Genomic DNA, 57,211 nt, shown 5'->3' with positions numbered 1-57,211 from the left:
TCCGATCGGCCATCGTCATGCACCGCTCGGGCACGGAAGAACAGCTGTCCCCCGGGCAGGTGGCGCTGCTCAGGCTGTTCCTGGCCAGCCCGCGCAAGGTGCTGACGCGGGACGACATCATCGCCGCCGCGCCCGCCGAAAATGCCGAAGCCTTCGATCGGTCGATCGATTCGCGCATCGTGCGGCTGCGCCGCAAGCTCGATACCGAAACCATCACCACCATACGGGGTGCGGGCTACCGGTTCGATCCGCCCACGCAATTCACCGATTGAAGGCAGGACGGCCACCCTTTTGTCTTGAGCATCGATTTTCCCAAAACCGGTTTCCACTTTGGGGTCCGATGCTCTTCAGCGCACCACGAGAAGCGACGGGCCGGACAGCATGTCACTGTTCGTGCTGACCTCGCCGGCATGGGCACGTTCCTTCAGCAGCACGGTGGCGAGGCCGGCAATGCCGAGCAGGCCCTGGACATAAAGCAGGGCGGAAAGCACGGAAGCCGCGAATTTCGTTTTCATCCTGTTCGTTCCTCAAAATTGGAATTTACGGGCACTTCAGGGGAACCCCCGAAGCGCCCGCGCCGCCAGCGGAGCCCCCCGTTGCGGCGCGGGCCTTCGGTCCTCTCGGCTGCAAGTTGCCGGAGGCGCCGCGCATCCTCAACGGCCCTAAGCCGCCCCCGCCAGAGGGGCTTGAGCCGGTCGACGCGCAGGCTGGAAACTGTCCAGACCAATCCAGACCGTCGCGAAAACAGTGTTGGCTTCCGATCGTTCGTTGACCGCTGTTTTCGTTAGGTCAACTTTGCCTGTTCGCTGTATCCGGATCATGCCGCCGAGGCTGCGCTTTGTTGCAGCTCGGTTTCGGAGTCAGGTGAATTCCTATCAAACGAAAGACAATCGCGTATTCGCGCCGCGGTTTGGCCGATCCGCCTAGGCAAACACGCCACCGTCATAACGACGTCGTGCAACTGCAAGCTGCTTTGCACGGACCTTTTCTGTCAGGGGAAACAGAATCGAAACACAAACGAGCATCTAGCGAAATCGGCTTGAAACACGACGCCCCGATAAGCCGGTCATCGAATTGAGCCGGCCCCGACCGGCAGAATAGGGGAGACATCATGTACACTGCCATTTCCGCCAAGCTCATCAACATCGCCGCCGCCGTCATCACCGGTACTGCCTTGCTTTTCGGTGCCGGCAACGGCGCAGCCCACGCCGCCAACAAGATCGTCGCGCGTGTGTCGCTATCGCAGCAGACCATGGAAATCCTGGTCGACGGCCGGCCGACATTCGCCTGGAAAGTTTCGACCGGCGACAGGACGCACGTCACGCCGACCGGTTCGTTCAAGCCGACCCGCATGCATGAAATGTGGTACTCGAAGAAATACGACAACGCCCCGATGCCGCATTCGGTCTTCTTCAGCGGCGGCTACGCCGTACATGCGACAAGCGTCATCAAGCGCCTCGGCCAGCCAGCCTCGCATGGCTGCGTGCGTCTGCATCCGGACAACGCCGCCGATTTCTACCAGCTCGTCGAGGTCTTCGGCCCGGCCAACACCCGCATCGTCATCGTCAAGTGAGCGATACTGCTCTCGTCGCTCTCAAAAAAGGCCGGAAATCCGGTCTTTTTATTGTACAATGTTAGTACAATCTAATCCGGCATTACCGGCATCAGCTTCGGATCCGGCTTTTCGGCGTGATGCGGCAGGTCCTTGCTGGCGATAAAGGTGTAGAACATCGGCACCACGAACAGCGTGAACATGGTTCCGACCAGGATACCGGTGAAGATCACCAGGCCCATCGAATAGCGTGCCGCGGCACCCGCGCCGCTGGAGATGATCAGCGGCACCACGCCGAGCGCCATCGCCGCCGTCGTCATCAGGATCGGCCGCAGCCGCACCCTGGCCGAGGCGATGATCGCATCGCGCCGCCGCATGCCGTGCATTTCACGCTGCTGGTTGGCGAACTCGACCAGAAGGATGCCGTGCTTGGTGATCAGGCCAATCAGCGTGATCAAGCCGACCTGGGTGTAGATGTTGAGCGTGCCGAGCCCGACATTAAGCGGCACGATCGCGCCGAAGATCGACAGCGGCACCGCCATCATGATGATCAGCGGATCGCGGAAACTTTCGAATTGCGCCGCCAGCACCAGATAGATGACGAGCACCGCCGCCGCGAAGGCGATGATGATCGTGTAGCCCTGTTCCTTCTCCTGGCGCGATTGACCGGTGTAGTCGATGAAGAAGGTGTCGGGCAGGCTTTCCCTAGCGATGTCCTCGATGGTCCTCAGCCCGTCACCGGTGGTGACGGTGGGCAATGGCAGAGCGGAAATCGTGGCGGAGTTCAACTGGTTGAACTGCTCGATGGCGGCCGGCGACGCGTTGGTCGAGATCTTCACCACCGCCGAAAGCGGCACCATCTCGCCTGAGACGCTGCGCACGAAATACTCGCCCAGTTTTTCGGGATTGTCGCGGAATTGCTGTGGCACCTGCGGGATGATGTCGTAGCTGTTGGATTCGCGGTCGAATTGCGCCACCTCGGCACCACCGACCAGAAGCGTCAGCGTCCGGCCGATGTCGGCGATCGGCAGGTTGAGTGCCGCGGCGCGGTCGCGGTCGATCGTCACCGTCACTTGCGGCGCGTCGTAGGACATCGAATTCTCCACGGCGAGGAAGCGGCCGGAGGCCTGCGCCTTGTTCTTGATATTTTCCGCCGCCTCGTAGACTTCGGAGGCCTCGCCGGTCGAGCGCACTACCATCGTGATCGGCAGGCCACCGCCGGAGCCGGGCAGCGTCGGCGGCGCGAAGACGAAAGCCTTGACGCCCGCCACCTTGGCAAGGCGGGCAGTGATGTCTTCCTGAAGTTCCTTCGAGCTGCGCGCGCGCTCGGCCCAGTCCTTGAACGCAAAGCCGACGAAAGCGCTGTTCGTCGGGCCTTGGAACGCGACGGCGGAGAACCGCGCCCTGGTTTCGGGGATATCATTCACCAGCCCGAGAATTTGGTTCACGTAGGTCTCGGTGTAGTCCGACGTCGCATAGCGCGGCGCGTTCACGATAGACAGTAAGAAGCCCTGGTCTTCTTCCGGCGCCAGTTCGCTCGCGGTCTTGGTGAACATGAAGCCGGTCGTGGCGACCAGTGCGATGACGATCATCAGCGTCACCGGGCGATATTTCAGCGAGCCGCTGACCAGCCGCTCATAGAGGTGTTCGACGCGCCCGAACGTGTTGTCGACAATGCGCTGGAAGCGGCTGTGCGAGCCGGCCCTCAGGATGCGTGCCGACATCATCGGCGTGACGGTTAGGGCAACGACACCCGAAAGCACCACCGAGCCGGCAAGCGTCACCGCGAATTCGCGAAACAGTGCGCCTGTCAGGCCGCCGGTGAAGGCCAGCGGCGCGAACACGGCGGCCAATGTTATCGTCATGGCGACGACGGCGGACGAGATCTCGCGCATGCCGTTGAACGCCGCCTGCATCGGCGACAAGCCGTCTTCCTCCATGTGGCGGTGGATGTTTTCCACCACCACGATGGCATCGTCGACGACGAGGCCGATCGCCAGCACCATGGCCAGCAATGACAAAAGATTGATCGAATAACCCAAAGAAAACAGTAGGAAACAGACGCCGATCAACGACAGCGGAATGGTCACGATCGGCATCAGCACCGAGCGGAACGAGCCGAGGAAGAGCAGGATAACAACGATGACGATGGCGACCGCCTCGCCGATGGTCTTGAACACCTCCTCGATCGACGCACTGATCTGCTCGGTTGAATCGTAGACGATCTCCATCGTCATGCCTTGCGGCAGCGTCTCCTGGATGGTCGGCACAATCTTGTGGATTGCCGACGCCGTGGTCAGCGGATTGGCGGCCGGCGTCGGAAAGATGGCGAGAAAGATGCCGGGCTTGCCGTTGAAGGTGACCCTGGTGTCGGTGCTCGCCGCGGCGAGCTCGACGCGGGCCACGTCGCGCAGTCTCACGACATTGCCGTCTTTCGAGCGGAGCGGAAGGGCAGCGAAAGCCTCCGGCGTCTGCAGGGTCGAGCGAACCGTGATCGAGGAAGCCACATATTCGTTTTCGGTATCGCCGGGCGCCGAGAGGAAATTCGATTCGTTGATGGCGGTCAGCACTTCCGCCGCCGTCACGCCGTGCGCCGCCAGTTTGATCGGGTCGATCCAGACACGCATCGAATATTCGGCGGCGCCGAAAATCTGCACGTCGGCGACGCCTTCGACCGTCGAGATACGCGGCCGCACGACGCGCTCGATATATTCGGTGAGCTGTTCCGGCGTCATGTTCGGATTCTGCATCGAGATGTACATCATCGCGAACTGCTGGCCGGTGCCCTTGACGATCACCGGATCTTTGGTTTCGTCCGGCAGATCGCCGCGAACGCTCTGCACCTTCGACAAGACTTCGTTCAGCGCGACGTCGGGGTCGGAGCCGAGTTTCATCTGCACTGTCACGGTGCTGGATGACGGCCGGCTCGCCGATGTCACATAATCGATGTTTTCGGTCGACGCGACGGCACGCGCGATCGGCGCGGAAATGAACCCCTGGATCAGGTCGGCGCTGGCGCCGGGATAGGCCGTGGTGATGGTGATGGCCGTTTCTTCAACCTCTGGATACTGCCGGATCGAAAGGTTGAAGATGCCCTGAAAACCCAGAAGCAGGATCATGCAGGCAAGCACGGTCGAAAGGACCGGGCGGCGAATGAAGAGGTCGGAAAAGCTCATTGCTGGGCTGCCTGCTGGTTCCCTGGCTTGCTCGGATCGATCGTGTTGTCGACGGCAACGGACATGCCGTTGGAGAGCCGGTTCTGGCCGGCGGTAACGACTTCGTCGCCGGGCGCGATGCCCTCCAGAATCTCGACCAGGCCGGCGTTGCGGCGGCCTGGCTTGACGAACACCTGGGCTAGCACGAGCTGCGGCTTCTGTTCTTCCGCTGCCGGCTTGCCTTCCGCTGCCGGTTTGGCTGGGGTAGCGGCCGCCTTTTCGTCGGGTTTTGCCGCGGGTGCCTCGGCTGCGGGCTTGGCAGCATCTGCAGCCGGCTTTTCTCCCGGCTTTGCCTCGGGCGCCGCGCCGTTGGCTTCGGCGGATTTGGCCGGGCGCACCACGAAGACGAAGTCGCCGTACAGGCTGGAAGTCAGCGCCGTCTGCGGCAGCGCCAGCACGTCGTTCTCCTCGGGCAGTTCGACGCGCACCTGAACGAACTGGCCGGGCGTCAGCTTGCCTTCGGGATTGCCGACCTCCGCCCTTACCGTCACCAGCCGGCTGGTCGGGTCGATCTTCGGATCGATGCCGCGGATGCTGCCGGTGAACGGCATGTCGCCGCCGCCGACGCCCAACCGCACCGTCTGTCCGATCTTCAGCTGCGGAAGCTGCTGCTCCGGCACGGTGAAATCGACACGCATCGTATCCATGTCCTGCAAGGTCACCACAGCGGTGCCAGGTGTGAGATACTGGCCAAGGTCGATTTTCGGAATACCGACGGTACCCTTGAAGGGGGCCGTCAACTGCTTTTGGTCGAGCACCGCTTGCAGCTTGTTTACCTGCGCGGCGGAGACCGATGCTGCTGCCTGCGCCGTGTCGAGCGTAGCGTCGGTGCCGACCCCGCGCTTCTGCAGCTCAAGAGCGCGCATCAGCGTCGTCTGGTCGGATGTGGCTTGCGCTTTCGATGCCACGAGGTCGGCCCGCTCGACTTCATCGTCGAGCTGCAGCAGCACGGCGTTGGCGGCGACCTTTTGATTGGCATGGAACAGGATGTCCTTGACGATGCCCGCGGTTTCGACGGTGAGGTCGACGCCCCGTACGGCACTGACAGTGCCGATCGCCTCGATGCCGGGCGTCCAGGACATCGGTTTGACGATGACCGTCGACACGGTCGCGGCCGGCGGCTTCATGGTGGCGAAGAACTGTTTGATCGCATTGTCGCGAAACAGGTTGAAGCCGACGATGCCGCCGCACACCAGCACGAGCAGAATGAAGGCGATGATGAAGCGCTTGATCACGAACAGTCCCTCGGCCACGGCCCAGCATAACGGTCGGATGACCGGAACACATACCTGTGCCTGGTCCCAATTTCAAATGACGGCGATCTTACTGTACCGTCTGGACGGTCTTGTCAATTCCGCCTAAGCTAATGAATGGGGAACGCTTGATGAAGGCCCGCAGAGCAAATTCGCGCGAGAAGATCCTCGCCGCCGCCGCCGCCGTGGCGCGCGAGACGGGTCCTGGCAGCCTGTCGCTGGATGCGGTCGCCAGCCGTGCCGGCGTGTCGAAGGGTGGTCTTCTCTACAATTTCCCAACCAAGGCGAAATTGATGCAGGCGCTGGTGGAGGATTACCTGCGCGCCTTCGAGCAGGCGCTGGAGTCCGCCCGCACGGCCGGCGTCAACGGCGAAAGCCCGCTTGCAACTTATATCAAGCTTTCGGCCGAGCATGCCGAGGAATCGAAACCGTCGGCATCCTGGATATTTTCGGCGATTGCCGAGGATCCCGATTTCCTGACGCCGATAAAATCGTTCAGGCGGCAGCTGTTCGAGCGGCTGAAGCAGGAGACGCCGAACCTCAAGGCGCTGCTGGTCTGCTATCTCGCCATCGAAGGGCTTCGCAGCATGAACCTGTTCGGTTCGGACATTCTCTCCCCCGAAGAGCGCCGGCTGCTGATATCGACCCTGCTGGACATCGCGGAATAGTCGAACCGCCAATCTGCGGTTCTGAGGCCGATTAATGGCGGCGTTCGTTCACCCGTGTCAAAACACGGGCTGGTACGTCGAAACCACGCCATTCCGCTTTCCGAAAATCGGTTCCGATTTTCGGGCCGATGCGCTAGAGCCTTTCGGGATTGAACCGTGCCTTTAACCCGGAAAGGCTCCCACCGCTGCCCATGCCCCATCTTCCCGAGCATCTTCTCACCGGCTACCGCAGTTTCATGAGCGGCCGCTATCTCACCGAAAGCGGCCGTTATCGCTCGCTGGCGCGAGAGGGCCAGGCACCGGAAACGATGATCGTCGCCTGCTGCGATTCGCGGGCCGCGCCCGAAGCGATCTTCGATGCCGGGCCGGGCGAGCTGTTCGTGCTGCGCAATGTCGGCAATCTGGTGCCGCCCTATGCGCCAGACGATCAGTTCCACTCGACATCGGCGGCGCTCGAATTTGCGGTGCAGAGCCTCAAGGTCAAGAACATCGTGGTGATGGGCCACGGCCGCTGCGGCGGCATCCGCGCGGCACTCGACACCACGGCCGCACCCTTGTCGCCGGGCGATTTCATCGGCAAGTGGATGAGCCTGATCGCGCCCGCGGCCGAGACCGTATCGTCGAGCACCTTCATGACCGCGACCGAGCGCCAGACGGCATTGGAGCGCATCTCGATCCGCTATTCCATCGCCAATCTGCGTACCTTCCCTTGCGTCTCGATCCTCGAAGGCAAGGGGCGACTGTCGCTGCACGGTGCCTGGTTCGATATTTCGACCGGCGAGCTTTGGGTGATGAACAAGGAAACCGGCGATTTCGAGCGGCCGGAGACGGAGTAGGAGACGAGGCATGATGCGAGCTCGGTTCGCGTTCGCGGCGGCGGCACTGCTTTGCTCGGCAAATGTCGCCCGTGCCGACGATAGCGCGATCATAGACCGCTGGTATTCGGCACTGCTGATCGGCGACCGCACCGAATTGTCGGACCTGCTTGCCGACAACGTCCGCATCAAGCTCGACGACCTCGGCGTAGTGCAAAGCAAGCAGGAATTCATCGCCTCGATCGCCGAGTGGCAAGGCGCCGTCGCCGGGGCCGAAATCCGCCATCGGATCGAGAAATCGGAGGGCGGCGTCACCACTGTCATCGCCTGCTATGATTTTCCCAGCAACGACATGCTGATGCAGGAGACCTTTGCGGTCGCCAACGACCAGATCACCGCCAGTTCGCAGGCCGCGATCGCCGAAAACTGCGACAGCTACTGACGGAACCATGAACGGGACCCGCTGTTGCGCGCAACCGGCCGGCGCCTTACATCGGTGGCGATCCATCTTCTCCCGCCACTCAGCGAAAGTTTGCCCATGCCGTCCACCGTCGACCTCGCCGCCCATCCGCTGACCGCATGGCAAGGGCCGCTCGGCCTGCCCGATTTCACACGCATCGGAGACGGCGATTTTTCTCCGGTCTTCGACGCGGCCCTGAAGGCGCATGAGGCCGAGATCGGAGCGATTGCCGGCAACACCGGGACGCCGACGATCGAAAACACGCTTGCCTCGCTCGAGCTTGCCGGCGAGGTGCTCGACCGTGTCTCCTCGATCTTCTGGTGCCGCGCCGGCGCCCACACCAATGAGGCGATCCAGGCGCTGGAGCGCGACATCTCGCCGAAGATGTCGCGGCACTTCTCGGCGATTTCGATGAATGAGCGACTGTTTGCCCGCATCGACGATCTCTATCAGCGCCGCGAGGCTTTGAAGCTCGATGCCGAAACGCTGCGGGTCTTGGAAAAGACCTGGAAAAACTTCGTCCGCTCCGGCGCCAGGCTCGACGCCGAAGGCAAGAAGCGGCTGGCCTTGATCAACGAGGAATTGTCCTCGCTCGGCACCAATTTCGGCCAGAACGTGCTTGCCGACGAGCGCGACTGGGCGTTGTTCCTCGACGAGGCCGACCTTGCCGGCCTGCCGGAATTCCTGAAAAGCTCGATGGCGGAAGCCGCCGAGATGCGCGGCCAGAAGGGCCGCTACGCCGTCACTCTGTCGCGTTCGATCTACGAGCCGTTCTCGACCTTCTCAGAACGCCGCGATCTGCGCGAGACGGCGTTCCGCGCCTTCATCATGCGTGGTCAGAATGGCGGCGCCACCGACAACACGGAAGTAGTGCGCGACATGCTGCGCCTGCGCGCCGAGAAGGCGAAGCTGCTCGGCTATCCTTCCTACGCCGCATTGAAGCTCGACGATACCATGGCCAAGACGCCGGAGGCGGTGCACACGCTGCTCGATCCGGTCTGGGAAAAGGCGGTGGAAAAGGCCGCAGGCGACCAGGCCGAATTGCAGCGGCTGGCGGCCGAGGCCGGCAGCAACGAGAAATTCGCCGCCTGGGACTGGCGCTTCTATCAGGAGAAGCTGCGCGCCGAGAAATTCGCCTTCGACGAGGCCGAGCTGAAGCCGTATCTGCAGCTCGACCGCATCATCGACGCCTGTTTCGACGTGGCAACACGATTGTTCGGCATTTCTTTCGAAGAAAAGAAGGGCATTGCCACCTGGCATCCGGACGCACGTGTTTTCGTGGTGAAGAATGCCGACGGCAGCGAGCGCGGCCTGTTCCTCGCCGATTATTTCGCGCGGCCCTCGAAGCGCTCCGGCGCCTGGATGAGCGCGCTGAAATCTGGTTATAGGCTTGGCCCTGGCTCGAAGCCGGTCATCTACAACATCATGAACTTCGCCAGGCCGCCGGCCGGCGAGGCCGCCTTGCTGTCGGTCGATGAAGCCAAGACGCTGTTCCACGAATTCGGTCATGCCCTGCACGGCATGCTGACCGACGTCACTTGGCCGTCGGTCGCTGGCACCTCGGTCAGCCGCGATTTCGTCGAACTGCCTTCGCAGCTTTACGAGCACTGGCTGACGGTACCGGCGGTGCTGGAAAAACATGCGCTGCATGTCAAGACCGGCAAGCCGATGCCAAAGGCGCTGCTCGACAAAATGCTGGCGGCGCGCACCTTCGGCGCCGGTTTCGCCACGGTCGAGTTCACCGCCTCGGCGTTGGTCGACATGGCCTATCACGCCCGCCCGGATGCGCCGGACCAGCCGCTTCGTTTCGAAGCCGAAACGCTCGAAAAGCTCAATATGCCCGACACCATCGCCATGCGTCACCGCACCCCGCATTTCGGCCATATCTTTGCCGGCGATGGCTATTCTGCCGGCTATTACTCCTACATGTGGTCGGAAGTGCTTGACGCCGATGCTTTCGCCGCCTTCGAGGAAACAGGCGATCCCTTCAACCCGGCGCTGGCCGAGCGGCTGCGCAAGAATATCTACGCCGCCGGCGGCTCGAAGGACCCCGAAGAACTCTACACCGCCTTCCGCGGCAAGATGCCTTCACCGGAAGCGATGATGGCCAAGCGCGGGCTGGTGTGATGCATGCCCGCTCTTGTCACCGGTTCTCTTTCCATCCTGATTGATCTCGGCCGCCGTCATGGCGTCGGGTTACGCACCGCCTGATCCGGTTTCCGCCGGTCCCGTTCGGCCTTTTTGGCTGCGGCCGCGTCGTTGAGGTGACTGCACTTAATGCGGTCTCCATCGTTCCGGCCGAAGGAGCCGCGTTCATGGCGGTGCTACGGGCTGTGCGGGGCAGGCAACGACAGCTTGCCCGCTATGCTGATCGGCCGCTGCCGCATCTGGATCGCGCCTTGCGACGACCGCTACGGAAACTCTCAGTCGCGAAGTGGCAGCCCCGCCAATGGAAGGCGGGGCTGGTAAGTTTGATTGTCTCGGCGAAGGTTTTTGCCGAGGCGATTGGCCTAGGCAGGCACAAAGCCAAAATAGGCTTTGTAGGAAGCCCCCTCGCCGGAAATCAGGGGCGTTTCCACTTTGAACCCAATCCGGCTGAAGGTGGTATTGTTCGTACGTGCCGCGAGCAACACCATCTGCTTTGCGGAGATGGTCACTGTCGCGCTCCCGATCCTGTCATCGCCCCAATCGAAGAGATCGCTAATGGCGCCGCCGATCGATGGCATCAAGGATCCCAGGGCGGGGCCGGCTATCGCGGCAATGATAGGTCCTGCCACCGGAATGAGGCCCAAAGCCAGCGTGCCCGCCGTATGGACGCCCATGACGATCTTCTGCACCTCGTCCTTGTATTTGTTGGGGTCGCCAAAATCGTTTTCCATCAGCACCGTGCCGATATTGATGCCGTAGGGCTTGCCTCGATAGATTTCCATAAGGTCGGGTCTCGTATCTCCGGCATCGACGTCGCCATAGACCTGGCTGCGCCTGGTGTCGGCGATCTGCGGCGTTGTCACGCTGACGATGACATAGGGTTCGTCCGCACTCGATCCCTGATCCCAGTCGGTCTCGCCGAAGCAATGGAGGCCGGTATAGTGGACGACGACGTCTCGAAGGTCGATCGCGCCGGTGTCGGGCCACCAGTATATGCCGCCGTTTTCAAACAGATTGGCACGGCCACCGTCGGCAAATTCGGTCTCGTCGGTCGTTGGGTACCCCAGATATGACTGTTCCCAGCCCAAGCTTTCCCACTTCTTTCGAATGTCACCGTACACCACGTTGGCTCCTGTGTTCGGTGTCCAGTAGATCGAGCCGGCATTGGCAAAATGGTTGTAGCGCCCGACGCCGTCGGGAGTTCCGGTTTCGTCGGTGACCGGATAGCCGAGAACCGAGCGCTCCCAGCCCATTGCTGCCCATTTGCCGCGAATTGCCCCCCAAATCGCTTGAGCACCGGTGTTCGGTGTCCAGTAGATCGAAGCGGTATTGTTGTTGAAGTGATTGTATCGGCCGACGCCGTCGGGAGTTCCGGTTTCGTCGGTGCAGGGAATGCCCCACGCGAGACCGCCAAGCGCAATCCACTTCCTGTAGATTTCGCCATGGATCTCAAAGGCGTCGTGCATGGCATCGTTGTAACAAATGCATGAGCCGTTCTTGAGATACCAGGCTTTTCCAGTGTCCTTCCTGTCGATCTCGGCGAAGCCGGCGCCTCCAAGGGAGTTGTACTTTTGCTGTATGACAGCTTCGGGCGAGAGGAGCGACCAAGGCCCGATCCTGAGCTGGTCGGAAAGTCTTGTGGCTCCAGCGCGGATGGTGCCGGCACGCACTCTCGAAGTTGCTCTGGCAGTATACGGCATGACCTTTTCCTTCCTGTGAGTGTTGGTATCGGGGGCTTCAGGCCTCCGGCGATCGGTTTTGATCGACGAGCCGAGGTTCCCAGACCGCGACTTACGGACGGCTTACAGAGTTCCGAGCTGCGCCAGAGTAATTCCAGGAAAAGTGTGGAACGGTTTTCCGTCCGGAATTGCGCAAAAATAAAGAGATAGAGCGGTTCGGCGTTTCCGTGAAACGATGAACCGGTCTAGAGAAACGGGCGCACGAGCGAACGCAGCAAAGGCGAGGGCTCGTCATCGCCGGTCGAAGCGAGCGCGCGTTCATAGCGCCGGTAATCCTCGATGGCGCCGGCATGATCGTTCCTGGAGAGGCTCTCCTGGATGAGCGTGCCATGGAGTTTGGCCGATTCCGGGTAGAAATCGAGCGCACGCCGGCACGCCTGGCGTGCCCGATCCGCATTGCCTTGACTCTGCCAGTGTTTGGCGATCCGCACGGCAAGCTCCACAAACCCATCCCGCACCCGGTCGGCCGCGGCATTCGACCAGGCGGGCATCGGGGCATTCGAGAAAAGCGGGCCGACAAAGCCTTCCAGCAGCATCTCCTGCTCCTCGATTGCGCAGTCTCTTTGGCCCGACAGAACGGGTTTCAGCCGGTCTTCCCAATCCTGCAGATCGATCCAGACCTTGTCGGCAGCGAGCCGCAAACGGCCTTCTCTCAGCGTTACGAGTTCGCCTTGCCCGAGCAATTTGCGCAGACGATGCAGCGCCTGCTCCAAGGCCGCTTTGGCCTGGTCGCCGTCGAGGTCGGGCCAGAGCCAATCCTGCAGGGTTTCCACCGAACAGACCTGGTCCCTCGACAGGCAGATAATGCGCAATATGTCGAGCGCGCGGGTAGGTTTGGCACCGGGCGCGACCTCGGCACCATCGATTTCGAGGCGGAAGCCTCCCATCAAGTGGATCCTGAGCGGCCAAGGCCACTGGGCGGGTCGGCCAGCGGGCGGGACCAGATATCGCGCCCGAACGACACGGCGGCAGAGATCGACGTCGATCTTTCGCTCCAGCGCATCGGCGACAAGATCGGCCAATAGGTCCGGCAGGTTGAGCAGGATTGCGGAGGGGTTGACCTGGCGCAACGCCTCCATGAATTCAGCCAGACGACTGCCATAGGACGCGCCGCCGTTCCACTTCTGCTCCAGGGCCTGAGCGGCCAGAATGTTGAGTTCGACGCGCTGGCGAGGGCCGCCGCTCAGCCTTTCGACGATCTCCTGGAGTAGCGCAATGGCCTCCGCTGGACGCCGATCGGCCAGCAGGACCTGGTATTTGGTGACGTAATGCGGCCAGCGTTCGATCATCGGCTCATTCGCCCGCTCGATCGCATCCATGAAGGCATCGCAGTCGAGATAAGCCTTGACGAAGTCGCCGTTGCGCGTGTGCATCGCCGCGTGGCAGTCGGCGACTACAGCGACCTGGGTTGTGAACCTGCTGTCCGCGATCTCGCCCAGCCGGGAGACGAGCGCATTGAATTCCGAGAACCTGTTGTGGAGCTTCATCAGCAATTGAAGCTGATAGAGGGCGCTGAACTCGACGCCCCGCAAGGCGCGCTGCTCGCCTATCGCCGTTGCGCGTCGCAACGCATCCTCGGCCGAGGCATAGACAAAACCGCGCCGCGAATAGGGGAAGTAACGGCCGCTGGCCGAGCCAAAGGACACCAGCCACATGCCGAGCACCAGCGGCGGGATATCCGGATGTTCGAGATCGGCGGCAACGCTGTCCACGGCATTGGCAAAAATGTCGCGCTGCCCCGACGAGGTCGCGTAGTCGATGAGCGCTTCGCTTGCCAGCAGGCGCAACTCGACCGAATCCTCGATCGGCAGATGTGTCAGGCGCTGCTGGATATCATTCACGAGGCGCTTCGCGTCATGGACGTCGAATTCGCCAGGTTCGGCGAAATCGACGGCCCGCAGGATGCCGAGCCTGACCATCATGAGTTCCTCCGGATCCAACTCCGGCAATCCCCTGGCAAGAACCTGTGAGGCTCGGCGCGTCCAATCCGCCAGCCCCTCATGCGTACGCCAGCTGGCAGTCTTGACTACGACCGCCCGCGCGACCGTCAGGCATTGGCCGCGCATGTCGGTGTTCTCGAATGCTTGCCATGCCTTGGAGAAGTGCGGTTCGGCCTTCGCATCGTCCGATGCGAAGGCGACGCCCAGCCAATAATGGACCCACCCGTCCATCTGGTCGGGGGGCAGCCTGTTGCACCATTCGACGAAGCTGGCCCTGCGCCCTTGCGAGAGAACGCCGTTAGCGCACTCCAGAATGAGCTGGCGTGCCAGCGGCCAGGCGCCCGCCTGCAACGCCAGCACGATTGCCGCGTCGGTTTTGTCTGCCTCGTGCAGGACCTTTGCTGCCTGCTCGCGCAGCCTGGAACGGTCCGCTTCCGTCACGCGCCGGTCCAGTAGGCCGGCAAGGTATTCGCGCAACAAGTCATGCAGCTGGAAGGCGGCGCCGCCCGGACCGTCGCGCGTGATCAGCAGCTGGCGATGCTGCAGCCGCACCAGCAGGCGAGCAGCCTGCGGCGAGCCCAGGAACGCATCGGCAAGCTCCGTGCTGATCTCCGGCAGAACGTTGAGCCTGATAAGCAGATCCTGGTCCTCCGGCGCGATGTCGCGCAGGAAATAACGTCCGACAATCTCCCGAAGGCCGGCGCCTCCGGCAAGGCCGGTCTGCGAAAGCGGGTAGTACATTCCGGCGTTGGCCAGCAGGAGAAGGCCCACCGCCCAGCCGCGCGCCTCCGAAATGTCGCCGACCTCGGACGGCGATTGCGAGCGGGCGGTGATGAGGTTGCGAGCCTCCGCAGGCGAAAACTCCAGCAGTGTTTGGTTGAGGACCGGCAACTGTCCCGACAGCACGAGGTCGGTGACATCGCCCTCGGGCAGCATCCGCGATGTGCAGATGCAGCGGACGGTGTTGGGGCGTTCGCGCAACAGGATCGCCAGCGTCCGGCGAAAGCCTGGCGCATCGGCACGATGCAGATCGTCGAGGACCAGGATCGTGCCCGGATCAAGCCGCGAGAAATAGGTGCGGAAGAACAGCCGCGCGAAATCGTCGGAATTGTCGGCATATTCCGGACCAAACACCGGCATGCCGGCATGCCTGCCGTCGAGCGACAGCGTCAGATAGTGGAAAAGGCGCGCAACGTCCTGGTCCTCGGTGTCGACCCGATACCAGTTGTACGCCGATTCGCCCTGCTTCAGGCCGCCTTGTTCCGGCCCGCTGTGTTCCAGAAAGTCGATCACCGCGGTGGTCTTGCCGTATCCACCAGGCGCAGCCAGCCAGCATGCACCGCTGTCGAGGGCCTGCGACAGCAGCGCCACTACGCGCGGACGGCTGACAATTCCCACTGGCCGGGGTGCCGAGAGCTTTGCTATCTCGCGCGGCGCGTCCCGGAGGGATTTATCCATTGTGAGGACTCTCGCAGCGCAGTCGCCTCGCGAAAACAGGCAATCGGTTCGCCCGCAACAACAAATCGCCGGCCGGCGTTGTGCTCGCCTGACGTGCCGTGCTCGCCGGCAAGGTCGCGGTTATCCCTTGTGCGACATGATATGCGAAACCCCGACACTCACGTCGGCGGTGTGTCTTGCCATCACTGCGTTCATTCGCATTGCAATCGTCGCATAGCCGTTTCGTTCGTGGTCGGTAACTTCCGAGGGCTTGAAGAGCCAAGGAAGGGGTGCAACCTGCGCGTCCGCGAAATTGGCCGGCAGGTTCGATGGCAACGCTTTTTTCCCTAAAGGCAGCTCTAGCCCAAGGTCGCTAAATTCGTCCTCGAGACTGGCGTGCAGATGAGAAAGCACCACATAGATCGCCAGCTTTGATCTAGTCCTTTCTGTGTTGTTTTGATTGTACTCTTGAAGAATCTCATCGAACGATGGCGATACGTCGCTTTCCGCAGCGGTAGCTCGTGTTGCAACAGCACCGGCCAGGGCAGTCGCTGCCATTCCTGTAAGACCTACAAAATCACGCCTTGTCGTGCTGGTCATGGTGAATTCCCCTCGGTTTTGAAGACGGGCCAAGTCTGGCAAGGACGAGGCGCAGTAGCAATAGGCCGCATACGCTACTGGTGTAGAAGGCCTTTACGTCGCCGATGTGAATCCACCCGGCAACGATAGTGCCAAGCCGGCAGAGGCCCGCGATGCATTCGGTTGCTTCAGCTGAGGATAGCCATGGACTCCAAGCGGGTCTTCGGCATGCAACCAGGCAAGGGATTCTAAAAATCCGCTGGTGGAGCTGAGGAGGATCGAACTCCTGACCTCGTCATTGCGAACGACGCGCTCTCCCAGCTGAGCTACAGCCCCGTCCAGCGGATGGGGCTTTTATCGGCCGCTGCGGTTTCCTGTCAAGGCTGCGCTTGCTGCCGAAATGCCGTTCGGCCGTTCGTCCGGCTTCGCCATGCGGCGGAAGGCGGCTCTTGCCGCTTTCACCTACAGTGGCTACATGTCGGGCGTTCGCAAGGAGCAACCGATGATCGCAGTCTTTTATACGCTGCATGCCGCGATTAATATCTATTGGTACATTGTGATTGGTGCGGCTATCTTCTCGTGGCTTTACGCCTTCAACGTCGTCAACTCGCGCAACCAGCTTGTCGACTCTATCGGCAACATGCTTTATCGGCTGACCGAGCCGGCATTGCGGCCGATCCGCCGCGTCCTCCCGGACCTTGGCGGGATCGATATCTCGCCGATCATCCTGTTGCTTGCGCTGACATTTATCAGCGTGTTCCTAGACACGACCGTTCAGCCGATGTTCGGTATCGGATCGATGTGAGTCACGGGACGAACCGTTTCTTTCGACTTCGCGCCGACGGCATCGACCTGTTCGTCCGGCTGACGCCGAAAGCGGCGATGGACAGGCTGGAGGGCATCGAAACATCGGTGGATGGGCGAAGCTATCTAAAAGCCCGCGTCCGCGCCGTGCCGGAAAACGGAGCCGCCAATCGAGCGCTGGAAAGGCTGGTAGCTAAGGCGCTTGGCGTGCCGGCATCGGGCGTCTCGATCGCCGCCGGCGGCACAGCTCGGCTGAAGACGCTGCGCATGCTTGGCGATCCCGCGGCGCTGGCGAAGCGCATCGATACGCTGGGCACCCCTGCGCCATGATCTCGGCTCGCTTACTTACCCCGCAAAAAAAGGCCGGGCTGCAAAGCCCGGCCAGATGTGAAGGTCGAAAACCTTCAGAGGGGAACGCGCCGGACGAATGGGAGGAAACATCCGACGCGGATTGCATATGGGTTGGCGTCGACGACGTTTCAATGAGCCTGGGGGAACCACCTTCGCGATCAGGCTTTTAAACATTTCGACTATCTGATCAGCAGCTCGACGAGGTCGATCCGTCCTATCGCGATTGATGCGGCAGGACACGCACCGCAACCCGACCGGAAAGCTCAATATGACCGCCACTCGAGTCCTATTCTTCGATGTTCTGGGAACCGTCGTTGACTGGCGCAGCGGTATCGCAAGCGAGGCCGGCGCCTTCCTCGCGCGAGTTGGTGCAGAGCAGGTCGATCCCGGTGAATTCGCTGATGCGTGGGCGTCGCGCTATGACGCCTCGACCGAGGCGGTGCGGACGGGGCACCGGCCTTTCGTTTCACTTGACGTGATCAACAGGGAGAATCTGGACGCCACCCTCGTCCAGTTCGGGCTGGCCCCATCCGAGCTGCCGACCGCCGAACTTGAGGAACTCAACCTCGCCTGGCACCGGCTGGAGCCGTGGCCCGATTCGCTGAAAGGCCTTGCGAGGCTAAAGGAACGCTTCATCATCGTGCCCTTGTCAGGGGCCAATACCCGGCTGTTGCTGGATATGGCCAAGCGCGCCGGCCTGCCTTGGGACACCGTCCTTGGCTCGGATGTGTTCGGCACCTATAAGCCTGCGCCGCAGGCTTATCTCCGCGCAGTGGAGATCCTGGGGGTGCGGCCTTCGGAGGCCGTGTTAGTCGCCGCGCATAATGACGACCTGGCTGCGGCGCGAAGGTGCGGTATCGGAACCGCCTTTGTTGCTCGGCCAAAAGAGCATGGCCCGGCGCAGATGACCGATCTCTCGCCTCTTGAGAGCTGGGACTTTGTGGCCGACGACCTTGTCCATCTCGCCCAAGTTCTCCCGTAGGCACAGGACAAAAAACCTAAGCGATGTCGTCGCGGATGCAGGCCTTCAGATGGCCCTCGGCTGTCGCCCTCAGCGGCGGCACACCCCCGGCGCAAGCCTCCAGCGCAAACGGGCAACGGGTTCGGAAAACGCAGCCCGACGGCGGGTTTGCCGGGCTTGGAATATCGCCCTTGAGCACTTGTCGGTCTTGCCTGGCCAGCGGATCGAGCGACGGAATGGCTGACAGCAGCGCGCGCGTGTAGGGATGCTGCGGCCGGGCATAAAGCTCGGCCGCCGGCGCAACCTCCATGATGCGCCCGAGATAGAGCACGATGACCGTGTCGCAGATGTACTCGACGACAGCCAGATCGTGCGAAATGAACAGCATGGTCAGCCCGAGCCGGAGCTGCAGGTCGCGCAACAGATTGATGATTTGCGCCTGGATCGAGACGTCGAGCGCCGAGACCGGCTCGTCGGCGACGATGAATTCCGGCTCGAGCGTCAGCGCCCGGGCGATGCCGATGCGCTGGCGCTGGCCGCCCGAAAATTCATGGGTGTAGCGGTCATAGGCGTCGACCGGCAACTCGACCGCGGCAAGTGCCTTCTCGGCCTTCGCCCGCCGCTCGGACTTCTTGCCGATGCCTTGAATGTCCAGGCCTTCGGTGAGGATCTGCCCTATCGTCATGCGCGGCGACAGGCTGGCGAAGGGATCCTGGAAAATATACTGCATCTTGCGACGCTGGCGGCGCAACTGGGCGGCACCCAGCCTGGTGATGTCGGTGCCGTCATAGTTGATTTGGCCGGATGTCGGCTCGATCAGACGCAGCACCGAGCGGCCGATCGTCGTCTTGCCGGACCCGGATTCGCCGACCAGGCCGACCACCTGGCCACGCCTGACATCGAAGGAAATGTCCTCCAGCGCCCTGACCACCGGGCCACGCGAGAACGCTGTCGGCGCAAAATGCTTGGTCAGGTTTTTGACAGCGAGGAAAGGGGCGTCGGCCATCAGAGCTCCTCCCAACGCAGGCAGCGGCTTTGCTGGGTCGGCGTCGCCCCAAACAATGGCGGGACCGCGGCGCGGCAGGCAGCGATAGCCATCGGGCAACGCGGCGCGAAGGAACAGCCCTTGGGCAGCAAGGCGAGCGACGGAACATTTCCGGCAATGGTCGGCAGCGGCGTTCCCGCCATCTTCAGCGCCGTGGCCTGGCCGAGCCGCGGCACCGAGCGCATCAACCCTGCCGTATAGGGATGACGCGGACGGGTGAACACTTCGCTCACCGTACCTGTTTCGACGATACGCCCGGCATACATCACCGCCACCCGGTCGGCGATTTCGGCGACGACTCCGAGATTGTGGGTGACGAACAGGATGCCCATGCCGCGCTGAGCCTGCAGTTCGGCCAAAAGATCGAGGATCTGGGCCTGTATGGTGACATCCAATGCGGTTGTCGGCTCGTCGGCGATCAGCAAGCCCGGATCGCAGGACAGCGCCATGGCGATGGTGGCGCGCTGCCGCATCCCGCCCGACAGTTCGTGCGGATATTGCCGCGCCCGCCGCTTCGGATCGGGAATGCCGACTTGCGCCAGCAGCCGCACCGCGTCTGCTTCTGCCTCGCGGTGCGATTTGCCGAGATGGATGCGGATCGGTTCGGCGATCTGCTCGCCGATCGTGTAGACCGGGTTGAGGCTGGTCATCGGCTCCTGGAACACCATGCCGATCTCGTTGCCGCGTATCTTGCGCAGCGACTCGGCATCGAGGCTGGTCAATTCGGTGACCGTGCCGTTCTTGCGCCGCAGCGCGATCGACCCCTCGGCGATATGTCCGACCCTTTTCGGCAAGAGGCCGATGATCGACAGGCTGGTGACGGATTTGCCGGATCCGGATTCGCCGACGAGCGCCACCGTCTCGCCGGAGCCGATCGTCAGGTCGACATCCCTTACCGCCGCGATGTCGCGCCCCGCAATGCGGAACACCGCGCGCAGGCCGGAAATCGAGAGGATCGGCATGGCGCTCAGCGGAGCAGCCCCACATCGCGAAGGATCATGTCGATCTTTGCGGTTTCCTCTTCGTTCAGGCTGCGTTGCGGCCGCGCCATGGTGTTGGAGGCAATGATGCCGAGGCTCTTCATCGCCGCCTTGAAGGCGCCGACGCCGGCCGAGCCGGCGCTTGTCCTGCCGAGCGAGATCCAGACGATCTCGAACAGTTTCAACAACCGCTCCTGCTCCAGGCGGGCTTCGGCATGCCGTCCCGCCTGCGTCAGCTTCCACAGCCTGACATAGCCGTGCGGATCGACATTGGCGAGCCCCGGCACGACGCCGTGCGCACCCATGGCCAGCACGCTGTCGACCAGGATCTCGGAGCCGGTCATGCCGAAGAAACCCGGGTCGTCGACCATGTCCTTGAGCACGTAACGCAGATTGCCGTCGTCGCCGCTGGAATCCTTGATGCCCGCAATGACGCCTTCTCGGGCGAGGCCGACCGTGGTCTTGCGCTCCAGCTTGATATGCACGCAGACCGGGATGTCGTAGGCGATGACCGGAATGTCGATCGCATCCTTGATATAGCGGAAGTGGTCGCCGATCTCGGGCTGGCTGGTCCGGGTATAAAATGGCGCGGTGACGACGATGGCGTCGGCGCCGGCCGATCTGGCGATCCGGGCGTGGTTGATGACGCGGTCGGTAGTCGGGTCGATGACCCCAGCGAAGATCGGAACCCGGCCGTTATTGACCTTCACCGCGTGCTCGAGGATGGCCCTGCGGCCCGCCTCGTCGTGGAAGACCACCTCGCTGGTCGAGCCGAGCACGAACAGCCCGTGAACACCACCGTCGAGCAGGTTCTCGATGGTGCGGGTGAACGACGGGAAATCGACACTGAAATCGGTATTGAGCGGGGTAACGACAGGTGGCACGACGCCGGTAAACAGGGGCATTTTGATGAACCTTTGAGGTCAGTTGAGATCGGAGCGGGGGTCGAATGCATCGCGCAGGCCGTCGCCGATGAAGTTGATGGCGAGCACGGTGAGCACCAGTGCGGCGCCCGGGAACATCCATTGCCACGGGTAATTTTCAAGCACGACGGTGGAGCGGGCGAGATTGAGCATGTTGCCCCAGCTGGCTTCGGGCGGTGCGATGCCGAGGCCGAGGAAGGACAGGCCGGCCTCGAGCAGGATGGCGTTGGCGATCTGCAAGGTGGCGTAGACGACCAGGATATCGATGCAGTTGGGCAGGCCGTGCCGGAACAGCAGATGCGGCAGCCCTGCCCCCATGCCGCGGGCGGCGACGACAAAATCGCGCTCGCGCAGTTCGAGCAGCCGGGCGCGCACCATGCGCGACAGCACCGGCCAGGAGAGCAGCGAGATCACCAGTATGGTCGGGGCGATACCGGTGCCGGCAATCGAAGCCAGCACCAACAGGAAGATCACCGGCGGCAGCGTCATCGCCAGGTCGACCAGGCGCATCACCGTGCCGTCGACGAGACGCCCACCAAAGCTGGCGACGGCACCGACCAGGAAGCCGATGACGGTGGAGATGGCGACCGAGCTGACGGCAACCAGCAATGAGATCCGCCCGCCTTGCAGCAACCGGGCCATGACGTCGCGCCCGACGCCGTCGCTGCCCAGCCAATGAATGGCCGACGGCGCCTTGTTCATTGCTCGGAGGTCGATGGTGTTAGGACCGAACGGCCACCACAAAGGATACGTCGAAACCGCCAGCAGGATCGGGATGACGATCAAAAGCCCGGCACGCGCCGCGCGGTTTTCAAAAAAGCGGTCGAGCGCGCGGCGAAGCGGGCCTTTGGTTTGCGGCACGGCTGTCGGGTCAACTGTAGGATCTGGCGCCGTGATTGCCATCATGCCACCTGAATGCGCGGGTCGACGACGGCATAGACGACGTCGGTCAAGAGGTTGACCAGGATGACGCAAACGCCGATCACCAGGGTAGCGCCCATGATCACCGGGTAATCGCGGGTGCCGACGGCGTTGACCAGAAGCAGTCCCATGCCCGGCCAGTTGAACACGCTTTCCAGGAAGATGGCGCCGCCGATGGCGATGCCGACAGTCGAGCCGATCAAGGTAATGACCGGCAAGAGCGCATTGCGGGTCGCGTGCTTGATGATCACCCAGAACTCGCGCACGCCCTTGGCACGCGCCGTCCGCACGTAATCCTGGTTGAGCACTTCCAGCAGCGAGGCGCGCATGTAACGCATGATCAGCGCGGCATGGCCGACGGACAGCAGGCAGGCGGGCAGGACGAGGTGCGCAAGCACATCCGTCGCCGAGAACGGCGCACCCGCGGTCTGCATGCCGCCGGACGGCGCCCAGCGCAGCAGCACCGAGAAGAAATAGAGACCGAGCAGCGCTGTCAGAAAAGCCGGGCTGGAGATACCGATAAACGACAGCACCGACAGCGCGATGTCGGATGGTTCGTTACGGCGCACCGCGCTGAAAATGCCGGCGGAAATGCCGAGCACGATGGCGATCGCCAGGCCCGTACCCATCAGCAGCGCCGTCGGGCCGATGCGTTCCATGACCAGTGGCAGCACGGCAACGCCGCTGCGCTGGATCGAATAGCCGAAGTCACCGCTCAGCGCCGCGCGCAGCCAGGCGAGATATTGCACGGGAAGCGGCCGATCGAGCCCGAGCCGTTCGCGCAGGCCCTCGAGGTCGGAAGCCGACATGGGGACCGATGGGTTGATATAGGCGTCGATCGGATCGCCCGGCGCCAGCCGCAACAGGATGAAGATGAGGACGCTGAGCGCGACCAGCATCAGCAATCCTGTGGCGCTGCGGCGGGCGATGAAGCTCAACATGGGCTTTCCGTGGCGGCGGCAGGCGGCGCCAAAGTGGTCCCGCCTGCTCGCTTGGTTGCGGGTTTCTTACTGGATGTCCCAGCGCTCGGGGTGAGCTGCGTAGGGGCCGCCGCCCGGCGCCGGCGTCCAGACGAAGTCATGCAGCTTGTTGGAGGCTACGCCGTAGCGGTTGGCCACCCACAACGTCGCCCAGGGTAGCTCCTTGTTCATGACCTTGCAGACCCCCTGCCAGGATTGATCGAGCTTGGCCGGATCGGTTTGGCCTAGCGCGGCGTCCAATGCGGTGCTCAGATCGTCGAACTCGATGCGCATGGTGTTAAAGCCTGCCGGCGGGATCTGCGACTTGTTTAGGCCGGGATTGAGGCCGGCCGGGTTGGGGCCGTTCTGCAGGCCGGCATAGACCATCGGAAAGGCGTTCCAGTCCGGCGTGCCTTGCTTGTAGACGATGCCGTTGTAGGTCGGCGTATCTACGACCCGCGGCACCACATTGATGCCGACCTCGGCCAGCATCGACTGGACAGCGGCCATCACATTGGCCGCTTGCGGCGAGCCGTAATAGGTCAGCAAGGTGATCGGCTTGTCGCCGTTGATCTTGTCCCAGCCGGCCTCGCTCAGCAGCGCCTTGGCCTTTGCCGGATCGTAGGCATAGGGTTCGAGGCCTGCGGGAACGAGATGCGGCGCGACATAGCCGCAATTGGCTGGCTCGGCGGCACCGCCGTAGAGGCTGTCGATGATGGCGTTGCGATCGATCGCGTACATGATCGCCTGGCGGACACGGATATCCCTAAACAGGTCGACCTTCTGGTTCAGGCCGATATAGTTGACCACGTACGAGGCACCTTCGATCACCTTGAAATTGCTGTCGCTCTTGAACGATGCCGCATCGTCGGGCTCGACATAGGTGAACTGGATTTCGCCGGCACGGAGCGCGGCAACGGCCGCCGCCGGCGACTCGAAATAGCGGTTGATGAGCACGTCTACCTTCGGCTTGCCGCCGCGATAATCGTCATCGGCTGCCAGTTCGACATATTGGTCGGTCACGTAGCGCTTGAACTTGAACGGGCCGGTGCCGACCGGAGTGGTCGACCACCAGGTGCTTGTCGCCAGCGATTCCGGCGGCAGAGCGGCCAGGGCATGCTCCGGCAGGATCATCAGCTGCGAGAGGATGGATAGAAACGAGCCGTTCGGTTTCGATAGCTTCACCACTGCGGTGTGGTCATCCGGGGCATCGACCGAGGCGATGTTGGCGAGGCGGGCGGCAAACAGGCTGCCGGAGGCCTTGTTCTTGGCAAGCTCGAGCGTGAACTTGACGTCCTTCGAGGTGAACGGTTTGCCGTCATGCCAGGTCTCGTTGACCAGGTTGAACGTATAGCTCAGCTGGTCGTCGCTGATCTTGTAGTCCTTGGCGAGGTCGCCTTCGATATCAGCCAGCCCGGCATTGTAGATGACCAGCGGTTCAAAATAGGTGCTGAGCCAGGTGTAGCCGCCGGTCGCCACCAGCGGGTTGAAGTTCTTGGGAAAACCGCCGGGACCGACGTCGAAGCCGCCCGCAATGGTCTTGGCGCTTTGTGCCTGGACACTGGTCAATGGGCCAATGCTGGCGAGCAGCAGCCCGGCGACTGAGAATGCGATGGTCCTGATACGCATGGTTTCCTCCCTTGGCATAGTCAGGTTGTTCTTCAGCTTGTTCGGTTTTTTGCGATAACCTGCTGGATCCCCCGGTAATGGTCGTCGAGCCGCCGACGCGCCTGGTCGACGTCCTTGGCGGCGACAGCCTCGACGATCTCGTGATGGTCGCGCCATGTCGCCAGCGGCGTCGGATTATCGAGATTGGTGAAATTCGAGGCCTTGTTGAACGCCGTCCAGAAGATGTCGATCAGCGCGCTCAGCATGCGATTGTTCTGGCAGCGGAACAGCAGCTGATGGAATTGCTGGTCCTCTTCGGCGAAGCTCTCATGGCGCTCGGCACGTTGCCGCATGCGCTCGGTCAACTGGCGCAGCGCCTCGATGTCCTCGGCACTGATCATCTCGATCGTCTTGGCGATGAGGCCGGTTTCCAGCACGCGACGGATTTCGCGCAACTCTTCGACATCGCGCAGCGAATCCTGCAAACCGTAGGCCAGGTTATCCAGCAGCGGCTTGAACGAGAACTCCTTGACGAACACGCCGATGCCGCGTCGCGTCTCCAGGATGCCGATCGATTCCAGCGCCTTGATGGCTTCCCGCACGGAGTTGCGGCCGACGCCGAGCCGCTGCGCCAGGAACGTCTCCGGCGGCAGGGGATCGCCTGCCTTGAGCTGGTTGCTTTCGATATAGGCCCTGAGGCTTTCCTGCACGGTGACGTGAAGCAGCGGCGGTCTGCTCAACGGTTCGATCGACTTCAGTTCCGCCATCCCACTGCTTTCATCATCCGCTGAAGCTTGCCCGCCGCTTGTCGTATAGCCACTTGTAGGATATCCTGCAAGCCCATAACAAACCTGCTGCCTCCGAATGAAGATTACCCTCGCCGGCTCGAGCCACTGGCACGCCGAAATATACCTCGACGCCGCACGCTTTTGTGGCACGGAGATCGCCGGTATCTGGGACGAGGATCCTGGCCAAGCGCAAGCGTTCGCCGCGCACCACGACCTGCCGTTTATCGAAGATTTCAAGGAGATACTCTCCAGCCCGCCGGATGCGATCCTGTTGATGGGGCACCCTTCGATGGTGCCGGCGCGGGCACTTGCGATCATCGCGGCAAGGATACCGCTGATCCTGGAGAAGCCGGCGGCCAGCCATACGAGGGAACTGATGGCGCTGCGCGACCTTGCCAGGCAGCACCAGGCTTTTGTCGCTGTTCCCCTGCCCAACCGTTTCGGGCCGGCCGTTGCCGGCCTTGAAAGGTTGCGCCGGCAAGGTCGCGCCGGCCCCGTGGCGCATTGCCAGTTCCGGCTGGTCAACGGCCCGCCGCAACGCTACATCGCCGACGGTGTCGCCTGGGTGCTCGACCCGGCGGTTGGTGGCGGGGGTGCGTTGAGGAATCTCGGCATACACGGCGTCGACGCGGCACTCAGCCTCGCAACCGGCAAGCTCGGCCTGAAAAGCGTTTCGATCGCGAACCGCATCCATCCCGGCCCGGTCGAGGATCACGCACTTCTGGTGCTGGAAGACGAGGCCGGCGCGCTGTTCATCGTCGAGGCCGGTTACACCTTTGCTTCGATGCGCCCCGGCGGTGACTTCGAGTGGCGTATCGTCAGTGCCAATGCCACCCTCATCGATCATGGCGACCATGTTATCTGCGCAACGCTCGACGACGCGGCAATCGTCGACTTGCCGGTCGAACTGCCGGCAACGCGCTATCGTCTGTTCATGCGCGATACGCTTGACCGGCTGGCCAGAAAGGCGCCTCCGCCGGTGTCCATCGAAGATTATGTTGCGGCGATGTCGCTGATCGACGCCGCTTATCAAAAGGCAGGACCATGATTGGAATAGGAATTATCGGCGCCGGCGATTTCGGCGCAGCCCATGCGCGGGCAATCCCTGAGGTTGGCGGCATTCGCCTCGTCGCCGCCTCTCGAGGAAATGCCGACGCACTGCAGCAATTCACCGCTGAACATGGCGGCCGCGGCTACGCGGACTGGCGAAGGCTGCTGGACGACAAGGAGGTCGATGCGGTCCTCATTGCCAGCCCGCACCATCTCCATGCCGAAATGGCCATCGGCGCGGCAAAGGCCGGCAAGCATATCCTGCTCGAAAAACCGATGGCGCCGACGGTGGCTGCCTGCGATACGATCAACGCCGCCGTGGCCAAGGGTGGCGTCAAGCTGATGGTCGCCCACCTCATGCATTTCGCCCTGCCCTGCATGGCGGCCAGGCAAATTCTGGAGGAAGGCGAGCTCGGCCGGCCGCTCGCCGGATCGAGCTGGATCATCAAGCTGTGGATGGAGCACAATCGCCGCGACTGGCATCTGCGCAAGGCGACCGGCGGCGGCATGCTGTTGACGGCCGGCATCCACGCGGTCGATCGCCTGGTCTGGCTGATGGATGACGATGTCGTGTCGGTGAGCGGCATGCTCGGCGCCAAGTTCCATGACCAAGAAGCAGACGACAGCGCTCTGCTCGGATTGCGCTTCGCCGGCGGCGGCATCGGCCAGGTGCAGAGCGTCGGCTATCGCACCGGCGCCACCACCTATGCCATGGATCTGGTCTGCGAGCGGGGAACGCTGCGCATCGACATGGACCGCGGCACCATGCTTGGCCGCGAGACGGTCTGGACCGAGCTGCCCGGTTCCTTTGAGCCGAACTGGATGCATAACGCGCTGGTGCGCGAATGGAGCGCAATGCGCGATGCCATTGCCGATGACACGCCGGTGCCGGTCGACGGCATCTATGCGCGCAAGATCATCGCCATTATCGAGGCTGCCTTCGCGTCGAACGAAACCCGCCGCGAACACGAGATCGCCGGTGGACGCTGACCTCGACGACCATCTGGCCCGCTTGCCCGCACACGCACCGCGCGGCATCTGGGGCGCGGTGATGCTGGCCATCGACGATCGCGGAGCGATCGACTGGCAGGCGACGGAAGAGACGATCGCCCGGCTCTGCGCCTCAGGCGTCGACGGCGTCTATTCCAATGGCACGGCCTGCGAATTCCATTGCCAGACCGAGCCCGAATTCGACCGGCTTTGTGAGTTGGTCGCAACCATAGCCGGCCGCGCGCGCCTTCCTTTCCAGATCGGCATCAGCCAGTCCAATCCGCGCGTCGCGCTGGAGCGACTGACGCGGGTCGCCGGACTTCGCCCGACGGCGGCTCAATTCACCTTGCCCGACTGGTGGCCGCCCAGTGACGACGAGATCATGCGTTTTGCCGGCGGCCTCTGCGAGGCCGCGCCCGAAACGCCGCTGGTGCTCTACAACCCGCCGCACGCCAAGCGCCGCCTGACGCTCGACGGCATCGCCAGTCTGCGTGCGGCCGTGCCATCGCTGGTCGGCGCCAAGCTGCCGGGCGGCGACGCCGGCTGGTATGCCGACACGCGCCGCAGACTGGACGGATTTTCCGTCTTCGTCCCCGGCCACACGCTGGCAACAGGCTATGCCGGGGGAGCCCATGGCAGCTACTCCAATGTTGCCTGCCTCAACCCGAAGGGCGCGGTGCAGTGGTGGCAGATGATCCGCACCGACATGGCCGCAGCTGCCGAACTCGAGGCCCGCATACAGGCCTTCCTCGCCGCACATGTCCTACCGTTTCGCACCCGTTACAATGTCGGTGATGCAGCACTCGATAAGGCGATGGCGGCGGCCGGCGGCTGGGCGCCGCTCGGCCCACGACTGCTCTGGCCCTACAGCTCCGTTCCCGATCAGGAAATACCGACGCTGGCCAGGGCGGCTCACGCGGCTTTCCCGGAATGGTGGTAGACCCGTCACCAAGGCGCGGGACGACGGAGGCTCTTCACCAGCCGGCGCGTGCTCCCTGTGTCGCGCGTGACGCAAACGCCCCCGGCTGAGGGACATCGGCCTCGCGCCGTGTCAGCGAATTGCGCAAGAGCGCGATCGCCTCGCGGCCGGCGGTCGCAATCTCGCGTGGCCTGTCGACGCCGACGATCATGAACTCCTTGATCCCCAAAGCGGCGTAGGAAAGCAGCGAAAGCGCGACCTGCGCCGGCGGCCCGGCAAGTTCGAGCGCCTTCTGGCAGGAAGCGGCCGGTTTGTCTTCCGAACGGATTCGGACGGGAAGCGCGAAACGCAGCTTGCCGGCCCGGCCGTGTTCGGCAGCAGCGCGGCGTACGCGCTCCATTGACTGGCGGATTTCTGCAAGCGAGCCAGGCGCCAGCTCGAACACGTCCGCATGCCTGCCCGCGACCCTGAGCGCAGTGCCCGACTGCCCGCCCATGCGGATGGTCACATCGGCACCATGCGGCCCCTTGCGCGGCACATAGCCGCCTTTGATGCTGTAAAAGGTGCCTTCATGGTCGAACGGCCTGTCGTTCGACCACAACCGCTTCAGCAGCACCAGATATTCATCGATGCGTTGCCAGACCACCGTATGGCCGGCCGGACGTGCCTCGGCATCGTCGTCGCTCAGCGGCTCGCTGAGCATCCTGAGCGACAGCCGGCCACCGCTTCTCGCGTCGAGGGCAGCGAGTTGTCGCGCCGCCACGGTTGGTTCGATCACGCCTGCCCAATGCGTGAGCACGACCTCCAGGGACGAGGTCCGGTCCAGCGTCTGGGCGGCAAGGTCCATATTGGTCAGCAGCCCGGCCTGGTCGTCGATGACGATCCTCTGGAATCCAGCATCCTCGATCAGTGACAGCTTCGTCGCGGTCTCGACAAAGTCATAGAAAAAGCTGGCGTCGGCAGCGTGGATCTTACCGGGAACATGCGTGAACTCGATCGGCATTGCCATCTCCTCCATCACGTTGGAATCAGGGCGCGCAAATGCACACCGGCATTCGGTTCATCAACTCCGGAATTTCTGCAAACGGCAGGCCGCTATCCCGAGGAAGCCTCGATGATCAGAGCCTTGACAATCAGGGGATCAGCCCCAGTACCACTGCCCCGGTGAATACAAACGCAAGGGCAAAGACGAGATAGGCGAAAGCACCGGCATAGGCCGGCCGCCACACCTGGTCGGAACCCAGCCTTTGGCCTTTGCGGGCAGTCTGAGCGTTCTGGCTATAGGACATATCGACCTCCGTCTCGGCGCTTAATCTATAAAATCAGTAGACTTTGTCGAGTGCTATTTTCGCGCGATCCTTAGAACAATTTTCTCCAAACGGCGGACAAGTTAGTGCTTTTACTGCTTAGCGCTGCCTTTTGCGGCATGCCGGGGTGACGGCAGGAAACGTCAGGTCCATGTGTCTGTGGCTCCTTGGCCATCCAATGGATGAGGGATAGCATCGCTTCAGCGGAAAGCCGCGACGTCACGGCAAGGCAGCAGGGAGCAAACCATGGGGACAAGACTGGCCGGCAAGGTCGCCATCATTTCGGGTGGCGCGACAGGAATGGGCGGTGCGGCCTCGGAGCTTTTCGCGGCCGAGGGCGCCAAGGTGGCGATCGTCGACCGCAACGGCGAAGCGGCGGCGGCTACCGCGGCGGCAATCAGGCAACGCGGCCATGTCGCCGAGCACTGGGTCGCTGACGTATCGGATGAGGCGCAGGTCGAAACGGCGGTGAAGGGCGCGACGGAAAAATTCGGCCCGGTCACGGTTCTGTTCAACCATGCCGGCACCCTCGTCATCAAACCCTTCCTGGAGACCACGCTGCAGGAATGGGACTGGCTGCATGCCGTCAATGTGCGTTCGATGTTCCTGATGACGCGTGCTGTGCTGCCCGGCATGATCGCCGCCGGCGGCGGTTCCATCGTCTGCACCTCGTCGATCTCGGCGGTGGCGGCGACGCCGATGGAGGTGCTTTACGACACCACCAAGGGCGCCTGCCATATGTTCGCGCGTGCCATCGCCGTCGAGTTCCGCGACCGCAACATCCGCTGCAATGCGGTCTGTCCAGGCTTCATCAGGACACCGCATGGCCTGCGCGAGGTCGCCGATCTCGACAAACTCGGCGTCGATGTCTCCGACGCGGCAATGGCGGCGCAGCAAGGGCGGATCGGCGAGCCGGAAGAGGTCGCGAAGGCAGCCCTGTTCCTGGCCAGCGACGAGGCCAGCTTCGTCAACGGCGCCCATCTGTTCGTCGATAACGGCTTCACCGCGATGTGAAAGGCGAAGCGCCGCTACCGCTCTTCGCGCCGGAACGGCTTGAGCAGCGCCGACGGGGCCACCGCATTGCGCGACATCACCGCCATAGCGACGATGGTGAAGATGAACGGCAGCATCAGGAAGGCCTCGTAGGGGATGTGGCCAAGCCCGCTCGCCTGCATGCGCAACTGCAGGGCATCGACGAAGGCAAACAGCAGTGCCGCGCCTGCCGATCGCCACGGATCCCAGCGGCCGAAAACGACGAGCGCGATTGCCACCCAGCCACGCCCCGAAACCACGCCGAAGGTGAAGGCGTTGAACTGCGCCATCGACAGGAAGGCACCGGCCAGCCCCATCAAGGCACCGCCGAGGATCACCGCCTGGAGGCGCGTAGCGATGACGCTGACGCCGGCCGAATCGGCGGCGCGCGGGTTTTCGCCGACCATGCGGACCGACAGGCCCCACGGCGTGCGGTAGAGCACGAAGGCGGCCAGGGGAATAGACAGCATCGCCATGTAGACCAGCGAAAACTGGTTGAACACCGCCGGCCCGAGCACCGGAATGCCGGACAGGATCGGGATCGGCAGCGTCTCGAACCCCTTGATGTTCGGCGGTACCGATTGCTGGCCGAAGATCAGCCGGTAGAGGAAATAGGCAAGGCCGGAGCTAAACAGCGTCACGCCGATGCCGCAGACATGCTGGCTGAGGCCGAGCGCTACAGTGAACAGCGCGTGCACGGCGCCCATCAGCGCCCCGGTCAACACCGCCGCTAGCACGCCAAGCCAGAGGCTGCCGCTGAGGCTCGCCGCGGTGAAGCCGGTCATCGCCGACAAAAGCATGATGCCTTCGATGCCGAGATTGAGCACCCCGGCGCGCTCGGAGAACATCTCGCCCAGCGTCGCGAAGGCCAGCGGCGTGGCGATGCGGATGATCGCGGCGAGGAAGCCGACCTGGAAGATTTGCTCCAGCACCACGCTCATTTGGCTATTCCCACGCGACGGATGCGATAGGCGGTGAACAGCAGCGCCACCAGCATGGCGAGCAGCGCCGTTCCCTGGATGACATCGCTGAGGAAGGCCGGAACGCCGGTCGCCCGCGACATCGCCTCGGCGCCGGTCATCACCGCGGCAAGGAAGATCGCCGCCGGCACGACGCCGAGCGGATTGAGCCTCGCCAGCATGGCGACGACGATGCCGGAATAGCCATAGCCCGGCGAGATGTCGCTCATCACCTGGAAATGCACGCCGCCGACCTCGCCGACGCCCGCAAGGCCGGCCAATGCGCCAGACACCAGCGCCGTCGAAATCAGCACCCGCTCGACATTGATGCCGCCATAGCGCGCCGCCTCGGGGTTTTCGCCGGTGACCCTGATGCGGAAGCCGAGCGTCGTACGCGCGACCACGAACCAGACGACCGGTGCGGCGACCAGCGCCGCGACGACCCCGAGATGCAGCCGCGTGCCTTCGAGCAGCACCGGAAAATTGGCCGTATCCTCGATCGGCGGCGAGATCGGGTAGCCGCTGAAACTGTCCTTCCATGGCCCCTCGATCAGCGCCATCAGTGCGTAGAAAATGACCGAGTTGAGCAGCAGCGAGCTGACCACGTCATCGACCCTGAATTTTACCCGCAGCGTGGCGGGGATCAGGGCGACGGCCGCGCCGGCGGCAGCGCCCGCCAGCGCCATCAGCAGCATGGCGAGCGGCCCCGGCATCGGGATTGCACCGACGGCACAGCTCGCCACCGCACCAGCCAGCAATTGCCCTTCGGCGCCGATGTTCCAGAATTTGGCCCGGAAGGCGACCGCCACGGCCAGTCCGGTGAAGATCATTGGCGCGGCACGCACCAGCGTTTCGGTGACGGCGTAGCTGTCGCCCAGCGACGCCGAAAACATAACGCCATACGCCTCGACGACGCCGGCGCCGGCCAGTGCGATGAGGCCGCTGCACAGTGTCAGCGTCGCGCCGATGGCGAGCAGCGGCAGCGCCAGATTGAACCAGGCGGGCGTTGAGGTGCGGGCCTCGAGACGGAACATCAGGCATGGCCCTCCGCTCCGGTCATCATCAACCCGAGTCTGGCAATGCTGGCGTCGGCGCTGTTCAGCGTGCCGACGATGCGGCCCTCATACATCACCGCGATACGATCCGAGAGCATCAGCAATTCTTCCAGATCCTCGCCGATGAGGATGATGCCGCAGCCCTTGGCGCGCATGTCGAGGAATTTTTCGTGGATGAAGCGCGCGGCGCCGATGTCGAGGCCGCGAGTCGGCTGCGAAACGATCAGCACCTTCGGATCGAAAGCGAGTTCGCGCGCCAGAAGCGCCTTTTGCAGATTGCCGCCGGAAAGCGCCCCGGCGCGCGTCATCGGCCCGGGGCAACGTATATCGTAGGCCTTGATCTGCGCCTCGGCGAAGGCGCGGATCGCATCCGGCTTGATCAGGCCGTTGCGGCTGAACGCCGCCGTGCCGATGCGCGGCAGCACCATCGAATCGGCGAGCGGCAGATTGGTGACCAGCCCTGTCGTCATACGGTCTTCCGGGATGCGGCCGAGGCCGAGCGCCTGCACTGTGCTCGGCGAGAACCGCGAAACCGTTTTGCCGGCTATGGTCATCTTCCCGGCATCGGGCGCACGCACGCCGGAGATGACCTCGGCAAGCGCGCGCTGGCCATTGCCGGAGACGCCGGCGATGCCAAGGATCTCGCCGCCACGAACCGACAGCGAAACATCGCGCAGCGCCATGCCGGAATGATGCGATGTCGAGATACCGTCGAGGGTCAGCACGGCCGCACCGGGCATCGACGGTCCTCTGGCCGGAGGCACGATCTCGTGGCCGCACATCAGCCGCGCCATCTCCGAGGACGTGGTGCTGGCCGGCGCATCGACGTCGCCGGCAACGCGCCCATGCCGGAGCACGACGCAGCGATGCGTCAGCGCTCGCACCTCGTTGAGCTTATGCGAGATGAAGATGATGCCGAGCCCTTGTGCCGCCATCGAGCGCAGCGCCGAAAACAGCCCGTCGACCTCGGTCGGTGCCAACACCGCCGTCGGCTCGTCGAGGATCAGCAGCCTTGCGCCGCGAAACAGCGCCTTGACGATTTCGAGCCGCTGTTGCTCGCCGACCGACAGCGCCGAGACGGGGAGGTCCGGGTCGAGCGTCAGCCCGTGCTGGCGGCCGATCTCGGCGAGCCGCGCCAGCCCGCCGGCGCGGTCGATCCGGCCCGATCTGCCGGGAATGCCGATCAAGAGGTTCTCCAGCACCGAAAGCCGCGGTGCGAGATGAAAATGCTGGTGCACCATGCCGATGCCGGCGGCCAGCGCATCGGCCGAACTGTTGATCGCCACCGACCGGCCCTGCACCAGGATCTCGCCGGCATCGGGCGCATAGGCGCCGAACAGCACGTTCATCAGCGTCGTCTTGCCGGCGCCGTTTTCGCCGAGCAGCCCGAGGATTTCACCCGGCGCGACGCTGAGATCGACGGCCTCGTTCGCCTTGACGGCGCCAAAGCTCTTGGAGATGCCGCGCATTTCGATGAGAGGGGCAGGCGTTGACAAGGCGGGATCCTGGTGGCGTTGACGCCGATATCCCTCCCCCTTGAGGGGAGGGTGCCGAGCGAAGCGAGGCGGGGGGTCCCCTCAGCTGCCTCGACGTTTAGACCGAAAAAGATGGAGCGCGTCGCCGAGGACCCCACCCGGCCCTGCGGGCCACCCTCCCCTCAAGGGGGAGGGATGCGCCGCTCAGTCCGAGACCGGCGTATTCTCATCGACGTCGACGCGGAAATTGCCGTCGAGGATCTCGGCCTTCTTCTTCTCGACCAGTTCCTTGACCTCGGCCGGCAGCGTCTTGTCGAACTTGTGGTAGGGCGCGAGGTAGGAGCCGCCCTTGGCCATGCGCGAGAAATCGCCGTAATCCTGCGCGGTGAAGACGCCGGCCTTGACCAGCTTGATCGCCTGCTCGACGGTCGGATACATATCCCAGACCGGCCCGGTGATCACCGTGTCGGGGCCGAGGCTCGACTGGTCCGACATGTTGGAAATGGCGAGGATCTTCTTCTCCGCCGCCGCTTCGATGACGCCGAAGCGCTCGGCATAGATGACGTCGACGCCTGCGTCGATCTGGGCGACAGCCGCTTCCTTTGCCTTTGGCGGATCGAAGAACGAGCCGATGAAGGCGACCTTCTTCTTGATGTTGGGATTGACCTCCCTTGCGCCGGCAAAGAAGGCGTTGACCAGCCGGTTCACTTCCGGAATGCCCATCGCCGCGACGGCGCCGATCGTGCCCGATTTCGACATCTTTCCGGCGATCATGCCGGACAGATAGGCCGGCTCATGGATCCAGTTGTCGAAAACGCCGAAATTCGGCTCGGCCGGCCCGGCGCCGGAGCCGAACAGGAAGGCGGTCTTCGGGAACTGCTTGGCGGTCCTGCGCGATTCGCGCTCGGCGGCGAAGGCATCGCCCAGCACCAGCTCATAGCCGCCTTGCGCATATTCGCGCATGACGCGGCTGAAATCGGCGGTCTGCACCTTCTCCGACCATTTGTATTCGATGCCGAGTTCCTTCTCGGCCTTCTGCAGGGCAACATGGATCTGGTTGTCCCACGGCTCCTCGATCGGCGTGGCGAAGATCGCCGCCACTTTCAGCTTCTTGGTCTTGGCAAAGGCGCTGCCAGGCAGCATCGCTGCCGCTAGGCCGAGCGCGCCCAGCTCCAGCACGTTGCGTCGCGAAAGCCCTTCGCGTTTCGATTGGATTCTGCTCTTCCCGTTGTCCATTGCATGCCCCTCTGATTGGCGCCGTGTCGAGCCGGCTCTCTTCTCTGGAATATCGGCGAAGGAACTATGGAGCGGTGCCCGGCTTTTGTCCACATGGTCAAATTTGAGTGGGCGGAACGCGCCATTAAATGGCCCGGCAAATCGACGCTTGCTCACAATCTCTCCAGCGCCACCGCGATCCCCTGGCCGACCCCGATGCACATGGTGGCGAGGCCGTAGCGGCCGCCGCGTTCGCGCAGTTCCAATGCCGCCGTGCCGGTGATGCGCGCGCCGGACATGCCGAGCGGATGGCCGAGCGCGATGGCGCCACCATTCGGGTTGACGTGCGCCGCATCCTCGGCAATGCCGAGCTGGCGCAGCACGGCGATGCCTTGCGAGGCAAAGGCCTCGTTGAGCTCGATGACATCGAACTGTTGCGGCTCCAGGCCGAGCCGGGCACACAGCTTCTGCGTGGCCGGCACCGGACCGATGCCCATGATGCGCGGAGCGACGCCGGCGGTGGCACCACCGAGAATACGGGCGATCGGCGTCAACCCGTATCTTTTCACGGCGGTTTCCGAGGCGACGATCAGCGCCGCCGCGCCGTCATTGACGCCCGACGCGTTGCCGGCCGTGACCGTACCGCCTTGCCTGAAGGGCGTCGGCAATTTGGCCAGCGCCTCGACCGTCGTGCCCCCGCGGGGATGCTCATCTCTGTCGACAACGACCGGATCGCCCTTGCGCTGCGCGATCGTCACCGGCGTGATTTCCTTTGCCAGCCGGCCATTGGCTTGTGCGGCTACAGCCTTGTCCTGGCTGCGCACGGCAAATGCGTCCTGGTCGGCGCGGGAGACAGCGAACTCTTCCGCCACGTTCTCGCCGGTCTCCGGCATCGAATCGACGCCGTATTGCTTCTTCATCAGCGGATTGATGAAGCGCCAGCCGATCGTGGTGTCGTAAATCTCGGCATTGCGCGAAAAGGCGGTCTCTGCCTTCGGCAGCACGAACGGAGCGCGGCTCATCGATTCGACGCCGCCTGATATCATCAGCTCCGCCTCGCCGGCCTTGATGGCGCGGGCAGCAATTATCACCGCATCCATGCCCGAACCGCAGAGACGATTGACGGTCGAGCCGGAAACCTCCTTGGGCAGGCCGGCCAGCAGCAGCGCCATGCGCGCGACATTGCGATTGTCCTCGCCGGCTTGGTTGGCGCAGCCATAGACGACATCGTCGATGGCGGCCCAGTCGATGCCCGAATTACGCTCGACCAGCGCCCTCAGAGGTATCGCGCCGAGATCGTCGGCACGGACCGCCGACAACGAACCGCCGAAGCGTCCGATCGGCGTGCGGATGTAGTCGCAGATATAGGCCTCGGCCATTATGCAGCCTTCCCGTTTGCGCTGATGATTTCTGCTCCCGACCCAGCCATGTTGGCCGCATTCTCCTTGAGACGAAAGCACATCTCGCCGCCGACCGTTAGGCCAAAGAGAATTTCAGCTGCCGCCCACCGGGAGCGGCGGATCAGCCGATGCTTTCTCCACCGTCGATCACCAGCGCCTGACCGGTCATGAAGGACGAGCGGTCGGAGACGAGGAACAGGATCGCTTCGGCGATTTCCTCCGCGCTGGCCCAGCGCTGCATGGGAATTTTGGTGCGGACATAGTTCTCGATCGCCGCCCGCCCGCCCATCTGCGCGATGAACGGCTCGTTGAAGGGCGTATCGACCCAGCCGGGGCACAGCGCGTTGATGCGGACATTGTGTTTGGCATAGTCGAGCGACATCTGCCGGGTCATCGCCACCACTGCATGTTTTGACGTTGCGTAGGCAATCATTTCGCGGTCGTAGAACACACCCGAATTGGAGGCGGTATTCAGGATCACCCCGCCGCCTTGCGCGATCATCGACGGCATGACCAGCCTGGCCGCGAGGAACTGCGCCCGCACATTGATCCGCCAGGAGGCATCCATGCCGTCGGCGCCGACTTCGGTCAGCGTGCCGCCGACCTGGATCCCGGCATGATTGTGCAGGATGTCGATCCGTCGATGCCGGCCCAGCGTTCCCGCAATGAGCTGCTCGACCGCCGCATCCTCGCCGACGTCGGTGGCGATGGCCTCGGCCCGACCGCCGGCCGCACGAATGTCGGAAGCGGTTGCTTCCCCCGCCGCCTGGTCCCTGTCGGCGATCACCACGAGCGCGCCTTCCCTGGCCATCCTCATGGCGCCGGCACGCCCGATCCCCGACCCGGCACCCGTCACCACGGCGATGCGATCTCTCAGAATCATGTTTTCTATCTTTCAGTGTGATGGTTTTCGTTGCCGCAGTTGCCATTGGGCAAGCACCACGAGCAGAACGGAGGCGACGAGCACGATCGTCGCGATGGCATTGATCTCCGGCGTGACCCCGCGCCGGATCGAGGCGAAGACATAGATCGGCAATGTCGTCTGTGCGCCGGCGACGAAGAAAGCGACGATGAAATCGTCGAAGGAGAATGTGAAGGCGAGCAGGAAGCCGGCGATCACCGCCGGCATGATCTGCGGCAACACGATGCTGCGGAACGTCGTCAGCGGGGTAGCGTAAAGATCGCTCGAGGCCTCGACCAGATTGCGGTCGAGGCTGCCGAGGCGCGTGCCGACAATCATCGCCACCAGCGCCATCGAAAACAGCCCGTGCGCGGCGATGATCGAGCCATAGCCGAGCGCCAGGCGCGGTGGCTGGTCGTTCGGCCACAGCGAAGCGACAAACGGGTTGACCACCCCGAATAGCTGGACCAGCGCGACCAGCGTCGAGATGCCGATGACGACACCAGGAACGACGATCGCAGCACCCAAAAGCGCATCGAACACGGCTCGCGTCCGCGCGCCGACACGCGCCAGGCCAAGCGCGGCCGCCGTGCCGCACAGCGCCGCCAGCAAGGCGCTGGTCGTGGCGATGAACAGGCTGTTCTTCAGCGCTTCGACCAGGAACGGGTTTGCCAGGGCCTTGCCGTACCATTGCACCGAGAAGCCAGTGAACTCGCTGGCGTGGTGGCCGGCGTTGAACGAAAACAGCACCACCAGCGCGATCGGCAGGTAGAGAAAGGCAAAGACCGCAACGACGAAGGCACGCATCAGATCAGGTCCACCCGGCGGGCACCCGAAAGCCGGGTCGAAATGCGGTTCGCGGCAAGCAGCACGACCACTGAAACCGCCACAAGTGTGATGGCGATTGCCGATCCGAATGGCCAGTTGCGCGATTGCAGGAACAGATCGACCAGCGCGTTGCCGATGAAGAAGACCTTGCCGCCGCCGAGTAGCGTCGGGATCAGATATTCGCCGAGCAGCAGGATCATGACCAGCGAGAAGCCGGTCATCACACCTGGCAGCGACAGCCGCAGCGTCACGCCGAGGAATGTCGAGATCGGCGTCGCGCCGAGATCGGCGGAGGCCTCCAGCAGCCGGCGGTCGAGCCGCTCGAGGCTGACATAGATCGGCAGGATCATCAGCGGCAGATAACCATAGACGATGCCGAGCAGAACCGCTCCCGGCGTGTTGATCAGCCGCACGTCCTCCATCCCGACATAGGCCAGCAGAGCTGGGATGCCGCGCCCGCCAAGCACATACATCCAGGCATAGGTTCGCATCAGCAGGCTGGTCCAGAACGGGATGACGACAAGCGCCAGCAGGATCAGCCGCCACCGTTCGGGTGCGCGCAAAGCGAGGTAATAGGCGACCGGATAGGCAACGAGAAGACAGGCCAGTGCGCCCGCCGGCGCCAGCACCATGGTGTTCCAGAAGGCGGTCGCCCGCGCCGGAAGATTGGCAAACTGCGCCAAGGTGAAAGCGGCCTGATAGCCGCCTTCCGGCGCCCGCTCGCCGACGCTGAAAACGGCAATCGCCACGAACGGCAAAACTAAAAACACCACCAGCCACGCCGTTGCTGGACCGAGCAGCAGGGCGGTCAGGAGATTGTGACGGAGGACGTTGCTGCGCATTGAAAAAACCGCCCGGGTGCCGGCGGACATCTGTCCGCCGGGGAGTTGCCTGCATCGAGCCTGTGGCCTGCCCGGTTCAAGCCGACTTGAAGCGTGCCATCAATTCGGCCCGGCCCGGATCGGTTAGCGTCGCAGCCGCACCGAATTCGAGCGGCTTCAGCAGATCCGCCGCCGGATAGAGGATCGGATTGTCCAGCACCTCCTTGGGCAGCAGCGCATTGACCCGCGCATCGGTGGAAGGCGCACCGTTGGCCAGGTGCTCCTTGACCGCGACTTTCGGGTTCATCAAATAGTTGAGCAAGGCATAGCCGGCAGGCTTGTTCGGCGCATCCTTGGGTATTGCGTAGAAGTCGGTCCAGATCTCGCCGCCTTCCTTGCCAAGCACGTAGGCGATTTCGGGGATGTCGCGGTGGAGCTGCGCCCCGTCATTGGTCCAGCACATCGTCATCCACGCGTCGCCGGCACGCATCGACGGCTGGTAGTCGCTAGAGACCGCGAACAGATGCGGCTTGACCTTCAGCAGCAATTCCTCCGCCTTGGCGAGTTCCTCCGGCCTCAGCGAGTTGAACGAGAAGCCGAAATATTTCAGCGCGTTGCCGATCGTGGTCAGCTGGTAATCATGAACCATGGTCCGGCCGTCGCCCTCCGCCATGGCCGTGTCCCAGAATTCCTTCCAGCTCGTCATCGGCTTGGTCAGTTTCTTGGTGTTGACGGCAAATCCGGTGGTGCCCCAATTCTTCGGCACAGCGTAGGTCACCCCGTCGATGGTGCCTTCCCCAGTGAAGCGCGGGTCTTCTTGCGAGCCGTCATAATTGGCAAGCTTGGCCATATCCAGCGCTTCGATGATGCCAAGCTTCTTGTAAGTCGAGATCGTGTAGTTGGTCGGAACGAAAAGGCTCCAGCCCGAGGCGCCGGCCTGCAGCTTGGCCAGCATCTCCTCGTTTGACCCGAACACGTTCACCTCGACGGCAACGCCGGTTTCGGCCTTGAAATTCTCGAACGTCGCCGGGTCGTGATAATTGGGCCAGGTGGCAATCGACATGCGGTCGCCAAGCCCCTCCTGGGCGAAGGCTGGCGACGGCATGATGCCGAGTTCGCGGGCCATTACTGCCGTTGCGATGCCTAGGCCGGTGAGGCCAAGGAACTCGCGGCGGCCGATGGAACCGCGCTTGAGGCGCATCAACTGGTCGACGAATTTTTCAGGGCTTATCGGCAGTCCGTCACGATACGATTTCGACATTTTTGTTTTCCCTCTGGTTGGTCCCGTTATTCTCCGGAAACGCCAGCGGCGTTCCGGCTGTAAAGCCGACGGCGACGGGTTCACCCGGCTTGAAGAGATTTCCACCGCCAACCAGATGATCGGCCTTGGCGAGCAGCGTCCCGATGCCTTGGACCTCGATTGCATATTCCGCGGTGGAACCGAGAAAGATCCGGTTGCGGACAAGCCCGTTCAGCCGGCCGCTTCCGGGCGCGCCGAGACTTAAGGATTCAGGACGCAGGCTTACCGAGACGGCTTCGCCCTGGGCTAGCGAAGTGCGCTTGCGCGCGGCGATGACGGTGCCGTCGGCAAGCGCTACCTCGACGAGCTTGCCCGAGAGCCCGACGACCTTGCCGCTCAAGAGATTGGTCTTGCCGACGAAATCGGCGACGAAGAGGTCGGCGGGTTCGTCGTAGATTTCGCTCGGCTGCCCAAGCTGGACGATGCGCCCGCCATTCATGACGCAGACGAAATCGCTCATCGACAGTGCCTCTTCCTGATCGTGGGTGACCAGGACGAAGGTGATGCCGATCTCGCGCTGCAGGTTCTGCAGCTCTATCTGCATGTCGGTGCGCAGCTTCTTGTCGAGCGCCGCCAGGGGCTCGTCGAGCAGCAGCACCGCCGGCTTGTTGACCAGCGCCCGCGCCAGGGCGACACGCTGCTGCTGGCCGCCGGAAAGCTCATGGATCTTGCGGCGTCCATAGCCGGCAAGCCGAACCATGGCGAGCGCCTCGCCTGCCTTCAGGCTGATCTCCCGCGACGACAGGCGCGGCCGCGCCTGGCGTAGGCCATAGGCGACGTTGTCCGCCACATCCAGATGCGGAAACAACGCATATTGCTGGAACACCATGTTGACCGGCCGCCGATAGGGCGGCGTGCCGGCCATGTCGCGGCCACGGATGAATACCACACCTTCGCTTGGCTGTTCGAAACCGCCGATCATGCGCAAACAGGTTGTCTTGCCGCAGCCGGACGGCCCGAGCAACGCGACAAAGGCAGACGGCGGGATGGCAAGATCGATGCCGCTGACCGCGATCACGCTGCCGTAGCGTTTGGTGACCCCGCGAAACTCGATGTCGGGCACTGCGGTCAAAGCTGCGGGCTCCAGCGGCTAGTTGGTCTCGAAACGCTATCAGAGCCAATGGCGGCTAGTATATACCTCCCAGGTGGTATATTTCATCTATTTTCTCGTCTGGAGGGGTATGAATTGGGCGTTTCACGCAGGGATGAATACAGCCGGCTCGCTGCGCTCATCGCAGCGACGCGGGAGACGAGCGGCGAGCTTTTCGGCAAGGCGATGGTCGCCTGGCTCCGCCAGCATGTCAGCTTCGATCATTGCGTGATCTTCGGCTATCGCGGCGCCTCACGCCCGCCGCTGCTGTTCGAGACATTCTCGCCGGCCGAAAGCCACGTCTTCGTCGCGCTCTATCAGGAAGGGCCTTATCTGCTCGATCCGTTCCACCATGCGGCAGTCGAGCGCAAGGAAGGCTTTTGGCGCATGCGCGAATTGGCGCCGGATCGCTTCTATGCCAGCGAATATTACCGCTCCTATTACAGCCAGACCAGGCTTGCGGAGGAGGTCGGCTTTTTCGTGCCGCTGCCGGGAAAGGACGCGCTGGTGGTCTCGCTAATGCGATTGCGCGCTTCGGGGCCGTTCGGAACCGCCGATGCCAGGTTGCTGCGCGACATGGCGCCTGCGGTGATCAGCCTCGTCAGGCTGCGCTGGCCTACCCTTCCGGCTGACGGACCGGTTGGGACGAAGCAAGACGAGGCGATTGCTCCGGTCAGTGAGTTCGAACGTGCTCACATCTGGAAGAGCCTTTCGCTCACGCCGCGCGAGCAGCATGTCGTCGATCTGGTGCTTCAGGGCCATTCCACGGAATCGATTGCCAGGGCGATGCGCATCGTGCCGGGAACCGTAAAAGTTCATCGCCGCAACATTTACCGCAAGCTCAAGATAAAGTCGCAGGCGGGTCTGTTCGCGCGTTTTGTCGAGATCATGGACGCACGGATTCGGTAGTCCCAAGTTCAGCCGGCAGCGCCGTCCCAGGAATCGGTTTCGGCCATCTGCCTGAGCCGGGGTGCCACTCGAAAGACATCCTTGCCGGTCTGCTGGTGCCAGTGATCCAGCCGCCGGATGATCTTGTCCACGCCTTCGAGGCTCGCCCAGAACATCGGCCCGCCCTTGCCGACCGGGTAGCCGTAGCCGTTGACCCAGACGACGTCGATATCGGAGGCGCGGGCGGCAATCTTTTCCTTGAGGATTTTGGCGCCCTCGTTGATCATCGGATAGAGCGTCCGCTCGATGATCTCCTCGGCGCCGATCGCGCGCGGTGCAACACCGCGCTCGGCAGCCTTGTTGCGGATCAGCGCCTCGACATCGGGATCGGGCAGCGGCGTGCGCGAACCGCCTTCGTAGCGATAGAAGCCGCTGCCGGTCTTCTGGCCGAAATGTCCCTGTTCGCACAACGCATCGGCGATCACGGCCGTCTGGCCACGCGCCTTGCGGTTGCGCCAGCCTATGTCGAGGCCGGCGAGATCGCTCATCTCGAACGGCCCCATTGGCCAGCCGAAATCGGTGAACACCTGGTCGACCTGGCGCGGCATTGCGCCTTCCAGCAGAAGCGTCTCCAGTTCCGCACCGCGCGCCGCCAGCATGCGGTTGCCGACGAAGCCGTGGCAGACGCCGACGACGACCGGCACCTTGCCGATCCGCCGTGCCAGATCGACGATGGTCGCCAGCACGTCGGGCGAAGTCTTGTCGGCGCGGACGATTTCCAGAAGCTTCATGACGTTAGCCGGCGAAAAGAAATGCATGCCGAGGAGATCTTGCGGCCGCGACGTCGAAGCGGCGATTTCGCTGACGTCGAGATAGGAGGTGTTGGTAGCGAGGATCGCGCCCGGTTTGGCCACGGCATCCAGCCTGCCGAATACCTCCTTCTTGACCGCCATTTCCTCGAACACGGCCTCGACGATCAGGTCGCAATCGGCGAGGTCGGCATAGTCGGTGCTGCCCCTGAACAAATCCAGCCGCTCGCGCTTGGCGTCTTCGCTCAGCGAGCCGCGGATGACGGAAACGGCATAATTCTTGTTGATCGTCGCCAGCCCGCGCTGCAAAGCCTCGTGCGTCGCTTCCAGCAAGGTCACGGGGACGCCGCCGTTGGCGAACGCCATGGCGATGCCGCCGCCCATCGTGCCGGCGCCGATGACGCCGACCCGGGCGATCTTGCGCCTGACGACGTCCTTGCCGGCAATCTTTGCCGCCTCACGTTCAGCGAAGAACAAATGCCGCTGCGCGCGTGATTGGTCCCCGCCGACAAGCTTGACGAACAGGTCGCGCTCCGCCGCCAGCGCTTCGTCGAAGGGCAGCGTCAGGGCGTTGCGGACCGACTGCGCACAGGCGATCGGCGCCTCGAGGCCGCGTGCTTTGCCGGCAAGCACTGCCGCTTCCTTGTCGAACGCCGGCAAGTCGGCCTGGTCGAGGCGATCATTGCGGTCGCGCACCGGTGTGAACGGACCGCCTTTCGCGGCCGTTTCGCTGGCGAAACTCACCGCTTGCGCGGTCAGGTCGCCATCGAAGACGGCATCCACCAGGCCGGCGGCGAGCGCCTCGGCCGCACCGATCGGCGTTCCCGAAACGATCATGTTGAGTGCCTTCAGCGGACCAACCAGGCGCGGCAGGCGAACCGTGCCGCCGCCCCCCGGCAGCAGGCCGAGCTTGACTTCCGGCAGGCCGAGCCTTGCCGCTCGGTCGGCAACACGGAAATGGCAGCCGAGCGCCAGTTCCAGGCCGCCGCCGAGCGCAGTGCCGTGAATGGCCGCGACCGTCGGCTTGGCGATGGTTTCCAGCATGGCGACTAGGGCGCCCAGGTCCGGTTGCCGCGCCGGCTTGCCGAATTCGGTGATGTCGGCGCCGGCGACGAAGGTCCGCCCGGCGCATGCTATCACAATTGCTCCGACCGACGGCTCGTCGCGCAGGGAAACGAGCGCCTGCATCAGCGGCTCGCGCACATGGAAGCTCAGCGCGTTGACCGGCGGATTGTCGATGCTCACCACCGCGACGTTGCCGTGCCTTGTAGTGCTGACGAAATCGGACACGCAAACCTCTTGCAAACGATGCTGGCGAAGGCGCGATTGGCTTTACAGCGCCAATGCTCTCATGGAAACCGGTGTTTTCGTCGGTTCGATCGGTCGTCAGGACCGGCCGGTGGAGTCAGCCGGCGGGTAACGATTGACGACGTCGCTTTGGATGTAGAGAGTATCGATTCGAACACAACCAACATTTTGGCCGTCGCCAACACCAGGAATGACCAAAGAATTAGCGGGAGAGTCCACTGCCGTTCTTATGGACGAAGCCCGGTACGGCGATCATGACCACGATCTAAGCTACAGAGCCGGGCAGGAACTCCTAAGGAGATGGAGGCGAGGAGTTGATCTGGAATTTCTCGTCGGCCTCATGCAGTCCGAGAAATCCAGCGACCGGCTCCGCGCGGCTTACTGCCTTGGCGAGTTGGGCGAAGCAGTCGAAGTCCTGAAGATACCGGCAACGGAGTTTGCAAGCGACCCCCTCCCCGATTGCCGAGTTGCCTTCGTGAATTACATGTCTACGTCCGGCTACTACGACGAAGCGATCGCCAAGGCTTTGGCGAACTGCCTACTGGATCTTGACCTCTATGTGAGAACGACAGCGATCAAATGGGCGGTCCGCACGACGGTCGATAGACTGCAAGAGTTGTCTCGGCTGGTGTTGTCCGGAACTGGCCGATTTGAATTGAAATTTCGCAATCCGCTCAGCAACGACTTCTGGGAAAAAGCTGTTCGAGAACGCGGAATACGTGGCATCGAAATCATTCGGCGCTTGCGCGCTGGCGAAGAAATCCAGCACATCAGGAAGGGAGTGTCCGGAGAAGACAGCTTCGTTCTTGACAGCATTCTTTTTTCGAGAACCCGTGGGGAACGCTCTTCGAAATGGGAAAAAATGAAATCGAAAGATCGATCGCCCTCACCTGATTCTTGCTAGCGCAGCGCCTTCTGCCCACCGGCGGCGGTGATGACGCCGACGATGATCAGCCCGGTCAGCACCAGGCGGACGCCGACGCTCACGCCGAACGTGTTGAGCATGGTCAACAGCAGCACCAGGAACAGTGCCGCGCCCCAGACCCCCGGCACATTGGCCTTGCCGCCCGCCACCGACGTGCCGCCGATGACGACGACGGCGATCGAGGCCAGCAGATACTCATTGCCGATATCGACATTGGCGCCGCGGAAATAGCCGGCGAGCAGTGCGCCGTCGAGGCCGCCGAGCGCGCCCGACAGCGTGTAGGTGAGGAAGCGGGTGCGGCCGACATTGACGCCGGCCAGCCAGGCAGCGCGGATGTTCTGGCCGATCGCCAGCACCGAGCGTCCGTAGATCATGCGCTGCAAAACGATGCCGGCGCCGATGGTGAACAGCACGGTGAGGATCGCCAGCACCGGAATGCCGAAGATCTGCCAGTTGGTGAAATCGGCAAAGCCCGGCGGCGGCTTGATCTGCAGGCCCCGCCCATAGCTGATATCGACCGACTGGATGACGAAGCTGGCCGATAGCGTCGCGATGATCGGCGGAATGCGCAGCGCCCAGATCAGCAGGTAGTTGACGGCGCCGATCGCCATGCCGCAGGCCAGCGCTGCCAGCAGGCCGACCGCGATCATCGCATCATTGCCGTCCATGACCTTCATGGCGACGGCGCTGGCAAGGCCGATATTGGCCGGCAGCGACAGGTCGACATTGCCCGGCCCGAGCGTGATGACGAACATCTGGCCGACGCCGACGATGACGGTGAAGACGGCGAGCGACAGCGCCGCCGTGATCATGCCGCCGCCGCCATAGCCGCCGGTGAAGGCGATGGTCGCCAGCCACACCAGCAGCGCCCCGAAGAACGACCAGATCCAGGGTCTGGCGAGCAGTGTCCGCAGCGATGCCATGCTCACCTCTCCCTGCGGCTGATCAGCACCCGCGCCGCCAGCACGATGATCAGGATGGCGCCGTTGGCGGCCACCTGCCAGTCGGGCGGAATGTGCATGAACGTCAAGAGCGGCGATGCCGCCAGCGCCAGCGTCAGCGCGCCGATGACGGCGCCGATCGGCGACACCCGGCCGCCGACGAACTCGCCGCCGCCGAGGATGACGCCGGCGATCGAAAGCAGCGTGTAGCCATTGCCGATATTGGCATCGGCCGAGGTGGTGATGCCGATCAGCGCCATGCCGGACAAAACGCCGAACAGGCCGGTCAGCGCAAACAGCGCGATCTTGGTGCGCAGCAGCGACCAGCCGGCGCGCTTGAGTGCGGCTGAATTGCCGCCCGATCCACGCAGGATGACGCCGTAGGAGGTTCGCATCAGGCCAAAGTGGACGACGGCTGCGATCAGCAATGCCGCGATGATCGGGAACGGAATGAAGGGTGGCTTGAAGGCCATCAGCGCCAGCAGCCAGTCCGGCGCCTTGCCGCCGGGCTTGGGCAGGATGAGGATGGCCATGCCCTGCCAGACAAAACTCATGCCGAGCGTCACCACGATAGAGGGCAGGTTGCGCAGATGGATCAGCGCGCCGAGCAGCGCGTAGACGCCGATCGACCCGAGCAGGATCACGACGCCGAGCAGCGGCGCGTCCTTCAGCCATGTCGCCGTCACGCAGCCGACGAAGCCGACAAAGGTGCCGATCGACAGATCGAGCTCGTTGCCGGCGATGACGAACATCTGCGCGATCGTCGCCAGAGCGATCGGGATCGCCAGATTGAGCATCAGGCTGAAACCGAAATAGCTGATGGCGCGCGGGTTGAGCCAGGCGATGGCGATGAGCACCAGCGCCAGCGACAGTGCCGGCAGCAGGCTGCGCAGCATGCGCGCCCGCCTGGTGGCGCGAGCCGAAGATTTTAGCCCATTCTCGACGGATACCGCTGTCATCTCAGGCCGCATCGCCGAACGACGACTGGATGATCTTTTCCTCCGTCAGTTCGTCGCGACGAAGGTTGGCGACGATCCGGCCGTTCTTGAACACATAGATGTGGTCGCAATTGTCGAGCTCTTCGGTTTCGGTGGTGTACCAGAGGAAAGTGCGGCCATGGCGAGCCTCCTCGCGCACCAGGTCGTAGACTTCGAGCTTGGTGCCGATGTCGACGCCGCGCATCGGATCGTCCATCAGCACGATCTTGGCGTCGGAGCCGAGCGCCCGCGCGAACAGCGCCTTCTGCTGGTTGCCGCCGGACAGCGAGAAGATGTTGTTGTTCATGTCGGGCGTACGGATGCCGATTTTCCGCTGCCACAACTCGGCGAGCTCGGCTTCGCGCTGCGGCGAGATCAAGAGGCCGTTGCGCAATCGCGCCAGCGAACGGATGCCGATGTTCTCGGCAATCGACCATTGCGGAAAAATCCCGTCCGACTGGCGGTCGCCGGCAACCAGCGCCACCGGCGCGGTGACCTCGATGCCGGTCTTGGCACGGGAAGCCGCAGCAAAGATAGCCAGCAAAAGATCGGTCTGCCCATGCCCGGCAAGTCCGGCAAGGCCGATGATCTCACCGGCACGGGCGACGAGCTCGTTGCCGTCCTGCTGTCGCGCCGGGCGCGCCCGGACCCGCAGCGGACCGGGCTCCGGCTTGCCGCTCGCAATCTCTGCGGCGGTCTTCTCGCGCGCCTCCGCTCCGCCCATCGCCGTCACCAGCCTGTCGCGGTCGAAGGCGTCGGCCTGCCCGGCGGAGACCACTTTGCCGTCGCGCATCACCACGATCCGGTCGGCATTTCCGAGCACTTCGCCCAACACATGCGAGATCAGGATGCAGCTCTTGCCGGCGGCGATGAAGCGGCGCACGAACGCCAGCAGCTGGCCGGCGGTATGCGCGTCGAGCGAGGATGTCGGCTCGTCGAGGATAACCAGCTCAAGCGGCTCCTGCGTGACCGTGAAGGCGCGCGCCACCTCCACCATCTGCCGGCTGGTGATGGAAAGATCACCGACGATGTCGGATGCCGAGATGCTGTGGCCGGGGAAGATCTCGTCGAGCTTGGCAGCGATCAGATCGGCCACTTTGCGCCGCCAGCCGAAGCCATGCAGCGACGCGTGGTTGATCCGCGTGTTCTCGGCGACGCTGAGGTTCGGGCAGAGCGACAGCTCCTGGAACACACAGCGTATGCCGAGCTGCTGCGCGCGCGGCACCGAATAACTTGCCTCGACACCGCCGCGGACCGCGATCTGCCCGCTGTCGGGGGCAAGCGTGCCCGCCACCATATGCATGAGCGTCGATTTTCCGGCGCCGTTATGGCCGACGAGACCGACGCATTCTCCGGCACGAACGCTGAAATCGACACCGGCGAGCGCCCTGACGGCGCCGAAATGTTTTTCGGCTCCGTCCAGTCTTATGATGTCAAAACTGACGGCGCCGAAAAGCTTTTCGGCGCCGTCCGGCATGATGATGTCTGCATTGGCCTCGGGCATCCCTCAACGATACCCGGTTATCCGTGGCGGCAACAATAGCGCCATGCTCACTTGATGTTGGCCTTGATCGCCGCGACGGCGTCTTCCTGCGTGTATTCGTGGCTGGCGACGCCGCCCTTCGGAATCTTCGGCAGCGCGGCCTCGAAATCGTCCTGGGTGAAGGCAAGATAGGGCACCAGCAGGTCGTGCGGCACGTCGGTGCGGCCGTCGAGCACCTGCTGCGCCACCCAGAAGGCAAGCGTCGATACGCCCGGTGCGATCGATGCCGACCAGGTCTGGTAACCGTCCTTTTCCTTCTGCTCCTTCCACCACTGCAACTCGTCCTGGCGATTGCCCATGATGATGGTCGGGCGTGGCTTGCCGGCGGCGGCGAAAGCCTGCGCCGCGCCGTAGCCGTCACCGCCCTGGTCGACGACCCCGACAACATCCGGCAGCGAAGGCAGGATCGTCGCTACGGCTTTCTGTGCCGTGGTCTGGTCCCAGTCGCCGGTCACCGAGCCGACGATCTTGAACTCGGGATGGGCAGCGACGCCTTCGAGGATGCCGGCATGGATGGCATCGTCGATCGAGGTGCCGGCGAGGCCGCGGATTTCCAGCAGGTTGCCGCCCTTGGGCTGGAACTTGGCCATCTGCTCGACTTCCTGCTTGCCCATGTCCTTGAAGTCGACGACGACGCGGTAGGCGCAGGGTTCGGTGACGATGCCGTCGAAGGAGACGACGACGATGCCGGCGTCGCAGGCCTGCTTGATGGCGCCGTTGAGCGCATCCGGAGACGCCGCGTTGATGACGATCGCGTCATAGCCCTGCAGGATCAGGTTCTGCACTTGGGCTGCTTGCGTCGGCACTTCCTTGTCGGCCGTCGTGAAGACGTCCGCGGCGCCGACCACCTTGTCGGCAACCGCCTTCTTGGTAACGATGGCGTAGCTGTCCAGCATCGCCTGCCGCCAGGAATTGCCGGCGTAATTGTTGGAGAAGGCGATTTTCTTGCCGCTGGTGTCGGCAAACGCGGTACCTGCGGCGAGCATCGCCGCAAGAGCCCCCAAAACGAATATTTTCCTCATGTCATACTCCTCCCGTGAGTTGCTGTCTTACTGGTGGTTAATGGCTGGCTGGTGGGTATTGGCTGATACGCTCACAATCTTGTTTTTTATCTATTATCAGACAAATGCAGATAGGCGGCAAGCTGTCAACAGCAATCCATGGCCGGCGATCAACTTGCGGTGCAATCATTGAAACCGGTTCGACTCCTGGTCTAGGGATGGCACTGGAGACCGATTGAATGGCAACGAACCTTGCCCCGGGTGCACCCGGCATTCCGGCACGCTGGACGTCGAGCGCCAAGAGCGGCGTCGGCACCGCGCTCTCGCCGGCCTGCCCGATCTGGTTCACCATCAGCCACGGTATCCTCAACGAGATCTACTACCCGCGCCTCGATAGCGCCTGCACCCGCGATCTGGGGCTGATCGTCACCGGACCCGACGGCTATTTCTCGGAAGAAAAACGCGACGCCGAACACAGTATCGAACCCCTGGCGGACGGGGTGCCTGCCTACCGGCTGGTCAACACCGCAAGCGATGGAACCTACAGGATCGAAAAGCGCATCCTGACGGATCCGGAACGTCCCGTCTTGCTGCAGGAGATTATGTTCACGCCGCTCAAAGGCGCGGCCGCCGACTACCGCGTCTACGCGCTGCTGGCACCGCACCTCGTCAACGCCGGCATGGGCAACACCGCCTGGATCGACGACCATGAAGGACAGCCTGTCCTGTTTGCATCGGGACGCGGCACCTGCCTGGCGCTCGCCTCGTCGCTGCCGTGGAAGGTGTGCTCGGCCGGCTATGTCGGCGTCTCCGACGGCTGGCAGCAGCTTCGTCAAGGCGGCCGGCTCGATCCGGCCTGCCGCAGGGCCGAGGACGGCAATGTCGCGCTGACCGGCGAGATCGCCTTTTCGGCTGCGAACCCAAAAATATTGCTGGCACTGGGCTTCGGCGCGACGCCGCAACAGGCGGCGCAAACTGCTTTCGCCAGCCTGAAGCAAGGTTTTGGGCCCGCAGCCAGATCCTACGTCGACAAATGGCGCAAATGGCAGGCCGGATTGCTGCCGCTGGACCGGCATGCGGCGTCCGGCCTCAACAGCTACCGCCTCAGCACGGCGGTGCTGGCGGCACACCGCTCGTCTGCCGGAGCAGCCGTTGCCAGCCTGTCGATCCCGTGGGGCTTCAACAAGGGCGACGACGACCTCGGCGGCTATCACCTGGTCTGGCCGCGCGATCTGGTCGAAACCGCCGGCGGCTTCCTCGCCGCCGGCGACCCGGCGGAAGCCTTGCGCATCCTTGGCTATCTGCGCGCGATCCAGGAGCCGGACGGCCGTTGGCCGCAGAACGCCTGGCTCGACGGATCGGCCTATTGGCCGGGCATCCAGATGGACGAATGCGCCTTCCCGCTGCTGCTTGCCGACGCACTGCGCCGCGCCGGGCATTTGCCGCCTGCCGCACTCTCCTCGTTCATGCCGATGATCGAGCGCGCTGCCGCCTATGTCGTGCGCAACGGCCCGGTCACCGGCGAGGACCGCTGGGAAGAAGACGCCGGCTACAGCCCGTTCACACTTGCGGTCGAGATCGCCGCATTGCTAGCGGCTGCCGACATGTTCGATGCCGCCAGCAAAACAGAGCCGGCAAACTATCTGCGCGAAACCGCCGATGTCTGGAACGATCAGATCGAACGCTGGACCTACGTCGCCGGTAGCTCCTCGGGCGATGAAGCCGGCGTCGAGGGCCACTATGTCCGCATTGCGCCGCCCGACAAAGCCGGCGCGGCATCGCCGAAAGACGGCTACGTCCCGATCAAGAACCGCCCGCCGGCGGATACGGACCGGCCGGCCAAGGCGATCGTCAGCCCCGATGCGCTGGCGCTGGTCCGCTTCGGCTTGCGGGCAGCCGACGATCCGCGCATCCTCGACACGGTCAAGGTCATCGACGCGCAATTGCGCTGCGAACTGCCGCAGGGCCCGCTCTGGTACCGCTACAATGGCGATGGCTATGGCGAGCATGCCGACGGCGCGCCCTTCGATGGAACCGGCCGGGGCCGGCCCTGGCCGCTGCTGGTCGGCGAGCGCGCTCATTACGAGCTGGCGGCAGGCCGTAGGGATAGTGCGGCAAGCCTGCTCAGGACGTTCGAGAACTCTGCCGGACCGGGCGGCCTGCTACCGGAGCAGGTCTGGGACGGTCCCGACATGCCGGAGCGCGAATTGCGGCATGGCGGGCCCTCCGGCAGCGCCAAGCCGCTGGTCTGGGCGCATTCCGAGCACATCAAGCTGCTGCGGTCGCTGCGCGACGGCACGGTGTTCGACATGCCGCCGCAAGGCGTCAAGCGCTATATCGAGGGCAGGACGGTGTCGCGCTTCAGGGCATGGCGCTTCAACCACAAGATCCGTACCATCCCGGCAGGCAAGGCGCTGCGCATCGAACTTCTGGCCCGGGCGGTGGTTCATTGGAGCAGCGACAATTGGGCAACCGTCCATGACACCGAGACCAGCGCGAATGCTTTCGGCATCCATCTTGCGGAATTGCAGGTTGCCGAGATTGCTCCGGGCAATAGCCCGGGCAATAGCATTGTCTTCACTTTCTTCTGGCCCGATAGCGGCCATTGGGAGAATGCTGGCTTTTCTGTCGGCATCGGCGATACCGGATAGAGCATGATCCCGCAAAGTGGAGACCGGTTTTCGGAAAAGATCATGCTTCAATCACAGCGCCACTAGATCATCGATCCCTCAAGTAAGGCAGGACGAGACCATGCAGATAGGAATGATGGGACTGGGCCGGATGGGCGCCAACATGGTTCGGCGCCTGCTGCGTGATGGCCACGAATGCGTCGTCTACGATATTAACCCGGCGAGCGTCGCCGCGCTTGTGAGCGCCGGCGCGGTCGGAGCCGCCTCGATGGAGGAGTTCGTCGGCAAGCTGGCGAAGCCGCGCAGCGCCTGGCTGATGCTGCCGGCGGCGATCACCGGCAAGATCGTCGACCAGGTGGCTGCCCTGATGGAGCCGGGCGACATCATCATAGACGGCGGCAATTCCTATTATCACGAGGCCGTCGACCACGCCGCGCGCCTCGCCTTGAAAGGCTTGAGCTATGTCGATGTCGGCACCAGCGGCGGTGTCTGGGGCCTCGAGCGCGGCTACTGCCTGATGATCGGCGGCCCCGACAGCGCGGTCCAGCATCTCGATCCGGTCTTTGCAACGCTGGCGCCCGGCGCCGACGCCGCTTCGCCTGCCCCTGCCAAGGACGCCGGAACCGCTCCCTTCGGCTATCTCCATTGCGGGCCGAGCGGCGCCGGCCATTTCGTCAAGATGGTCCATAACGGCATCGAATATGGCGTCATGGCCGCCTATGCCGAAGGCATGAACATCCTGAAATCGGCGAATGCCGGCAAACGGCAGCGCACCGCCGACGCCGAAACCAGCCCGCTCGAAAACCCGCAATATTACCAGTTCGACATCGACATCGCTGAAGTGGCCGAGGTCTGGCGGCACGGCAGCGTCATCGGCTCGTGGCTGCTCGACCTGACGGCCGGCGTACTGAAGGCCGATTCGTCGTTGACGCAGTTCGGCGGGCGGGTCTCGGATTCCGGCGAAGGCCGCTGGACGCTGAAGGCGGCGATCGACACCGGCGTGCCGGCGCCGGTGCTGTCCTCGGCGCTGTTCGACAGGTTCTCCTCGCAAGGCGAATCCGAATTCGCCGACAAGCTTCTGTCCGCCATGCGCTATGCCTTTGGCGGCCATGTCGAAAAACCCAAGGCCGGCTTGTGACGGGCGACAGGGAGGCACGCCCATGAGCCAGGAACGATCGGACACGCTGGTGCTTTTCGGCGCCACCGGCGATCTCGCCCACAAGAAGATCTTCCCCGCCCTTTACGCCATGGTGGCCAAAGGGACGCTGAACGAGCCGGTGATCGGCGTCGCCTTCGATCCCTGGGACCTCGCCAAGCTGCAGGCGCGCGCCCGCGACGGCATCGTCAACGCCTTGGGCAGCATCGACGACAAGATCTTTGCCAGGCTTGCATCGCTGCTGCGCTATGTCAGCGGCGACTATCGGGCGCCTGCGACCTTCGAGAAGCTGAAGACCGCGCTCGGCAGCGCTGAGCGGCCGCTGCACTATCTGGCGGTGCCGCCGGCGATGTTCGAGGTGGTCGTCCAGGGGCTGGAGCAGTCGGGCGCCGCCCAGGGCGCGCGCCTGATGGTGGAAAAGCCGTTCGGCCACGATCTGCAATCGGCGCGCTGGCTGAACCGGGTGCTGCATCTGGTCTTCGACGAGAAGTCGATCTTTCGCATCGACCATTATCTCGGCAAGGAGGCGATCCAGAACCTGCTCTATTTCCGCTTCGCCAACTCCTTCCTCGAGCCGATCTGGAACCGCAATTACGTCGAGAGCGTGCAGATCACCATGGCCGAGGATTTCGGTGTCGAGGGCCGCGGCCGCTTCTATGACGAGGTCGGCTGCATTCGCGATGTCATCGAAAACCATCTGCTCAACATCCTCTTGCTGCTCGCCATGGAACCGCCGGTCGGCCGCTCGGCCGACGATCTCATCGACGAGAAGGTGCAGGTCCTGCGGGCGATCCGGACGCTGACCAGGGACGATGTGGTGCGCGGCCAGTTCGACGGCTATCTCAACGAGCCGGGCGTGGCGCCGAACTCGCCGGTCGAGACCTTCGCGGCGGTGCGCTTTTTCGTCGATACCTGGCGCTGGCAGGATGTGCCGTTCTTCATTCGCGCCGGCAAATCCCTGCCGGTGCACGCCACCGAGGTCATCGTGCGGCTGAAGCGGCCGCCGCTCGACGTCTTCGATCCGATCAAGCCCGGCGACTGCAATCACGTGCGCTTCCGCATCGATCCTCAGGTGGCAATCTCGATCGGAGCCCGGCGCAAGGCGCCCGGCGATGACATGGTCGGTGAGCAGGTCGAGCTCACCGCGCTGGACGATTCGAAGGGCGACATGCCGCCTTACGAGCGGTTGATCGGCGACGCCATGAACGGCAACGGCCAGCTGTTCACCCGCCAGGACGCCAGCGAGCTCGCCTGGCGCATCGTCGGCCCGGTGCTCGGCGACACCACGCCGCCCCCTGTCTACGCGCCAAAGACGTGGGGGCCGGCCGAAGCCATGGCTGGATTCGGGCCGCCGAACGGCTGGATCAATCCAGCGAAATGAGTTCTGGGAGGCGAAAGCGATGGCCAAGGCGGTGAAGCAACCGGCATCGGAGGAAGAAAAGATCGTGCTTGCGATCGATATCGGCGGCTCGCACGTCAAGATCCGCACCAGCGCCGGCGGCGACGAGCGCAAGACCGCTTCCGGACCGGAGCTTACGCCGCAGCAGATGGTCGCGGCGGTGAAGACGCTCGCCGAAGGGCTGCACTACGATGTCGTCTCGATGGGCTATCCGGGCCCGGTGCACCACAACCGGCCGCTGACCGAACCCGCCAATCTCGGCAAGGGCTGGGTCGGCTGCGATTTCGCCGCCGAGTTCGGCAAACCGGTCAAGGTCGTTAACGATGCGCTCATGCAGGCCATCGGCAGTTATGAGGGCGGCCGCATGCTGTTCCTTGGCCTCGGCACCGGCCTGGGGGCCGCGATGATCGTTGATAACGTTGCCCAGCCGATGGAGCTTGCCCATCTTCCCTACAAGAAGCGCGGCAGTTTCGAAGACTATGTCGGCGAACGCGGCCTGCAAAAGCGCGGCAAGAAGAAATGGCGCAAACACGTCTTCGACGTGGTCGACCGGCTTCGCGCCGCCATGCAGCCGGATTACGTGGTCATCGGCGGCGGCAATGTCGACGAACTCACCGACTTGCCCGCCGATTGCAGACGCGGCGACAACACACGCGCCTTCGAGGGCGGATTTCGACTATGGCGCGACAAATCCCTGATTATTTGATATTGCTGATTGTCTGATATTATCGAGCACCGGCTCAGGGTTGTTAATCCCGCGCTGCCGTTAGTATTATTATTCAAAATAATGTGTGACGTGGTGCGGCGTCATTGCATTGCGCAGATTTGCCGACTAGAAATTTCTGCGACCCCCATGGACGGAGAGATAGATTGACCGACGACAACAACAACGCTCGCAAAGACATCGACCTGCTCGAGCTGACCGCCCATATCGTCTCCGCATACGTCGAGAAGAACCGCTTGCCGGCTTCCGGCCTCGGCGATCTCATCGCCAGCGTCAGCGCTGCCATAGGCGGGCTCGGGCAACCGGCAGTGCCGGTCGCCGCGCCGCTGACGCCTGCCGTCAATCCCAAGAAATCGGTGACGCCGGACTACATCATCTGTCTCGAGGACGGCAAGAAGTTCAAATCCTTGAAGCGCCATATCGGCGTTCATTTCGGGCTGACGCCCGACGCCTATCGCGCCAAATGGGGCCTGCCGTCGGACTACCCGATGGTCGCCCCCAACTACGCGGCCTCGCGTTCGCAGCTGGCCAAGGCGATCGGTCTCGGCCGCAAAGCCCCCCCGCCCACGCCCGTCAAGGGCCGGGGCAGGAAAGCCAAGGCGACGGCTTGATACCATTGGATCGAGCGGGATGCACATTGAACGCGTTCTGCTGATCGGTCTGTTGGTGTTCAGCGGAAGCTGCGACGCTCGAAGCTAACGGCATAGCATCCTAGGGTCTGCGCCGCGTCGCTTCGCTCCTTGCTCCGCCCTAGGACGAAGGTAGGATGGCTGAAGGCTAATCGCTGATATCGGAGAGGGGCAGCGCGTCCGGTGTATCGGACGACGATTGATGGCGAATTACAAGCTCTCGAGATTGGCCGAACACCCCTCCACTTCGTCATCCCAGGGCGGAGCAAGGAGCGAAGCGACGCGGCGCAGACCCTGGGATCCATGCCGTTACCTCGCGGCAGTGCGCCTGCGGACCAGAACCGAACTACCACCCCGTTCCGCGAAAAAGCTCGAACCACTCTGGGTTGGTCTTCTCGATCAGCTCGATCTTCCATTGGCGCGGCCAGCGCTTCAGCGACTTCTCGCGCTGAATGGCGTCACGAATGTCGAAATGTTCCTCGTACCAGACCAGGCGCTGCACGCCGTAGCGGCCGGTGAAGTGCGAACCTTGGGCGGATTTGTGCTCCGGCATGCGGCGGCCGAGATCGTTGGTGACGCCGATGTAGATCGTGCCGCGCTTCTGGCTCGCGGTCATGTAGGTATAGCCGGTCATGGCTGAAGGGTAGCTGGCACAGTTGCGGATACAAGCGCCGTTCTGAGCCGCTGTATTCTTCGGCTGACGTCACGGCATGATGGGGTGGACGGCGCCCGACGGCATCGGATGTGCCAGAATGAGTTCGTTGAGATCTCAAACAAGGGAGCCGTCCGTGGA

General features: G+C 63.3%; 51 protein-coding genes and 1 tRNA gene (1 of these 52 cut by a window edge). 20 read left to right on the top strand and 32 right to left on the bottom strand.

Annotated elements, in window-relative coordinates; genetic code table 11:
- Positions 1–272: the 3' portion of a response regulator transcription factor gene (locus tag NKH16_RS09960; protein ID WP_023678149.1), read on the top strand. 415 nt of this gene lie to the left of the window's left edge; the window shows 272 of its 687 coding nt (coding positions 416–687); the start codon falls outside the window, past its left edge; it ends in the stop codon at positions 270–272.
- Positions 273–347: 75 nt separating this feature from the next.
- Here the strand turns inward: NKH16_RS09960 and NKH16_RS09955 are convergent, their stop codons facing one another.
- A complete protein-coding gene (locus NKH16_RS09955) occupies positions 348–515 on the bottom strand; it encodes a hypothetical protein (protein ID WP_352451255.1) in 168 nt (55 codons plus the stop codon).
- A 596-nt stretch (positions 516–1,111) separates the two neighbouring features.
- Here NKH16_RS09955 and NKH16_RS09950 point away from each other — a divergent pair.
- On the top strand, positions 1,112–1,573 hold the full coding sequence (locus NKH16_RS09950; protein WP_352681846.1) for a L,D-transpeptidase: 462 nt from the start codon (positions 1,112–1,114) through the stop codon (positions 1,571–1,573).
- A 71-nt stretch (positions 1,574–1,644) separates the two neighbouring features.
- Here the strand turns inward: NKH16_RS09950 and NKH16_RS09945 are convergent, their stop codons facing one another.
- On the bottom strand, positions 1,645–4,728 hold the full coding sequence (locus tag NKH16_RS09945) for an efflux RND transporter permease subunit (RefSeq protein ID WP_352451257.1): 3,084 nt from the start codon (positions 4,726–4,728) through the stop codon (positions 1,645–1,647).
- The gene (locus NKH16_RS09940) at positions 4,725–6,002 is read right to left on the bottom strand and encodes an efflux RND transporter periplasmic adaptor subunit (protein WP_502894784.1); all 1,278 of its coding nucleotides are present in this window, start codon (positions 6,000–6,002) and stop codon (positions 4,725–4,727) included. The genes NKH16_RS09945 and NKH16_RS09940 overlap by 4 nt, the downstream gene beginning before the upstream one ends.
- A 149-nt stretch (positions 6,003–6,151) precedes the next feature.
- Here NKH16_RS09940 and NKH16_RS09935 point away from each other — a divergent pair, with 149 nt between their 5' ends.
- The 4 genes from NKH16_RS09935 to NKH16_RS09920 all read left to right on the top strand — a co-directional run bounded on the left by NKH16_RS09935 (position 6,152) and on the right by NKH16_RS09920 (position 10,090).
- On the top strand, positions 6,152–6,688 hold the full coding sequence (locus tag NKH16_RS09935) for a TetR/AcrR family transcriptional regulator (RefSeq protein ID WP_352742846.1): 537 nt from the start codon (positions 6,152–6,154) through the stop codon (positions 6,686–6,688).
- Positions 6,689–6,879: 191 nt separating this feature from the next.
- Positions 6,880–7,524, top strand: a complete 645-nt coding sequence (locus NKH16_RS09930; RefSeq protein ID WP_352451260.1) for a carbonic anhydrase — start codon at positions 6,880–6,882, stop codon at positions 7,522–7,524.
- Positions 7,525–7,537: 13 nt separating this feature from the next.
- Positions 7,538–7,945 carry a nuclear transport factor 2 family protein gene (locus tag NKH16_RS09925; protein WP_352743005.1) on the top strand — a complete coding sequence of 136 codons (408 nt, stop codon included), beginning with the start codon at positions 7,538–7,540 and terminating at the stop codon, positions 7,943–7,945.
- 90 nt (positions 7,946–8,035) lie between these two features.
- Entirely contained in the window at positions 8,036–10,090 is a 2,055-nt protein-coding gene (locus NKH16_RS09920; RefSeq protein WP_352743004.1) for a M3 family metallopeptidase, read from the top strand.
- Between the two features lie 383 nt (positions 10,091–10,473).
- Here NKH16_RS09920 and NKH16_RS09915 read toward each other — a convergent pair whose 3' ends face one another.
- The 4 genes from NKH16_RS09915 to NKH16_RS09900 form a co-directional block, all read right to left on the bottom strand.
- Positions 10,474–11,811, bottom strand: coding sequence for an LGFP repeat-containing protein (locus NKH16_RS09915; protein ID WP_352742844.1), 1,338 nt, complete (start codon positions 11,809–11,811; stop codon positions 10,474–10,476).
- Between the two features lie 224 nt (positions 11,812–12,035).
- The gene (locus tag NKH16_RS09910; RefSeq protein ID WP_352742842.1) at positions 12,036–15,248 is read right to left on the bottom strand and encodes an AfsR/SARP family transcriptional regulator; all 3,213 of its coding nucleotides are present in this window, start codon (positions 15,246–15,248) and stop codon (positions 12,036–12,038) included.
- Positions 15,249–15,368: 120 nt separating this feature from the next.
- On the bottom strand, positions 15,369–15,827 hold the full coding sequence (locus NKH16_RS09905; RefSeq protein WP_352742840.1) for a hypothetical protein: 459 nt from the start codon (positions 15,825–15,827) through the stop codon (positions 15,369–15,371).
- Between the two features lie 239 nt (positions 15,828–16,066).
- Positions 16,067–16,142 (bottom strand) — tRNA-Ala (locus NKH16_RS09900).
- 166 nt (positions 16,143–16,308) lie between these two features.
- On the opposite strand from NKH16_RS09900, the gene NKH16_RS09895 reads away from it, so the two are divergent.
- From NKH16_RS09895 to NKH16_RS09885, 3 genes are all read left to right on the top strand, one after another.
- Positions 16,309–16,611, top strand: a complete 303-nt coding sequence (locus NKH16_RS09895; RefSeq protein ID WP_292657287.1) for a YggT family protein — start codon at positions 16,309–16,311, stop codon at positions 16,609–16,611.
- Entirely contained in the window at positions 16,608–16,940 is a 333-nt protein-coding gene (locus NKH16_RS09890) for a DUF167 family protein (protein WP_352742838.1), read from the top strand. Before NKH16_RS09895 ends, NKH16_RS09890 begins: the two co-directional genes overlap by 4 nt.
- A 289-nt stretch (positions 16,941–17,229) precedes the next feature.
- The gene (locus NKH16_RS09885) at positions 17,230–17,943 is read left to right on the top strand and encodes a haloacid dehalogenase type II (RefSeq protein ID WP_352742836.1); all 714 of its coding nucleotides are present in this window, start codon (positions 17,230–17,232) and stop codon (positions 17,941–17,943) included.
- A gap of 16 nt (positions 17,944–17,959) precedes the next feature.
- Here the strand turns inward: NKH16_RS09885 and NKH16_RS09880 are convergent, their stop codons facing one another.
- The 7 genes from NKH16_RS09880 to NKH16_RS09850 form a co-directional block, all read right to left on the bottom strand.
- Positions 17,960–18,928: an ABC transporter ATP-binding protein gene (locus NKH16_RS09880; protein WP_352742834.1), complete on the bottom strand. Its 969-nt coding sequence runs from the start codon at positions 18,926–18,928 to the stop codon at positions 17,960–17,962.
- Positions 18,928–19,938, bottom strand: a complete 1,011-nt coding sequence (locus tag NKH16_RS09875; protein ID WP_352743003.1) for an ABC transporter ATP-binding protein — start codon at positions 19,936–19,938, stop codon at positions 18,928–18,930. The genes NKH16_RS09880 and NKH16_RS09875 overlap by 1 nt, the downstream gene beginning before the upstream one ends.
- The gene (locus NKH16_RS09870; protein WP_352742832.1) at positions 19,935–20,852 is read right to left on the bottom strand and encodes a dihydrodipicolinate synthase family protein; all 918 of its coding nucleotides are present in this window, start codon (positions 20,850–20,852) and stop codon (positions 19,935–19,937) included. Before NKH16_RS09870 ends, NKH16_RS09875 begins: the two co-directional genes overlap by 4 nt.
- A gap of 18 nt (positions 20,853–20,870) precedes the next feature.
- Positions 20,871–21,776, bottom strand: a complete 906-nt coding sequence (locus NKH16_RS09865) for an ABC transporter permease (RefSeq protein ID WP_023678168.1) — start codon at positions 21,774–21,776, stop codon at positions 20,871–20,873.
- On the bottom strand, positions 21,773–22,732 hold the full coding sequence (locus NKH16_RS09860) for an ABC transporter permease (RefSeq protein ID WP_023678169.1): 960 nt from the start codon (positions 22,730–22,732) through the stop codon (positions 21,773–21,775). The genes NKH16_RS09865 and NKH16_RS09860 overlap by 4 nt, the downstream gene beginning before the upstream one ends.
- A gap of 66 nt (positions 22,733–22,798) precedes the next feature.
- A complete protein-coding gene (locus tag NKH16_RS09855; RefSeq protein WP_352742830.1) occupies positions 22,799–24,379 on the bottom strand; it encodes an ABC transporter substrate-binding protein in 1,581 nt (526 codons plus the stop codon).
- A 32-nt stretch (positions 24,380–24,411) separates the two neighbouring features.
- Complete coding sequence (locus tag NKH16_RS09850) at positions 24,412–25,125, bottom strand: FadR/GntR family transcriptional regulator (protein WP_352742828.1); 714 nt, start codon at positions 25,123–25,125, stop codon at positions 24,412–24,414.
- A 97-nt stretch (positions 25,126–25,222) separates the two neighbouring features.
- Here NKH16_RS09850 and NKH16_RS09845 point away from each other — a divergent pair, with 97 nt between their 5' ends.
- The 3 genes from NKH16_RS09845 to NKH16_RS09835 are packed head-to-tail and all read left to right on the top strand — an operon-like array spanning position 25,223 to position 28,126.
- Positions 25,223–26,194: a Gfo/Idh/MocA family protein gene (locus NKH16_RS09845; protein ID WP_352742827.1), complete on the top strand. Its 972-nt coding sequence runs from the start codon at positions 25,223–25,225 to the stop codon at positions 26,192–26,194.
- A complete protein-coding gene (locus NKH16_RS09840; RefSeq protein WP_352742825.1) occupies positions 26,191–27,186 on the top strand; it encodes a Gfo/Idh/MocA family protein in 996 nt (331 codons plus the stop codon). Before NKH16_RS09845 ends, NKH16_RS09840 begins: the two co-directional genes overlap by 4 nt.
- On the top strand, positions 27,176–28,126 hold the full coding sequence (locus tag NKH16_RS09835; RefSeq protein ID WP_352742823.1) for a dihydrodipicolinate synthase family protein: 951 nt from the start codon (positions 27,176–27,178) through the stop codon (positions 28,124–28,126). Before NKH16_RS09840 ends, NKH16_RS09835 begins: the two co-directional genes overlap by 11 nt.
- A 34-nt stretch (positions 28,127–28,160) precedes the next feature.
- On the opposite strand, the gene NKH16_RS09830 is transcribed toward NKH16_RS09835, so the two are convergent.
- Together NKH16_RS09830 and NKH16_RS09825 are read right to left on the bottom strand one after the other, a co-directional pair.
- On the bottom strand, positions 28,161–29,108 hold the full coding sequence (locus tag NKH16_RS09830) for an LLM class flavin-dependent oxidoreductase (protein ID WP_352742822.1): 948 nt from the start codon (positions 29,106–29,108) through the stop codon (positions 28,161–28,163).
- Positions 29,109–29,238: 130 nt separating this feature from the next.
- On the bottom strand, positions 29,239–29,394 hold the full coding sequence (locus NKH16_RS09825; RefSeq protein WP_023678176.1) for a hypothetical protein: 156 nt from the start codon (positions 29,392–29,394) through the stop codon (positions 29,239–29,241).
- A 264-nt stretch (positions 29,395–29,658) separates the two neighbouring features.
- Between NKH16_RS09825 and NKH16_RS09820 the strand changes: the two genes are divergently transcribed.
- The gene (locus NKH16_RS09820; RefSeq protein WP_352681879.1) at positions 29,659–30,426 is read left to right on the top strand and encodes an SDR family NAD(P)-dependent oxidoreductase; all 768 of its coding nucleotides are present in this window, start codon (positions 29,659–29,661) and stop codon (positions 30,424–30,426) included.
- A gap of 14 nt (positions 30,427–30,440) precedes the next feature.
- On the opposite strand, the gene NKH16_RS09815 is transcribed toward NKH16_RS09820, so the two are convergent.
- From NKH16_RS09815 to NKH16_RS09770, 10 genes are all read right to left on the bottom strand, one after another.
- The gene (locus NKH16_RS09815; RefSeq protein WP_352742820.1) at positions 30,441–31,385 is read right to left on the bottom strand and encodes an ABC transporter permease; all 945 of its coding nucleotides are present in this window, start codon (positions 31,383–31,385) and stop codon (positions 30,441–30,443) included.
- Positions 31,382–32,437, bottom strand: a complete 1,056-nt coding sequence (locus NKH16_RS09810; protein WP_352742819.1) for an ABC transporter permease — start codon at positions 32,435–32,437, stop codon at positions 31,382–31,384. The genes NKH16_RS09815 and NKH16_RS09810 overlap by 4 nt, the downstream gene beginning before the upstream one ends.
- The gene (locus NKH16_RS09805; RefSeq protein ID WP_502894787.1) at positions 32,437–33,927 is read right to left on the bottom strand and encodes an ABC transporter ATP-binding protein; all 1,491 of its coding nucleotides are present in this window, start codon (positions 33,925–33,927) and stop codon (positions 32,437–32,439) included. The genes NKH16_RS09810 and NKH16_RS09805 overlap by 1 nt, the downstream gene beginning before the upstream one ends.
- A 210-nt stretch (positions 33,928–34,137) precedes the next feature.
- Positions 34,138–35,169: a BMP family protein gene (locus tag NKH16_RS09800; RefSeq protein WP_352451297.1), complete on the bottom strand. Its 1,032-nt coding sequence runs from the start codon at positions 35,167–35,169 to the stop codon at positions 34,138–34,140.
- Between the two features lie 152 nt (positions 35,170–35,321).
- Positions 35,322–36,527, bottom strand: coding sequence for a 3-oxoadipyl-CoA thiolase (gene pcaF, locus NKH16_RS09795; RefSeq protein ID WP_352742817.1), 1,206 nt, complete (start codon positions 36,525–36,527; stop codon positions 35,322–35,324).
- Positions 36,528–36,669: 142 nt separating this feature from the next.
- Entirely contained in the window at positions 36,670–37,431 is a 762-nt protein-coding gene (locus tag NKH16_RS09790) for an SDR family NAD(P)-dependent oxidoreductase (protein WP_352742815.1), read from the bottom strand.
- 12 nt (positions 37,432–37,443) lie between these two features.
- Positions 37,444–38,256, bottom strand: a complete 813-nt coding sequence (locus NKH16_RS09785; protein WP_292657203.1) for an ABC transporter permease — start codon at positions 38,254–38,256, stop codon at positions 37,444–37,446.
- On the bottom strand, positions 38,256–39,119 hold the full coding sequence (locus NKH16_RS09780; RefSeq protein ID WP_352451300.1) for an ABC transporter permease: 864 nt from the start codon (positions 39,117–39,119) through the stop codon (positions 38,256–38,258). The genes NKH16_RS09785 and NKH16_RS09780 overlap by 1 nt, the downstream gene beginning before the upstream one ends.
- Before the next feature lie 76 nt (positions 39,120–39,195).
- Positions 39,196–40,359: an ABC transporter substrate-binding protein gene (locus NKH16_RS09775; RefSeq protein ID WP_352451301.1), complete on the bottom strand. Its 1,164-nt coding sequence runs from the start codon at positions 40,357–40,359 to the stop codon at positions 39,196–39,198.
- Positions 40,340–41,470 (bottom strand): ABC transporter ATP-binding protein, encoded by a 1,131-nt coding sequence (locus NKH16_RS09770; RefSeq protein ID WP_023678187.1) that lies wholly within the window; start codon positions 41,468–41,470, stop codon positions 40,340–40,342. Before NKH16_RS09770 ends, NKH16_RS09775 begins: the two co-directional genes overlap by 20 nt.
- A 114-nt stretch (positions 41,471–41,584) precedes the next feature.
- Here NKH16_RS09770 and NKH16_RS09765 point away from each other — a divergent pair, with 114 nt between their 5' ends.
- Positions 41,585–42,397 carry a helix-turn-helix domain-containing protein gene (locus NKH16_RS09765; RefSeq protein WP_352451302.1) on the top strand — a complete coding sequence of 271 codons (813 nt, stop codon included), beginning with the start codon at positions 41,585–41,587 and terminating at the stop codon, positions 42,395–42,397.
- An 8-nt stretch (positions 42,398–42,405) separates the two neighbouring features.
- On the opposite strand, the gene NKH16_RS09760 is transcribed toward NKH16_RS09765, so the two are convergent.
- The gene (locus tag NKH16_RS09760; RefSeq protein ID WP_352451303.1) at positions 42,406–44,475 is read right to left on the bottom strand and encodes a 3-hydroxyacyl-CoA dehydrogenase NAD-binding domain-containing protein; all 2,070 of its coding nucleotides are present in this window, start codon (positions 44,473–44,475) and stop codon (positions 42,406–42,408) included.
- Positions 44,476–44,683: 208 nt separating this feature from the next.
- Between NKH16_RS09760 and NKH16_RS09755 the strand changes: the two genes are divergently transcribed.
- A complete protein-coding gene (locus NKH16_RS09755) occupies positions 44,684–45,397 on the top strand; it encodes a hypothetical protein (RefSeq protein WP_352451304.1) in 714 nt (237 codons plus the stop codon).
- Here NKH16_RS09755 and NKH16_RS09750 read toward each other — a convergent pair.
- The 4 genes from NKH16_RS09750 to NKH16_RS09735 all read right to left on the bottom strand — a co-directional run bounded on the left by NKH16_RS09750 (position 45,394) and on the right by NKH16_RS09735 (position 49,901).
- Positions 45,394–46,341 carry an ABC transporter permease gene (locus NKH16_RS09750; RefSeq protein WP_352456288.1) on the bottom strand — a complete coding sequence of 316 codons (948 nt, stop codon included), beginning with the start codon at positions 46,339–46,341 and terminating at the stop codon, positions 45,394–45,396. The two genes, NKH16_RS09755 and NKH16_RS09750, sit on opposite strands and share 4 nt — an antisense overlap.
- Positions 46,342–46,343: 2 nt before the next feature.
- On the bottom strand, positions 46,344–47,318 hold the full coding sequence (locus tag NKH16_RS09745) for an ABC transporter permease (protein ID WP_023678190.1): 975 nt from the start codon (positions 47,316–47,318) through the stop codon (positions 46,344–46,346).
- A 1-nt stretch (position 47,319) separates the two neighbouring features.
- The gene (locus NKH16_RS09740; RefSeq protein WP_352681931.1) at positions 47,320–48,813 is read right to left on the bottom strand and encodes a sugar ABC transporter ATP-binding protein; all 1,494 of its coding nucleotides are present in this window, start codon (positions 48,811–48,813) and stop codon (positions 47,320–47,322) included.
- Positions 48,814–48,887: 74 nt separating this feature from the next.
- Positions 48,888–49,901, bottom strand: a complete 1,014-nt coding sequence (locus tag NKH16_RS09735) for an ABC transporter substrate-binding protein (RefSeq protein ID WP_352742813.1) — start codon at positions 49,899–49,901, stop codon at positions 48,888–48,890.
- Between the two features lie 218 nt (positions 49,902–50,119).
- Between NKH16_RS09735 and NKH16_RS09730 the strand changes: the two genes are divergently transcribed.
- The 5 genes from NKH16_RS09730 to NKH16_RS09710 all read left to right on the top strand — a co-directional run bounded on the left by NKH16_RS09730 (position 50,120) and on the right by NKH16_RS09710 (position 56,400).
- Positions 50,120–52,531 (top strand): glucan 1,4-alpha-glucosidase, encoded by a 2,412-nt coding sequence (locus NKH16_RS09730; protein WP_352742811.1) that lies wholly within the window; start codon positions 50,120–50,122, stop codon positions 52,529–52,531.
- Between the two features lie 100 nt (positions 52,532–52,631).
- Positions 52,632–53,648 carry a phosphogluconate dehydrogenase (NAD(+)-dependent, decarboxylating) gene (gene gnd / locus NKH16_RS09725; protein WP_352742809.1) on the top strand — a complete coding sequence of 339 codons (1,017 nt, stop codon included), beginning with the start codon at positions 52,632–52,634 and terminating at the stop codon, positions 53,646–53,648.
- Between the two features lie 22 nt (positions 53,649–53,670).
- Positions 53,671–55,047, top strand: a complete 1,377-nt coding sequence (zwf, locus tag NKH16_RS09720; RefSeq protein ID WP_352451309.1) for a glucose-6-phosphate dehydrogenase — start codon at positions 53,671–53,673, stop codon at positions 55,045–55,047.
- Positions 55,048–55,066: 19 nt separating this feature from the next.
- Positions 55,067–55,771: an ROK family protein gene (locus NKH16_RS09715; protein WP_352623014.1), complete on the top strand. Its 705-nt coding sequence runs from the start codon at positions 55,067–55,069 to the stop codon at positions 55,769–55,771.
- A 164-nt stretch (positions 55,772–55,935) separates the two neighbouring features.
- On the top strand, positions 55,936–56,400 hold the full coding sequence (locus tag NKH16_RS09710; protein ID WP_352451311.1) for a Ros/MucR family transcriptional regulator: 465 nt from the start codon (positions 55,936–55,938) through the stop codon (positions 56,398–56,400).
- Positions 56,401–56,764: 364 nt separating this feature from the next.
- On the opposite strand, the gene NKH16_RS09705 is transcribed toward NKH16_RS09710, so the two are convergent.
- Entirely contained in the window at positions 56,765–57,052 is a 288-nt protein-coding gene (locus NKH16_RS09705; protein ID WP_352750783.1) for a GIY-YIG nuclease family protein, read from the bottom strand.
- Positions 57,053–57,211: the final 159 nt, after the last annotated feature.

It is taken from the genome of Mesorhizobium sp. M1307 (genome assembly GCF_040318155.1).
GTDB lineage: Bacteria > Pseudomonadota > Alphaproteobacteria > Rhizobiales > Rhizobiaceae > Mesorhizobium.
Note: the sequence above shows the minus strand (reverse complement) of the source record. Positions and strands in the feature narration are given on the sequence as shown.

Bases quoted from the DNA above. Each gene is read 5' to 3' on its own strand.
- NKH16_RS09955 (WP_352451255.1), bottom strand. From the start codon at position 515: ATGAAAACGAAATTCGCGGCTTCCGTGCTTTCCGCCCTGCTTTATGTC.
- NKH16_RS09950 (WP_352681846.1), top strand. From the start codon at position 1,112: ATGTACACTGCCATTTCCGCCAAGCTCATCAACATCGCCGCCGCCGTC.
- NKH16_RS09945 (WP_352451257.1), bottom strand. From the start codon at position 4,728: ATGAGCTTTTCCGACCTCTTCATTCGCCGCCCGGTCCTTTCGACCGTG.
- NKH16_RS09935 (WP_352742846.1), top strand. From the start codon at position 6,152: ATGAAGGCCCGCAGAGCAAATTCGCGCGAGAAGATCCTCGCCGCCGCC.
- NKH16_RS09930 (WP_352451260.1), top strand. From the start codon at position 6,880: ATGCCCCATCTTCCCGAGCATCTTCTCACCGGCTACCGCAGTTTCATG.
- NKH16_RS09925 (WP_352743005.1), top strand. From the start codon at position 7,538: ATGCGAGCTCGGTTCGCGTTCGCGGCGGCGGCACTGCTTTGCTCGGCA.
- NKH16_RS09915 (WP_352742844.1), bottom strand. From the start codon at position 11,811: ATGCCGTATACTGCCAGAGCAACTTCGAGAGTGCGTGCCGGCACCATC.
- NKH16_RS09910 (WP_352742842.1), bottom strand. From the start codon at position 15,248: ATGGATAAATCCCTCCGGGACGCGCCGCGCGAGATAGCAAAGCTCTCG.
- NKH16_RS09905 (WP_352742840.1), bottom strand. From the start codon at position 15,827: ATGACCAGCACGACAAGGCGTGATTTTGTAGGTCTTACAGGAATGGCA.
- NKH16_RS09895 (WP_292657287.1), top strand. From the start codon at position 16,309: ATGATCGCAGTCTTTTATACGCTGCATGCCGCGATTAATATCTATTGG.
- NKH16_RS09885 (WP_352742836.1), top strand. From the start codon at position 17,230: ATGACCGCCACTCGAGTCCTATTCTTCGATGTTCTGGGAACCGTCGTT.
- NKH16_RS09880 (WP_352742834.1), bottom strand. From the start codon at position 18,928: ATGGCCGACGCCCCTTTCCTCGCTGTCAAAAACCTGACCAAGCATTTT.
- NKH16_RS09870 (WP_352742832.1), bottom strand. From the start codon at position 20,852: ATGCCCCTGTTTACCGGCGTCGTGCCACCTGTCGTTACCCCGCTCAAT.
- NKH16_RS09865 (WP_023678168.1), bottom strand. From the start codon at position 21,776: ATGATGGCAATCACGGCGCCAGATCCTACAGTTGACCCGACAGCCGTG.
- NKH16_RS09860 (WP_023678169.1), bottom strand. From the start codon at position 22,732: ATGTTGAGCTTCATCGCCCGCCGCAGCGCCACAGGATTGCTGATGCTG.
- NKH16_RS09855 (WP_352742830.1), bottom strand. From the start codon at position 24,379: ATGCGTATCAGGACCATCGCATTCTCAGTCGCCGGGCTGCTGCTCGCC.
- NKH16_RS09850 (WP_352742828.1), bottom strand. From the start codon at position 25,125: ATGGCGGAACTGAAGTCGATCGAACCGTTGAGCAGACCGCCGCTGCTT.
- NKH16_RS09845 (WP_352742827.1), top strand. From the start codon at position 25,223: ATGAAGATTACCCTCGCCGGCTCGAGCCACTGGCACGCCGAAATATAC.
- NKH16_RS09840 (WP_352742825.1), top strand. From the start codon at position 26,191: ATGATTGGAATAGGAATTATCGGCGCCGGCGATTTCGGCGCAGCCCAT.
- NKH16_RS09830 (WP_352742822.1), bottom strand. From the start codon at position 29,108: ATGCCGATCGAGTTCACGCATGTTCCCGGTAAGATCCACGCTGCCGAC.
- NKH16_RS09825 (WP_023678176.1), bottom strand. From the start codon at position 29,394: ATGTCCTATAGCCAGAACGCTCAGACTGCCCGCAAAGGCCAAAGGCTG.
- NKH16_RS09820 (WP_352681879.1), top strand. From the start codon at position 29,659: ATGGGGACAAGACTGGCCGGCAAGGTCGCCATCATTTCGGGTGGCGCG.
- NKH16_RS09815 (WP_352742820.1), bottom strand. From the start codon at position 31,385: ATGAGCGTGGTGCTGGAGCAAATCTTCCAGGTCGGCTTCCTCGCCGCG.
- NKH16_RS09810 (WP_352742819.1), bottom strand. From the start codon at position 32,437: ATGTTCCGTCTCGAGGCCCGCACCTCAACGCCCGCCTGGTTCAATCTG.
- NKH16_RS09805 (WP_502894787.1), bottom strand. From the start codon at position 33,927: ATGCGCGGCATCTCCAAGAGCTTTGGCGCCGTCAAGGCGAACGAGGCC.
- NKH16_RS09800 (WP_352451297.1), bottom strand. From the start codon at position 35,169: ATGGACAACGGGAAGAGCAGAATCCAATCGAAACGCGAAGGGCTTTCG.
- pcaF (WP_352742817.1), bottom strand. From the start codon at position 36,527: ATGGCCGAGGCCTATATCTGCGACTACATCCGCACGCCGATCGGACGC.
- NKH16_RS09790 (WP_352742815.1), bottom strand. From the start codon at position 37,431: ATGATTCTGAGAGATCGCATCGCCGTGGTGACGGGTGCCGGGTCGGGG.
- NKH16_RS09785 (WP_292657203.1), bottom strand. From the start codon at position 38,256: ATGCGTGCCTTCGTCGTTGCGGTCTTTGCCTTTCTCTACCTGCCGATC.
- NKH16_RS09780 (WP_352451300.1), bottom strand. From the start codon at position 39,119: ATGCGCAGCAACGTCCTCCGTCACAATCTCCTGACCGCCCTGCTGCTC.
- NKH16_RS09775 (WP_352451301.1), bottom strand. From the start codon at position 40,359: ATGTCGAAATCGTATCGTGACGGACTGCCGATAAGCCCTGAAAAATTC.
- NKH16_RS09755 (WP_352451304.1), top strand. From the start codon at position 44,684: ATGACCAAAGAATTAGCGGGAGAGTCCACTGCCGTTCTTATGGACGAA.
- NKH16_RS09750 (WP_352456288.1), bottom strand. From the start codon at position 46,341: ATGGCATCGCTGCGGACACTGCTCGCCAGACCCTGGATCTGGTCGTTC.
- NKH16_RS09745 (WP_023678190.1), bottom strand. From the start codon at position 47,318: ATGACAGCGGTATCCGTCGAGAATGGGCTAAAATCTTCGGCTCGCGCC.
- NKH16_RS09740 (WP_352681931.1), bottom strand. From the start codon at position 48,813: ATGCCGGACGGCGCCGAAAAGCTTTTCGGCGCCGTCAGTTTTGACATC.
- NKH16_RS09735 (WP_352742813.1), bottom strand. From the start codon at position 49,901: ATGAGGAAAATATTCGTTTTGGGGGCTCTTGCGGCGATGCTCGCCGCA.
- NKH16_RS09730 (WP_352742811.1), top strand. From the start codon at position 50,120: ATGGCAACGAACCTTGCCCCGGGTGCACCCGGCATTCCGGCACGCTGG.
- gnd (WP_352742809.1), top strand. From the start codon at position 52,632: ATGCAGATAGGAATGATGGGACTGGGCCGGATGGGCGCCAACATGGTT.
- zwf (WP_352451309.1), top strand. From the start codon at position 53,671: ATGAGCCAGGAACGATCGGACACGCTGGTGCTTTTCGGCGCCACCGGC.
- NKH16_RS09715 (WP_352623014.1), top strand. From the start codon at position 55,067: ATGGCCAAGGCGGTGAAGCAACCGGCATCGGAGGAAGAAAAGATCGTG.
- NKH16_RS09705 (WP_352750783.1), bottom strand. From the start codon at position 57,052: ATGACCGGCTATACCTACATGACCGCGAGCCAGAAGCGCGGCACGATC.